The sequence below is a fragment of the Pedobacter frigiditerrae genome, assembly GCF_004331645.1.
GTDB lineage: Bacteria > Bacteroidota > Bacteroidia > Sphingobacteriales > Sphingobacteriaceae > Pedobacter > Pedobacter frigiditerrae.
In genome coordinates this window covers 115,343-173,013 of record NZ_SJSK01000007.1, presented here as the reverse complement: position 1 = coordinate 173,013, position 57,671 = coordinate 115,343, and the positions used below count along the sequence as shown (strand labels likewise).

The following is a 57,671-nucleotide window of genomic DNA, read 5'->3' as shown; positions in this document are numbered from 1 at the left end:
CTTCTTCCTGTAGTGTTAACTTCTCCATTATTTACGAATATATCGTAAATATACGAAATATTAAATGATTTAACAAACTGAAAATGTTAAGATATGTTAAGTAATCCTTTGAAGATAAAATACATACCCAAAGACAAAAGATAAACAGTTTTCACGTTCTGTTTCGGAATATAAGTGAGTGTGCAAACTTATATGCACTTATAATCTCTTATATGTTTCAAATTTCTTGATGCTAAAATTATTTCTATGGTGAGTAACGATCCAAAAAACCTCTTAAGGTTTAGCATACCTATCTTCAACCTCATCAATGGTCTGCTTGATTATTTTTTGAAGTTGATCTGCCCTATCTGCAACAGCTATATCTTCATCATAATCTGTCATTAAAACAATTTTTTTTGTCTTCTTTTCGTAGTTAAAAACCATTTCATACCGTAAGACTTTTTTACTATTTAAGTCTTCGTTTTTATTGGCAATTACATCAGGCAAGCTCCAGATATCAAGTTCATTTGCCTTACTGTGAATAAAGATGATGTTATTACTACGAAGCTTGACCACTTTTTTAACAAGCTGATCTCTGTTGTCCAAGTATTGATAATCGCCTGTGGCAGAATGATAACTATTTGCTAACGTATCTCCTACCCCCCATTTATAGCTAACAGAAATAAAAGTTGAAGCAGCATAAGGTCCTCGTTTTAAATTAATCAAGTAGTAACCTCCAACCCCAGCAATTAAGATAACGGCAACGGTAGCAATTAAGGATATGTTTTTCTTTATGAAGTTCATTGGTTTAATGGTTCAGTAGTTCAATGGTTCATTGGTCAGAAAGTCCGATAAGTCCAGATTCAGTAAAGACAAGTCGGATAGAATAATTGTTAACTTAACTAACCATCATTTCCCAACCTTAACGTCGAAAACCCTAAACTCCAATATCTTCGGACTTTCGGACTTCTCACTTTTTCGCTTTTTCCTCAGCATCAATAATACTTTGCTCAATGATTTTTTGCATTTGAGCCGCGGCATCTTTCATTTTAGGGTTGCCATTAAAATCAGACAAATAAGTAACTTCCTTAGATTTTGTCTCGTAATTAAACTTCATGAAATAACGTACAGCCTTCGAATTTTTTAAATCGTTTTCATCGTTTGCCACAACATCTGGTAAATTCCAAAAACCTTGCTCATCAGCATTGCTATCTAAGAATTTTTTATCTCTTTCAGTCAACATGACCTTAGTTACAATTAATGAATCTTCATTATTGTAATACCTATATTCGCCTGTGGCAGAATTATATGAATTTTCTAAGTTGTTTCCTGCTCCCCACTTATACTCTAAAGAAACAAATTCCTTAGCCTTAAATGGTGCATTGCGAATAATTGGTGCGTAGTAAATAACGCAATAAATTACAAAAGGAACAATAATGGATAAGGCTAAAAATATCTTTTTTCCTCTACTCGTCATATCTCTTATTTATATATTTAAAATATTTTAACTTATTATCTCGCAGATTTCCGCAGAATTCGTATTCTTTTCTTAAACCGCAGATTTCTATTAAACTACGTCTGCTCTTTTCTGTGATTAAATCCGTGAACATCAGCGAGATTTTACCAATCTTATTTATTTTTACTAATCAAGTGGTCCAGTTAACTCACCTTCCCACTTACTTACTACTGCAGTTGCAATACTGTTACCAATAACATTTGTTGCAGACCTACCCATATCTAACAATGGGTCAATACCAATTAATAGTGCCAATCCAGCTTCTGGGATATTAAAAGTAGCAATTGTACCTGCAATAACCACTAAAGATGCACGAGGAACACCTGCTATACCTTTACTGGTTAACATTAAGATTAACAACATGGTTAATTGTTTATCCAATGGTAAATGGATGCCGTAACATTGCGCAATAAATATAGAAGCAAATGTCATGTACAGCATAGAACCATCAAGGTTAAAAGAATAACCTAAAGGCAAAACAAAACTTACAATTTTATCTTTACAGCCAAAACGCTCTAATTGCAATAAGGTCCTTGGATAAGCAGCTTCGCTACTTGCAGTACTAAAAGCCAACATAACTGGCTCTTTCATCCTGTTCATTAAGTTAAATATTCTTTTCTTTAAGATTAAATAACCCACTAGAATTAATAGTAACCATAAAATGAGCATACCCGAATAAAACTCACCAATAAACAGGGCGTAAGTAGACAATACACTAATCCCCTGTTTGGCTACAATTGCCGCCATTGCTCCAAATACTGCAAACGGCGCAAAATTCATCACATAACCAGTAACCTTTAAAATGATGTGAGCTACAGAATCGAAAAACTCGATAACCACTTTTCCTTTTTCACCTATGGCAGCCGTAGCCACACCAAAAAACAAAGAAAAAATTACAATCTGTAAAATCTCATTAGTTGCCATTGATTCGGCAAAACTTTTAGGTACAATGTGCGCAATAAAGTCTTTTACCGACAAGGCAGTTGCTTTAATTCCAGTTTCTGTATGGCTACTTGGTAATGGCAAATTCATGGCTTCGCCTGGTTTCCAAAGGTTTACCAAAAGCATACCTAATAACAACGACATTAAGGAAGCACTGATAAACCACAACATCGTTTTCCCACCTATTCTACCAACCGCTTTTATATCCCCAACCTTTGCTACACCAACTACAAGAGTTGTAAATACCAAAGGCGCAACAATCATTTTTATTAACCTTAAGAAAATATCACTCAGCAGCGTTAAAGGCTCTAATCCTTTCTCTCTAGCAACTTCATTTTCCTTTCTAATTTTAACCTGTTCGGCTTTTTGAGTTTTTAAAACTGCATATTGTGCTACCGTTGTATCAGGTAAATTACTCATTTGAGTTTCAATCTTTTTTACCTGTGTATCAGCGCTAACTATTGCGTTATTATTTGTGCTGAAATTGTTTACGTTTAGGTAATAACCCACCGCTACACCAACTATAAGTGCTATAAAAATAAATAGCGTAAGTTTGTTTTTATTAGACATTTCTCAGTTTTAGGTTTATATCAAGGTGTAAAACTACAATAATAAAATTATTCTCTAAAGAATGTTGATAAAGCATTAGTTATTTTACATATTTGGGCGTAACAAAAGTTACCCCTTAACATCTAAACTCAAATTAACCATCGATTAAGTGAATCAAAAAGACGTCTTATTTAAGGAAATTTTCGACAAGAACTCCAAGAAGATTTTTCACTTATGTTATGGTTATACAGGCGATAAAGATGCTGCTAACGACCTTTTACAAGAGACATTCTTAAAGGTGTGGCAAAACCTAGATAAGTTTAGAAACAAATCATTAATCTCTACTTGGATTTATCGTATTGCCGTAAACACTTGTTTAACTTATTTACGCTCAGAAAAAAGACAGGCTAAAGATGAGCTAACAGAAAACATTATAGAAAACAAGGTTGAAGAATTCTCTGAAAAGAATGAACAAGTGGCCCTACTCTATAAATCGATTTCTAAGCTAGAAGAGAACGATCGTTTAATCATTACAATGGTTTTAGATGAATTACCTTACAATGAAATTGCAGATATATCTGGCATTAGTGAAGGAAATTTAAGGGTGAAAATTCATCGTATTAAACAAAAACTGACAGAACTATACAATCAACATGCAAGAATTTGATCACATAGAAGCACTTTGGGCCAAGCATACGGTTGATGTAAAAATATCTGCCGATGACATGCTGAAACAGGCTAAAAAAGAAGTAAATGGCATGCGCACCAAATCGCTTTTAAACATGGGTGTCATGGTACTTTCTGCTGCAGCCATGGTCATGTTGTGGCTATTTTACGATGTGCAAACTTGGACTACACACGCCGGCATTAGCATCATTATCATGGCTATAGCTGTTTATACCATCATTTTATATAACAACTATAGCATTATTTCGAATAGCGATTTTACGGTAAACCCTAATGAATTTATAAGTAGTTTGAGGCTATATCAAATCAAACGGCTGGCATTATATAATAAATTGTATTGGTTTTATGCCATTGCCCTTTCTTTAGGTACCATATTATATTTTGTGGAGATTTTAGACCACATGAGTTTATGGGCGCAAATTATTGCATTAACCATTAGTTTTGGTTGGATGATTTTCTGTTCTACCTTAGTTAGAAAAGCCGTTATTAAAAGGGATAAAGAAAGAATAGCCTTATTGATTGAAAAATTTGAACGCATTAGCGGGCAGTTTCACGAACACTAATAATTTATTGGCACGGCTTTCGTTCTATACCATCAAATGAAGAACGATTTTAACACTTACCTGAAAATAACACCAATATTCATCATTCTATTTTTCTGTGGATTTAAAACCCAAAACACGCTTTATCCAGAACAAATAGATTGGGAAAGTCATTTTTTGGCAAAACCCGATAGACTTTCTCCCTATGCTGCCCTAACCGTTACCAATTGGCACTATAGCTACACTTCTAAAATTTCTGGCAATAATTTACATATCGACTTTAAGTTCTCTGGTGGCGTGGTACCTTCACAATCATGGGTAAAGCCAGATAGAATAAGTGCAAGAAAAATTAGCAGACAATTGTTAAATCATGAACAAGGTCATGTTAACATTAATTTCCTGTTACTTAAGGAAGGTGAAATTCAAATCCGTTTTCAGAAATATACAGTCTCAAACTATAAAAGACTTATTCAAGCTAATGCCAATAAAATAGGTAAATATTACAGCGATATGCAAGACCGATATGATGTTGAAACCAAACATGGCTCAGATTTAGAAGCACAAGCTAGATGGGATGATTACATCAGAAGTGAGATGAATAGGTACGAAGATTAAGGTTAACTATTGCCGCAAGAATGCGGTCAATAAAGCGAATATTCGCTGCATAAATTGAATAAAGTTGATTATTCAAAATCAGTTTTTCAAGATCATTGGTTGCTTACAGTTAATTCCCATCAGCCCATTGTCAATCAATTCAATCTAGCATCACTAATCTTACGTAACAGGAATGATGCATTTCCTATACACTAATTACCCCTTTTTAACCTCTGTTTTATCGTCAATTTTCTTACAACTGATTTGTTTGAGTTAAAACATAAACAACTATATAACAGTATATTAATTCAATAAAAATAAATATAAAATTTAACTATTGAATTTAAAATGATAGCATTAAAATGGCTGACGGCATAGTGTTTGTTTAAACACCAATACATCAACTAAAAATTATCATGAAAACAAAAACTAACAATTTTATTAAAGGTATTGCCTTAGCAAGTGCTTTGGTGTTATCTATTTCATCTTGCAAAAAAGATGACGACAATCCATCTTCATCAAACGTAAGTTTAACACTTGTAAACACCGTTGATGGCTCTGCAGCACAGGATGTGTATTTGAACGATTCTAAAGCGAGCACATCAGCAGTTGCCTACGGAAGCGCTACCACTAATTTAAGTACAACAGCAGGTTCAAAGACAGTTGCCTTTAAGAATACTGGAACTAGCAATGTTACAGCAACTGCAAATGTAAATGTTTCTGCCAATAGCTCTACTTCTTTATACTTGGTTAAACAAGCTAATGGAAATTATGCCATAAACACGTATGCAAACGACAATACTGCAGTAAGTGGTAAAGCTAAGGTCAGGTTCATTAATGTAGCTCCATTATTAACAAGTACAGTAAATGTAACCACCTCTACTGGGGTTGCTTTAATTTCTGCACTCACATTTACCACTGCATCGGCTTATCAAACCGTTGATGCCAATACTACATTAAATGTTAACATGACTGGTTCATTGGAAGTAACTACCATCGCGGGAAGCGAATTACAGGCTGGCAAAATTTATACGGTTTGGTTTGATAGTTCTACTGCTACTAAAGTAAAATACCACGTTGTGGTGCAAAACTAAGTAATACCATTAACCTAAAAAGCTGTTACCCGAATAGGTAACAGCTTTTTTCATACTTTAAATGTTGATAACTAGATTATAGCACTAAGATTTAAAGCACTAATTTAGTTGTACAAACCAATGAACAACAATGCCAAATTTTGAATGTCTTTATTTCTTAGAAAACTTTTATCTCTATATTTTAGAAATAAAAAGAACAGATTTACCTAAAGATGCGGGTGCTGAAGCTATTTTCAAATGGCTGATGATAGACAAGGAAACATTAACCATTACCCCATTAAGCTTTAATTCTATGGATGCAGCTGGAGAAATAGAAGAACGTTACTTTGAAGAAGGTTACTTAAAATTTAACAACAGCATTGGCACTTTCATAGAAAAATACAATTCTGCACAACATCCCTTAGATAGAAGATTAGAATGGAAAATAGCCACTCCATTATCAAATGCGATCATAGAAATGATGGCAAATGAAAGTCTGAGTCACCTTTAGCTTCTTAAGATTGATGAAGTATGTGATACACAATTAACCAATTACACAATTAACCTCCCGATAGCTATCGGGATAACCAACGCTACAACTTGCCAAATCAACTCAACGGTAAGGTAAACCAGAAAGTACTTCCTTTTCCTAATTCGCTCTCAACACCTATTTCTCCACCATGCCTGCTTATTATTTCCGAGCTGATGTATAAGCCCAAACCCAAGCCAGAAACTTGCGCTCCCGTTTCATCTGCCCTGTAATATCGATCAAACAAATGCGGTAATTTATCTGGCGCAATACCGGGCCCTTTATCAATAACAGCAACCTTTGCAACATCACCAAGCCTCTCTACAGCAATAAATATTTGCTTAAAATCTGGCGCATACTTAACCGCATTATTTACAAAATTAACTACCACTTGTTCTATCCGGTGTTCATCTGCTAAAACTTCGAGTGTTTCATTTCCTTCTACTACTAATTCATATTTACCTTCTTGCCTAATATGTCCACAGCAGTTTTCTAACATACCAGCAATAACAAAAGGTTTTTTATTCAATCTAATCTGACCTTCATTCATTCGGCTTACATTCAACAAATCTTCTACCAATTCAGATATCTTGCCCATACTTTTGGTAGACTGCTCAATTAACCTAGGTAAAAGTGGTGTTGGATTAGCCTTCATCCTTTCTAGGAGCTGCAACGATGCTTTAAGGCTTGTTATTGGAGTTTTAAGTTCATGGCTGGCAATAGAAATGAAATCGTCCTTTTGCTGCTGTAAGCGTTTGTATTCTGTAACATCTAAAACCGTACCCAACAACCTTGTCCTTTCACCAAACTCATTGTAATAAACCTTGCCCAAAATCCTTACCCATCTTAAAGACTGGTCTGCAAATAACAATCGGGTTTCATAAAACAACCTACCTGTAATTTTTGCTTTTTCGTGAGCTTCATCACTTAAATTCTTATCTAAAGGATGGTAAGTTGCTAAAATTTGATTTCGTGAGACATTATGGTCAAATCCGAATATTTGATTAAATCGGTCTGAAGAAGTTAGCTCATCAGAAATATAATTGTATTCATAAGTACCCATTTCTGCAGCCTCTACCGCAAGTCTTACCCTTTCTTCAACATCCTCAATTGCTCTTCTTGCCTTTACTTTGTCGGTTACATCTATTACCACCACCATAATTGATGACACCGTACCCAAACCATTGCTAACGGGTTCGTAAACAAAATCCAGAAACACAGATTTGGGGATTCCATTTTTAACCAGCACTACCTCATGTTCCATTGCCTTAAAGGGAATTGCTGTATCTACTACATTTTGCAGTACCGGCGCATAACTTTCAGCTGCCTCAGCTACAGCATCCCAAATGGTTCGGTTTTCAATTTCTTCACGTTTCCTACCTACTACTTCCAGGTATTCATCATTTACTTCAATCACCATTAAATCATTAGCCCTGATTACGCATATTCCAAATGGAGCCTGTTTAATCAAATTTCTAAACCGATCTTCGCTTATTGCTAATTCTCTATGAGAGAGTTCTAACTCTTCTATAGATGACGTAATTTCTTCATTAAGTGCAGACAGCTCTTCATTTGAAGTTGCCAATTCTTCATGTATTTCTTGCAGTGCTTTTTCAGCTAACTTTCTTTCGGTAATATCTACACAAGAGCTAATATAACCAATAAATGATCCGTCATTAAAGAAACGAGGTGTGCCTTTTTTCAATAACCAATGATAATTATCTTCAGCATCCTTTACCCTAAACTCCCCTGTGTAAGAAACTTTATCGACTAGGGCATTACGATGAGCAGCCAAATAGTCTTCCTTATCATCTGGATGAAGTAAATCTATCCATCCCTTTTCTAGTAATTTTTTCAGTGCACGTCCTGTTGTTTTAGACCAAGCTTTATTGAAATAAAATGGTTTTCCATTTACGTCACTAACCGCAATTAAAACATCGGTTCCCTCTGCCATTGTCCTAAAACGCTCTTCACTTTCGGCAAATTCCTTTACACGCTCCTCAACTCGTTTTTCTAATTCATCATTCAACAAGGTCAGCTCTTCCCTACTTTTAGATAACTCTTCATTAATAGCTAGCATTTCTTCATTTGCTGCTGCTAACTCTTCATTTAACGATTGTTCCCTTAAGAGTAATTCCTTATTTTCTTTAGCTTGATTTAATTCTTCTCTATTTAGAAAACGCTCAGTGACATCTATTGCACTATGCAATACACTGATTACTTTTCCATTTTCATCTTTTATTGCCCTATATTCAAAATCAAAATAAAAGGTTTTTAGTTCACCGTTTATAACCAGTTCAGCTGCAGTATCGTTACCAGAAATAGTTAATCCTTCTCTCCAAACTTTAGCAAACATTTCAATAAAAGGCTGACCTTTTAATTCTGGTAAAGCGTCTTCCAAACTTTTACCAATTACACTTTTGTCCCTACCCCATATATGAAGCATAGCCTCATTTGCAAATTGGATTTTTGCGTCTTCACCAATATGTATTGCAGTAGCAGTTTTACTTAAGGCAAATACATGCACTAATTGTTCAAGGGTTAAAAAAGATGCTTCTAGGCTCATTAAATATATAAAAGATGAGTAAAAAACTAAGTTATGGATAACATTGCAAAATTTAATAATACTAATACCTTAATCAACCAATAATGTTTTAAAAAATTAGCTATTCAGCTGATCTATGGCTAACCAAATAAATCCATTTAAAATTATTTACAATTTGATGTTCTTGTAAAATACAATATGGAGCTCCCATCTCCTATCTTTGGCGCTTTATATTTACCATGAACACCAATAGATTAAAGACCGAAAACCAAGGGATTGCCACAATACTAGCCTTTGCACTCATACCACTTTCTGGTTTTGCTACAGATGTTTACATTCCCTCTTTACCAACCATGTCTAGGGAACTTGGGGTATCTGATTTGCAAGTGCAATTAACATTGGGTATGTTTTTGATCAGTTATGGCGTTGCACAACTTTTTGTAGGTAGTCTTTTAGATAGTTTTGGAAGATACAGAATTGGATTGATAAGCCTTTTTGTTTTTGCCATGGCAAGCATATTAATTGCCAACACTTCAAATATCTACTTTATTTATGCCATGAGGATTGTACATGGCATTACTGTTGGCGCTATCGTAGTATCAAAACGAGCATATTTTGTAGATGTTTTTTCTGGCGACCAGCTAAAGAACTATCTCAGTATGTTCTCTATCATTTGGGCTACCGCACCAATTATTGCTCCTTTTGCTGGCGGTTACCTACAGAGTTGGTTCGGTTGGCAATCTAATTTTTACTTCTTAGCTGTGTTTGCCCTTATCATTTTAGTACTTGAGCTCATGTTTAGTGGAGAAACCATAAGACAAAAAATGGAATTTAGTTTTCGTAAAATCGCAAGCGTATATGTAGATATGGTAAGCACTAGTAGTTTTACCCTGGGTATCGTCATGCTTGGTTTATCATATGGCATGGTCATGATTTACAACATGACAGGCCCCTTCATCATCGAACATCAATTAGGGCATACGCCAATTGTTGCTGGTTACAGCTCCTTATTATTGGGCAGCGCAGTAATGTTAGGTGGTTTCATGGGAAAATTAACCATTAACAAACCTTTTTTTGGCAAGTTAACCGTAAATCTGGGTCTTCAATTCTTTTTCTTGGTGGCCATGTTCATTAGCCTTGGCTTTATCCAAAACCTTTATTCATTGGTGTTTTTTGCTTTCATCATTCACGCTTGCTCTGGTTATACTTTTAATACCTTTTTTACTTATTGCCTCTCTAAGTTTCCAAAAAATGCAGGTATTGCAAGCGGCTTAACCGGTGGCATCAATTATGTAATTGTATCTTTTCTTAGCTATGCAATCATTGCTGCCATCCCTGCCAAGGATGAGCTTAATTTAGCTTCCAGTTATGGCATATTAATTGGCCTATCCCTATTGATCATGCTCCTTATCTTTAAGCTAGACAGAAGAAAAACTACTTCACGTAGCGCCCAATAAAATCTTTTCTAGGTATCATGTGCAAATAAGCATAATCGCCATTAGCTTGTTTGCGTTGTTTAAGCTGGTATAGAAAATAACCTCCCAAATCTATAATGATTGGGCACTTAGCTTCGTACCAAACACGATGTGGATTAGACCACCTAAAAGAATAATAATGAGCCGTTAAGGGAATATTTCTCAATTCTGGATGATGAAAAGTCATCACCTTTGGTTGTTCTATACCCAAAAGCAAATCACTTTTACGAACCATGGTAAGGTTGGCCTTATGACAAAACTCAAAGGCATCAAGCTGTAGACTGTCTACATCAGGCAGATGTTTCAATATTTTAAAGCCCTTAAATTTGGCGCCATTAACTACCCAAACCAAATTAGGATAAAAAGCTTCCCTACTACGAAGTTCTTCTAAGGTAATAGGCGAATTTTGAAATTCTATTGCGGTGGAACATGGAGTAAATACATCTGCCCGATGATAATAACCTTCAATTTTATTTAAGAATGTTTTTTCCCGATAGTGTGCTGGAAATGCTTTTTTCCACTCACTATGCCATAACGTCTCTCCAGGATAAAATCGCAATGCCCTTTCTCCTATCTCTCCATCAACTAATTGCAATTCTATTATAGGCATTTTCTGGCTCATTAACATTTGTATGTTACAACACAAAAATAAATGAAATGAACCTAGCTATAAAATAGAATGCATTCTTTTTTAGAATAATCTACTTAATTGAAGCACATTACCCTTTAACCAAAAATTTAGGGCAAAAAAAAACATCCGCCCAAATGGACGAATGCTCTCAATTTATGAAGGATAATCGATTAGTCTATCTTAACATTAACTGCGTTTAGGCCTTTTTTGCCTTGCTCGATATCGTAGCTTACTGAATCATTTTCACGAATTTGATCAATTAAACCAGATACATGTACAAAAATTTCGGCATCACCATTAGCTGGTACGATAAATCCAAAACCTTTTGTCTCATTGAAAAATTTTACTGTTCCTTGTTGCATTATATTGTATTTTAAATAAAGTACAAATATAGTTTAAATATTTGAAAAACAGTAATTTATTAAAATCTATTATTTTATGTACTTAATTCACACCACGGAAATCTTTTATTAATTATATAACTACCTTTAAACCAAATGAAAAATACAATAAAAACAATAAGGCTTACCTTGTTACTTAATTTATTTGCACTGTTTACCTTTGCGCAAACTGAAAGCAACTATAGTAAAATTACCATTGCTAAATTTGTGAAATATTATAATGCCAATCAGCAAGACAGTGTTTTCTCTATTTTTTCACCAAAAACACAGCAAGAGCTTCCATTAGAAAAAACAAAAGCCTTTCTTACGCAATTAAAAAGCAGATATGGCAATATCAAACAAGTTGATTTTCAATCTTATCAAAATGGTTTTGGTGTTTATAAAACAGAATTAGACAAAGGTTTATTAACGTTAAGCATTGCAGTAGATAATAACAAAGCCATTACTGGTCTTTTTGCCAAACCTTATGAAGCCGTTATCGCCGCTAAAATGCTTAGAAACATTAGCCCAATGCAATTGCCTTTTAAGGGAGAGTGGACTGTTTTTTGGGGTGGAGATACCAAGGAGCAAAATTACCATGTTGCGGTAAACTTCCAAAAGAATGCCTTTGATATCATCATGACTAACCAGCAAGGAAAAAGTTATAAAACAGATGGCAAAACCAACGCCGATTATTACGCTTTTGCACAACCCTTGTTAGCACCTTGCGATGGAGAAATTGTATTAGCGGTTGATGGCGTAAAAGACAATATACCTGGTACACTTAACCCCATGTTCACGACTGGAAACTCTATTTTAATTAAAACTAAAAATAACGAATACATCCTTCTAGCTCATTTTAAACAAAACACCATTACAGTTAAACAAGGAGATAAAGTTAAACAGGGGCAACAGTTAGGCCTTTGTGGTAATTCGGGCAACTCTTCAGAACCACACCTTCATTTTCATATTCAAGACGATGAAGATTTTTATCATACCATGGGTGTAAAATGTTATTTCAACCAGTTGCAGGTTAATGGGGTAAGCAAATCAGATTATTCGCCAGTTAAAGGAGATAAAATTAAAGTGGCTAATTAATAAAAGCATTTGTAACCAAAAAAAGTCCAGTATAAATACTGAACTTTTTCACCGTCACAATTTGAACCTAACCATCTTGTGAAGGCTAAACTGGTAGGTTTACACATACATCAACCCAAAAAACCTCGATATAAATTTTTTAGGAGCCTACCAGAATTATTTTAAAGTAATGGTACCAATTGAGGTGTTTTGTCCCAGACTAACATTTACATTATTTATGGTACTATCTCTATAACCTGCAAGAGGTACAAATTTAACAGCATAAGAACCTGCAGCTAAACCACCAACTGTAAATTTACCACTAATTGGATCTGCCAAGGTACCAACTGTATCTGTTCCCTTAATTACCAATATCTCTGGTCTTGCAGCCAATGGCAACACAGTTCCAGAAATAAGGCCCGAAGTAACAGCAGTAATTCCTCTTACAACAGGTTTAAGCAGGTAATCTCCATTTCCTAGTTTAACAATAGATTTAGCCGCATCGAAATCTAGCACCAAGGAGTACGTAACTCCTGGTACCAAAGTAGGGTTGCTTGTTAACTTAACTTTATAACCTGAGCTTTGACCGCTTGGGGTTTTTAAAGGTTTTACAACTCCTTTTTCTACAATGGTATTGCCATCGTTAAGCACTAACCTAACCTCTGTAATTTCTCCACTAGGCATGTCTCCTGTTGCAACCAAGATATCAGGGTTTGAAGTTCCAATCCTAAAATCCAGGATATTAAATGTTGTTGCTGTTGAGGCTAAAACGTAAGATTTTTCATCCGATATCAAAATGATTTCCTTTACATTAAGGTTAATCTTATCGAAATCACCAGGGGCATCTGTCATTCGAACCTGAATTTTTGTTGTGCCACTTGCGTTATCACTATCTTTTTTACAGCCAATAAAAATAGCCAGCAGTGTTACCAACAGTGCCGACGAATAAGTTAAAATTCTATTTTTCATAAGTTTTCATATTTTAGTAATACAAATTTGCTGGGTGATGATGAAATGAATATGAAATCTTAAAGTTATTTAGCCATGAAATTTCATCTAAATTTCATCTTGCTAGTAGACATTTGTATGGGTAATTAATCAGGTCATGTACAGTCAATCAATTTTTAAGTTAACCAGCTGTTTAGCATTAGTGGTATTGCCATTAATTGGCCTTGCCATGGAAATTGAACAACCGATTGGCAGAATTAATTTGATGCACAAAAGTTTTGCCTTAAAAATAGATAGCATTAAACCCCAGCAAGAAAAGCAGGACGAAAAAAATTCAAAGTCGAAAACCACCGCCAAAACTCAAGAAAAAAAGCCTGAAATTGCTACCGTCCCAAAGTCTCGCAAACAAATGAGGCCCACAGTTGTTAAACCAAAAGTGATAGTTAAACCTATCAAGGTAATTAAACCAAAAATAAAGAAACCATAGCGCATAACCATGAGGCTATTCTTTTTAATGCTCATCATTTGTGTATGCTCAACAAGCGCAATTGCCCAACAAGACAGCGCAAAAACTACCACCACTACAGTTGCTTTACTATATAATAGCGATATCAGTTATTATGGCCAGGCTACTACAGAAAGATATCCATATATTTTAGCTAACGCAACAGTTCGTTTTCCATTTGGTTTATACCTATCAGCCGGGGGCTATCAATTGTTAAATTACGGTGGTAGTTTGTCAGAAGCTGATTTAGGAATTGGCTATGAACATGACTTTAATGATAAATGGAATGCAAGTGTTAGTTATACCCGGTCTTTCTTCCCTAAAAACTCCCCGCTTTTGGCTGCTTCTAACGAGAATAATTTTAATTTGAGTTTAGCTTATACTGGCAAATGGCTTAAAACTAGTTTAGCAGCAGATTATGCCCTTGGCAAACAACAAGATTTTTTTCTAACCCTAACAAACTCAAAAGAAATAGACCTTGGTCACTTTTTAAGTGAGCATAACCTCATTAGTATTGAACCTGCAATAGAAATAGTTGCAGGCACAAGGCATTTCTTCGAAACCTATATCGTAGAAAAAGAAAAGCGCAATAATGGGAATGGTAAAGGACAGGGCAACACTCAAACTGTGATTACTTATACCGACGTAGCGAAAAATAGTTTTGAACTATTATCTTATAATTTCAAAATTCCATTGACCTTAAGCAGGTCAAATTACATGTTTGAAGCGAACTATCAATTTTCTATATTAGGTAGCAAGTCAAATGCAGATCTAAAGTCGCATAATTCTATTTTTGGCTTGGCATTTTATTATCAATTTTAAACGCTTAAAATGAAAGTCCTGATAATTGAAGATGAAAAAACAATGGCTTTCGAAATGGAGGCATCTTTAAAAAAGGCCTTTTACCTATGCGACTTAGCGCATTCCTTTAAAATAGGGTTAGAAAAATTAAAACTTAATCAATATGATTTTATTTTAATTGACTTAAGTTTACCAGATGGCGATGGCCTAGACCTACTTAAGGAAGCGAAAAAACATAACGCCGAGGCGGCATACATTATCATCACTGCCAGAACCAATTTAAAAGATAGGATAACAGGTCTGGACCTTGGTGCAGACGATTACCTGCCAAAACCATTTTATTTGTTAGAGTTACAATCTAGAATGCAGGCCATAGCCAGGCGAAAATTTAACATTGCTGAAGATTTACTCTCTATAGGGAATTTCCAAGTGGATATTAAACGAAGGCAAATTAAATATGAATTAGAAGAAATAAACCTTTCTCGTAAGGAGTTTGATTTACTAAGTTATTTATTGCTCCATAAAAACAGGGTACTTACCCGGGTACAGCTGAGCGAACATATATGGGGTACTTTTGTAAATGACGACTATGATTCTAACTATATTGATGCTCACATTAAAAACATCAGAAAGAAATTAAATTGCCATGCCAATACAGATTGGTTAGAAACCGTGCGTGGCGTAGGTTACAGGGTAAAGCAATAACATGAAACTCTCTACAAAATTAACCTTATTTATTACTGGCTCTAAGTTAGCCATCGTACTGCTATTTATCATTACACTGCCTTTTTTGGTAGAACAAATTGCCTCTCAATTTACCAACTACACCTTAAAACAGCAACGCAAAGAAGTATTAAAAAATATCAACAAAAATGGAATAGCTTATTATTTGCAAGGCGATGAGAGTTACGGTAGTTATACCATGTTAAAAGAAGAGTTTGTTGCCTTATTACCTGTTAATAAAGACTTAAAGGCAGACACCATTAAGGATGCACAGCGAATTATTGAAAACGACACACTCTCCTATCGCATTTTAAGTGAGACCTTTAAATTCCAAAACAAGAATTACCTTTTAGAAATAGGTAAAACAAGTGCAAGTATTAACCAGTATAATAAGCAATTACAACAGTTTGCTTCTTACGTACTTGTAATATTGATCTTGCTCTCCATCATTATAGACCTAACTTTTATCAGGATGGTCATTAAGCCTTTATCAAAAATCATTAAGACTAGATTAATCAACAGGAAATTCCCTTTTAAGTTAGATGAGCATCCCGTAAAAACTTCTACCACAGATTTTAAATACCTTGATGAATCCCTTGCGCTATTAATGACACAGATAAATGAAGCATTTTATAAGGAGAGAGAATTTACCTCTAATGCTTCCCATGAGATAATGACACCTATTAGCATTCTACAACATAAAATGGAAAACTTGCTGGCAGAAGAAGATCTTACAGAAAGTGCAGCGTTGGCCATTATTGAGATGATGAAAACATTAAATCGTTTGAAAAAAATATCAAATTCATTATTGTTAATAGCCCGAATTGAGAACCAACAGTACCAAGATAAAGAAGACGTTAAACCTTTAGATTTATTTAACCTAATTATTGAGGAAATAAGCCATCGCTTAGAAGAAAAAAACTTAAATATTCAGCTTAAAATTAACAAGGATATGGTGCTAAGAGAGATCAATAAGGATTTATTATATCAGCTATTTTTCAACCTGGTTCATAATGCTATTAAGTTTAACCGCGAGGGCGGAAATATTTCAATCTCCGATAATTTTACTGCAAAAGGCGAGTATGAAATTAGTGTTTCAGATACTGGAACTGGCATTTCAACAGAACAGTTACCTCATATTTTTGATCGTTTCATTAAATCTAATGCGACTGAGAATTATGGTTACGGCCTAGGACTAACCATCGTAAAAAGCATAGCAGATTATCATCATTTAAACATACAGGTAGAGTCAGAACTAAATGAGGGAACTAAATTTAAAGTGTTTTTTTTAAATTGGAAATCTACCAAGCAATGATCAATAGAACCCATTAGCATTAAGGCTTACCCTGGCTATCTTTTTTAAATATGGAATAAAGAACAAGCAGTCCACCAAAAATAGATATTAAGCCAAGTATAAAAGAAGTAGTATCATTCATGAGGTACCAGAAATAAAAAAGGCAGTCAAAGCATGACTACCCCTTTTGTTTAGATTGTGTTCATATAACAGCAATTAATTCCTATTGTTTTGCTTTTTTAAAGCTCAGTTATCACATTTCTGGCACATCCCTCATTTAAATGAAGCCCTTAATGTGCTAAGGGCTATTTAAACTGTCAAGCAAATCCCATTAATAAACCATACTGCCCAAATAAGTGCTGGTTGCAATTTGCGACCTGTCATCAGCAATGAAAGAAATCCACAGGTGCATCTCTTTGCCTTGGAACATTGGGTCAAGTAAGAGGCTCTCCCTTCCAGTAGCTCTTTTTGCTCCACTGGTCATATATTCCGCACGTTTGCCATTGATATCATAGGCCAGCAACATCACTTGATCATTAGTACGTGCATCGGTTACCTTTCGCGAACCAGAATGGTTTGAATTGTTGTCCCAAGTAAAATGAAAACCTGCATCATCCTTTTGTACTTTTACGCCTTCAGCCCCCGTTAAATTACCAACGCTTAAAACTACTTTATCATATTGTATGTTTCCATCAGCATCCATTGCGTGAAGCATATTGTAGGACTTGGCCGAGTTGTAAGCACTATTGTTATTCTCCTTGCTTGCCAGATTAAACCCTGAACGTAAAAAGTACAGTACCGGCCCCAGAAAATGCTGCATGACCGTAAACTTAGATCTCGACACCTTTTGCTTTGTAGATCCTTTTTTATTTGCAGCGCTTAGTTTAGGCAAGCCCCTAATTCTCCACTTACCGTACATATAATAACCTACTACACTACCTGCTTTACCGCTAAAGCCTCCATTTACCCCGCCGTCTAAACTTGCCATATCGTTTTCATTTAGTTAAACATATATTCTAAGTTAGGAACGATTAATGAAGAGTCCAAATATAAAATGAATTATAGTTGTATGTTAAACGTAGTTTGGTCGAATACATTTGTCATAACTACGTCTGAAGTTCGACCAAACTACGTCTAAAGTACGACTAAACTATGGAACAGATGTAATTCCTTTACCTCTCAGAACTGAAGCAAAAGCACAGGTTAAGCAGGCGTTTATTAGAAAGCCAAGGTCAATTATACCGCAGCCATTGGCATTTAGTAAATCTTTCTATTTGCTGAACTTTCTTAACTCAACAAAAATAAATACCTTGTTGGCTGATTTGTTATTGGTAAATATGGAAGAGATAAACTGGGGCATAATTGGTTGTGGAGATGTAACAGAAGTAAAAAGCGGACCTGCATTTAACAAAATACCCAATTCAAAGCTAGTTGCAGTGATGCGAAGGGATGCTCAAAAAGCTAAAGATTATGCGACAAGGCATCAAGTACCAAAATGGTATGCAAATGCCGATGAATTGATCAATGACCCGGCTGTTAATGCCATTTATATCGCCACCCCTCCCTCTAGCCATACCGAATATGCCTTAAAAGCCATGGCTGCTGGCAAACCTGTATATGTAGAAAAACCAATGGCACTTAGCTATCATGATGGCAAACAAATGGTTGATGCCGCTAATGCCAATGATGTAAAATTAGTGATCGCACATTACCGTAGAGAGCAACCATTTTTCCTAAAAATCAAATCTTTAATTGATGAAAATAGCATAGGAAAGATTCGTTTGGTTAACCTTAGTTTTTTACAGCCATCCAATAATGATGTAATTGCAAAAAGTGAGGCCAACTGGCGTATTGATCCGTCCATTTCTGGAGGCGGATTATTCCATGACATGGCCCCACATCAACTCGATTTGATGCTTTACTTTTTTGGTGAGGTTGAACGTTGTGGGGGGTTATCTACATCAACCACTAACAGCATAGCCGACGACTTGGTAACTGGGCAAATTCAATTTAAAAACAATACTATATTTAATGGGACTTGGTGTTTTAACGTGGCCAAGGCAGACACTACTGACCAATGCGAGATATATGGCGAAAGTGGAAAGATTAGCTTCCCTATTTTTGGTAACCAGCTTAGCCTCACTCAGAATGATCAAACAACAATTTACGAAGCCGAAGCACTAGCGCATGTACAACAACCGATGATAGCTAAGGTAGTAGCTTACTTTTTAGGCAACGCCGAAAATCCTTGCAAGGGCGAAACAGCCTTAGAGACCATGAAGTTGTTAGATGCTTTTACCCAAAAACAAAGCTAAATCACATGACAATGAATAAAGGATGGTATTTATTTGAGGAGAGTGAAAAGTTAGATACGCCTTCATTGGTCATTTATCCACAACGTGTATCACATAACATTCAGTTACTCAAAGACACAGTTCCTGGAGTTGAGCTTTATCCGCATGTTAAAACCCATAAATCTTTAGAGCTTACCAAAATGCTATTGAGTGAGGGTATTAAACATTTTAAATGTGCCACCATCACAGAAGCAGCAATGCTAGGTAAGGCTGGTGCAGTGGAAGCTTTGTTGGCTTACCAACCAACGGCATTAAAACTGCGGCGATTAATCCAGTTAATTAGGCAATATCCACAAACCAAATATGCCTGTTTAGTAGACAATATTAATTCAGCTCAGCTAATTGAAAACATTGCTCAAGAAAACAGCTTGATTATCTCGGTTTATATCGACTTAAACGTCGGAATGAACCGCACAGGAATTAATTCAGCAGATGCCTTCGAATTATTTATCCAATTACAAGATTTAAAAGGAATTGAATTTGCAGGTTTGCATGCTTATGATGGTCATAGGAATGAAGTAGCTGTAGCCGAAAGAACTAAGCAGGTTGAGCTTAGTTTTGAACCTGTAGAAAAATTAAGGAACCGTATAGAAGCTGCAGGTTTTGCCTTCCCCAAATTAATTGCAGGCGGCTCTCCTACTTTTGCCATTCACGCTCAGCGTAAAAATGTAGCGGTTAGTCCGGGTACTTTTGTGTTTTGGGACAAAGCCTATCGCGAACAGATAACAGAACATCAATTCGAATTCGCAGCATTGATCCTAACCAGAGTAATTTCCTTACCGGCTAAGGATAAAATCTGTTTAGACCTTGGCTATAAAAGCATTGCAGCAGAAAAGGATTTATCACAACGTGTACAGCTTTTAAATGCACCCGAACTCATCCCTCATAGCCATAGCGAAGAACATTTGGTGATGCAAGTTAAGGAAGGTCATCCTTACCAAATCGGCGATTTATTTTACGCTTTGCCAGCGCACATTTGTCCTAGCGTAGCCTTGTATAATCGTGCTTACATAGTCGTGAATGGCAAACTACAACAACCTTGGTTAATTAATGCAAGGGATCATGATGTATATCAGGATTGAGGAACAGTTATTTTCTCAATCAAAAACTGGGCGCTTTCGCTAGATGGAGAAAATATTCTCAACTCTAAACCTATCATCAAATTGCCCCTTTATAATCACTTGAACTTCCCCCATCTCCTTCCAAGAAATTTTACGTAAAAAATCAATAAACTTTTCACTTTCAAAATGATTATAGGCACCGATAAACAGATTTGTTTCCAAATTTTTAGTTCCACCATACCAGGCATTTGGCAATTTATCGTCATTGACTGAAACAATTTCAAATTCATTCTGGTTATAACTAAACTTCTCCAATTCCTCCAAAATTTCTTGCTCATTTTCACTCAACGAAAATGACAATATTAAATTTGTTACATTGCTCATATATAATCTATGGTTTATATGTCTTCGTTATATTAAATCCCTTACTCTGGCAAGTATTTCAATGTGCCTAATCAAACCCAAAATACAACAATTAACCTAGCTTCTTAAAACAAAAAGTTCAGTATAATTTCAATATGCTTACTGGTTCTGTATATGAGCATTTTTTCGGAGACTTAGCCCTTGCGCTAGATGGGTTCTTTCTTTATGGAGTACAATTATTTTTATTACGATAATCTAGAAAAGCATCAATGAACTTATTTGTGCTATCCCGTGTTGAGTTGGGCAAATTATCATTAAATTTTTTGTCCTGTGTGTCTATGTAAAATATTCTATAATAACGGTAATTTTTAGCTATTTGAGCATTACATATTGTAGATGCATAAAGATATTGTTTATCAGATCTGTTTGTACTCATGCATTCGCAGTAATCCTTTGCTGCCGCTTCACCATCTATTTGGTCGGTACAGGARGATAGRGAAATCAATAAAAGGAAAAAAATAGTGCATCTCATAATTTAGTGATTTTGGATTTATACCCCACTCTGGTGCAAGTCTTAAGGCCTAAGCGAAGCAGGCCGCGACTTGTGCCTTCATTTAATTCAAATAGCATGTTACTCGTKTCCAATATATAAAAAGTTCAGCAACCTTTCATCTGCCGAACTTTGATATTATTTGATCGAAGGCACAAGTCACGCTGCGCTTAAGACYTGCGCTAGTGGGGGAATTTAGCGTGAATGTTATCCCACACTGGCGATTAAGCAATTATCTCCCGTTTAATTTATGAAGCGTAAATACGCCCTCATCATCAAGGTCGAATATAGTGATGGATGAATTTTCTTGTACAATGCGTCTATAGTTTGTTAATGGCATACCCAACTTATGGGTCATGTAAAAACGATTAAGGCCATTGTGCGCTACAACAACAATGGTTCCGTTCTTGTGCTTCACCATCATCTCCTCAAAAAAGGAATTTACCCTATCGATTATAGCTTGTCCATTTTCTCCATTCTCACCCGCAGTAGCTAGCGCCGGATTATCCATCCACTTTTCCCAGCAAATGGGATCTTCTGCTGTAAACTCCTCTTTGGTCTTCCCTTCCCATTTCCCAAAATCTATTTCAATCAGCCTATCGTCTGTAACCACATTGCTTCCAGTTGCAATTTCTGCGGTTCGTTTTGCTCTTTTTAAGGGCGATGAATAGACCGCATCGAAATCTTTGTCCTTTAACAAGGTATAAACTTGATTAGCCTGATCCAATCCTTTTTTAGTTAAATCGATATCTGTTCGGCCACAATAGCGATTTCCATCTGCATTGTATTGGGTTTCTCCGTGACGTAATAAGTAAACATTAAGCATTTATTGAGGGGTTAAAAATCCTTTTTCTTGTAAAAGGGCTATAAATCTCAAATATATAAGCTGATAACGATCAACCAATTCTTTTTCTGGTAAAATTTCACTTTCTATCACAGTAAGTGCTTTTGTTGCTTCAGTTAAGTTGTCAAAATGCGTTTTAGAAGCAGCCAATATAGCTGCGCCTACTGCACCAGAAACATGCTTCATTTTATAGATGGGCTTATTTAAAACATTAGCCCTTATTTTAAGCCAAACCTCACTGTTACTGGCACCCCCTGCCGTAAATACCCGATCAACTTTTTCATTTGATAAGGCCTCAATCAACTCAAAGGCATATCGCTCAATAAAGGCCACACCTTCCATGTTGGCCGTAAATTCTTCGGCCCTTGTTAAGCCATCAACCTTAAAACCTAGTGCTTGAGGAGCATTAAGTGGAAATCGCTCGCCTTTTTGCAATAATGGATAATTAAGGTAGCCCGTGGGAAATAAACTTGCTGCTTGTTCGTTTAAGGAGATTAAATCGGCTGCAAATTCCTGCGTCACCCAATCTGCCCCTGTATTACTTGCGCCCCCTGGCATCCAAAAACCTTCAGGGTGCCTGTGACTGTATATTCTTCCTAAGGGGTCTAACACTTCATTTTTAGTAACGCCTTTCACCACCAAGGTAGTGCCAATGGTTGTATTCCAATCGCCCACATTCATGGCACCAGAAGCTATTTGAGAAGCGCAGCCATCGGTAACTCCAGTGGTAATTTTAACGTGAGAAGGCAAGCCCAATAAACTAGCTAACTCCCGATCAATCTGGCCTATTACCTCCCCAGATGGGTAAACCTTCGGCAGCCATTCTTTTTTTAATGGCAGTTCTTCATACAAATAAGCAGGCCAATAAAAATCGGCCACATCAAAGCCAGATTTAAAGGCATTGGTATAATCGCTAACTCCCCAAATGTTGCTTAATTTCCCTGTAATGTAATCTGCTGCATGCACCCACTTATCAATTTGATTAACCTTTGCTGGATAAGTTTCTACAAACCAAACCATTTTGGCCAAACCTGTTGAAGAGTTAAAAGCAGTAAAACCTTTATTGTGATACTTTAATGCAGCCTTTGTACATCTTTCTGCCACCATACTCGAACGCTGATCGCTGTACATGATGGCATTGTGTACGGGCTCGTTATTTTTATCTAATGGAATAACCGTTCCTGAAGTTGAGGTGACAGCAATCGACACCACATTTTTGAGTACTTCCTCATCTGCCTCACTTGCCAACTGCTGTAATGATTTTAAGCATGAATGCCACCACATGATGGGCGATTGTTCTTCCCTAGAAGATTCGCTAAGTGGAAACACTTCTTCTACTGAGCGTACTAAATGACCTTCATGATCTAACAAGGCAATTCTTGCACCCTGTGTGCCAATATCAATCCCGATAAAATAAGCCTCCATCAATTAAAAGTTGCTTTGATCGCTTTTCTGGTTTCTTTCCATTTTTGATATTGAGATTGATAGGCCTCATTTACCAAGGGATCAATTGTTTCTATGGTGTGCGCTACAATTTGACTTTCTCCAAGCGCATTATTGCAAATGATGACCCCTCCCATAACAGAAGATTGCTGATAACCTTTTCTAATGGATACTTTTTTACCGATGAGTGAAGCGATAAATTCCCTCAATAAACGACTCTGAAAACCACCACCACAAGCCCAAACAAAATCCTTTTCATGTAAGGAGGTATTGGAAAGTGTATCAAAGTTTTCTTTAATACTGCAAGCAATATCCCATAATGCGGCGTATATAAATCCAGCTCTGGAAATTTGATGAGAAACTGGCACATCGAAAATAAAGCCACCTTTGGTCATCGAACCTTTTTCATCAGCCACTAAAGAACCAAGTGCCGCAAAGCAATTGTTATTTTGGAGTGCGGCAACTTCCTTTTCAATTACCTCATAGCCTTCATTCGGGTAAAAAATCTCCTTTAAGCGTTGATAATTTAATCCCGTAACACCAGCATTGGTTTCGAACATGAAGCTATGCTCATCAACATGTCTGCCTGTCCAGGTACGTTGTTTTTCATCTAATACATATTCAGCCGTTAATTTAATAATTGGCGTTGTAGTTCCAGAAACGATAATTACATCGTTCGTATCTGGCTGTGTGCCTACTACAGCAAGTTGCGTATCTGCCCCACCAACAATTACTTGCGCCAAGGGCGAAATGTTAAATTGTTGAGCTTGATCACTTTTAATCAAACCTAAACTGGTTCCTGAAGTAACCAGTTTGCGTAAAATGGAGGTCTCTAAATTAAATGCGTCGGCTAACTTTTTAGACCAGTTTTTTTGAACGACATCATACAACAATGTTTCTGAAGCCTGCGAATGTTCATAGTGCAACACGCCACTTAATTCATATTCTACCCAATCGCTAATGCTTAAGAATGTAGAAAACTGATTCCATATTTCCGGCTTCCTATTGCGCACGCCGACCAATTTCATGGCAGAAAACAAGGAAGTTGGGTAACGTCCTGTTAAATCGTACACAAAGTTTTTATCTGCAATGTCATTTTCCCACTCCCGACCACGATGATCAATATTTGGCAATCCAATTAAGGCCTTGCCAGCGTGATCTAACAATACAATTCCTTCTCGTTGACTTGTAGCCGTTAATCCGATAACCTTAACTTCTCCTGCCTGCTGTAGGGCATCCTTAGCCAATACAATGATCGAATCCCATAATTGATTTGGATCAAAATAGATAGCATCTGGATAGGCCTCATCTTTGATGTACTCGATATCACTTCGTTGGATCCCTAAAATTTCTCCTTCTTTTGACGCTACGGCAACTCGTAAATTACCTGTACCTACGTCTATAATAATGTATGCTGCTAACATCTTTATACTGTTGCTTGTTGATTGTTGCTTATTTTACTTGTAGCATACCACGCTAATAATTTTTTATTTAAAATGTTCACATGGTGATCTTCTACCTCATGGGTTGCCCCAGCGGTATGTGGTGTTGCCAACACATTAGGGTGATGGATTAACCGATAATCTTTTTCATCTGGTGGCTCATGATCAAAAACATCTAAAATAGCCCCTCTTATCCTCAAATTCTCAATAGCAAATAATAAATCATCACGATTAACCACGCTTGCCCTAGCTGTATTTACAAAAATTGAAGTCGGTTTCATTCTCGAAATTAAAGATTGATCAATCATACCAATTGTTTCTTTATTTACGGGCAAATGAACAGAAACAATATCGCTACTTTCAAAAATATCTATCAATGAGGTTTTTTTATATTCAACTGAATCTTCTACAAAAGGATCGTAAAATTTAATGTCGCAGGGGAAACATTTAACCATTTCGGCAATCCTCCTTCCCACTGCCCCAAAACCTACCATACCAATTGTTTTCCCGGCTAATTCACTGCCTTTAAACTGCAAATAAGACGTATGTTCGCCTGCTTCCCAGTTTTCGCCAGTTAGCCATTGCCAACTTGGTATGGTATTGCGCATCAAGTTAATCACGTTAGCAATAAATAACTCTGCAACCGCCTGTGCATTTCTTGCTGGGGTATGAAAAACGGGTATGCCGTATCGTTTGGCGGCCTCTAAATCAACGTTTGAAGGTGTGCCCCTACAAACGCCAATAAACTTTAAATGAGGAAAATGATCAATAACTTTTCCCGACACTTCATCATGCTCGGTAATTAAGGCATCTGCTTTTGTCTCCCTTAAAAGGTCAATTAACTCTTGTTCATTAAATGCCCTTTCATTTCCTTTCCATTCTTTATAAACCACTTCACCAAAAGTTTTTTGTAATTCCTGCTGTCCCTGCACATGATATGGCGCTGTAATTAATATCCTCATTCTATTATGGCGTTTTTATATTAAAAATCTATTTATGGCTCATTAAATTTATCAGAAATAAACAATGAATTTTATTTCATTATGTTATATATTATTTCTTAATGTTGTAAATTTAATTAAATTATATTTAAAAATATTAAAATTACTTTAATTTAATACAAAATAATATCAAGAAAACTGCTTATTTAACTACCCATACTTTTAATTTTAATGGCTTAACTATACCCTCAGTACAAAAACTCAACTATTTTAATTTCCTTACACTTAAATAAGTAGAATTCATTTTAAAAAATTAACTTTGATTTTAAACGCATGCTTAGCTTAAGGGATACATGAAGAACATAACCGACAGACATCAGTTTATCTTAAAAAAACTAAAACAAGAAGGAAAAATCAACATCCTTGAACTCATAGAAGAAATGCAGGTTTCTGGTGTAACGATCAGAAAAGACTTGAAAATCCTAGAAGATAAAAATCTTTTGTTCCGTACTCGTGGGGGCGGTTCTATCAACAATCCTTATGCTATCGATAGACCAATTAACGAAAAGGAATTTATCAATTCTGATGAAAAAATGAGAATTGCAAAAGCAGCCTTGGCATTGGTGGGAAACACAGATTCTATCATGATTGGCTCAGGCACCACTGCCTACGAATTTGCAAAAGCTTTACACACTACCAAAAACTTAACCGTAATTACACCAGCCGTAAAAGTTGGGTTAGAACTAAGTGACCGCCCCAATATGGACGTGTTGTTGCTTGGAGGAATGATCAGAAAGAACTCATCATCTGTTGCAGGATCGCACGCCTTAAGAATTTTAGAGGAAATATCTTGCGATATCTTATTCATTGGTGTAGATGGAATAGATTTAGATTTCGGCGTATCTATATCTAACCTAGCAGAAGCATCCCTTAACCAAAAAATGATTGAAACTGCCCAAACCGTTGTTTTATTAGCAGATAGCACTAAATTCGACAGACGAGGCTTGGGCAGGATTTGCGGACTGGATCAAGTTCACTACATCATTACCGACGATAAGGTTGCCGAAGCAACTGTTAGGGCAATGAAAGAACGAGGGATCAAAGTAATCTCAGCCTAAAAACTAGGCTGAAACTTCTATTACTGCCGAAACAAAATAATGGTCGCTCGGATAAAACCCATTATCATTATCCCTTATAATATTAGATTCCAACACCTTAAACTTTCCTTTGGTAAAGATGAAATCTATTTTGGTGCGGATGTCTTTTTTCGGATCTTTCTCTCCTAAAAACTCATGTGTCGTTGCCGATTCAATGTTTGATGGAATAGCTTTAAAAGTATCAGACCAGCCTTTAGCTACCACCATGTCATAAACCTTATTTTTAGAGGAAACATTAAAATCTCCCGCAAAAATCTGATGCAAATCTGGCAAGTATTGCGCTGCATCGTTTAAAACAATCTCTACTTGTTTTTCCCTTGCAGGTTGACTTTTATGATCTAAATGCAGGTTTACCACCCTTAATTCTTGACCAGTTTTTTTATCTTTTAACCTTACCCAACTTGCATTTCTTGCCCTTGCTGTATCCCAAGACACACTTGCAGCAATCAGGGGAGTTTCAGAAAGCCAATATCCGCCTGCCGCAATAAGCTCATATCTTTTGAGTGAAAAGAAAATGGGGTTTTTGGCAATGCCGTGGTAACCCTCTTTAAATTTATCCATTTCTGGCCCTTCAAAACCAAAGGAGAAATAGTTAGGCAAGGCTTTTTTCAAATCATCATTTTGCACTCGTAAAACCTCTTGCATAGCGATAATATCTGGCTGTTGTTTTTTGATAACTTCTATACACAGCTTTTTACGCTTTTCCCAACCAACACCTGCTGTTTCATCTTCCGGTAAAGCTACCCTAATGTTACAGGTAAGTACTTTAGTTGTACTTTCTGCTCTTTCATTAAATTCGAATTCATTGGCCATTGCCACCTCAGGCAATAAGGGTAAAGCAGCCATTACGCCAGCGCCTTTTAAAAAAGTTCTACGAGAAAAACCTGATTTATTCATAACTATACTGTTTCTGTAATTTGTGTTGGATTTAAATAAGCACCTTTGGCTGTTAACTCTTCACGTAGTTTACCTACGTTTAATGCAGAGGGGTAAATATTTTCACGAACGGCCATCTTAGCTGCCCTACCTGCTGCTTCGCCCATGGCCATACATGGCGCCATTACCCTTATGGCCGACATGGCTTCATGTGTCGTGGAGATGCATCTTCCAGCAACAATCAAGTTTTCTATTTTTTCTGGAAGGAGCGAACGATAAGGAATATCATAACTATCTCCACACCATGTTAAGGTACAACCCCCACCTTCTGGATGATGAATATCAAGCGGATAACTCGCTACTGCGATTGAATCTTCAAATCTTTTACAGCCCAAAATATCATCAGCTGTTAAAACATACTTACCTACAATTCGCCTGGTTTCCCTAATTCCAATAAACGGGGCCATCTTTGTAAAATAAGCTTGTGCGAAACCTGGCACGTACTCAATTAAATAACGCTGAATATCTTCTATTTGCCTTCTTCCCTCTATCTCACCAAAGGTTAAACTTCCCGGATCTGTTCCGTTTACGCCATTAACCCTGGTCATGTTAATCCATACCTCTCCTTCACGTAAACCAGTAATGATAATTGTTCTTTCTACTGGTAATTCAAAGCCATCTTCTCGAGCTTTCTCCATCAAACTCCTCATTCCAACCACAATAAACTGGTTATTTTGTCCAAAATATTCTGCTGGAATAAAATCAGTTAAATAAGTACGTGGCTCTTCAGCTATGCTTGTACGTAATTTTTCAGTATCTACACCGCCCAAACAGAACATTAAGGTAGGTGGTTGTACACCCCCTTTATCATTTCCATATTCACACTCCACTCCTGCCCTAAAAGCTACGTCGCCATCTCCAGTACAATCAATTACCGTTTTTGCCAAAATCACTTCCCTACCCGATTTACTTTCTATAATTACGCCTTTAATTACATCACCCTCCATGACCACGCCTGCAAAAAACACATAAAGTAGTACATTTACCCCTGCTTCATTCAGCATCTCTAGTCCTACTGTTTTTACCGCCTCTTGTTCTACCAAGGTTAAGCTCATGTGCAAAGGACAAGGTCGATGTTCACTTGCCGCATTTCTTTCTTTTAACTTATCTATAAACTTCTGTGGCAAACCTTTAATGATCTGGTTTCCTTTTTGTCCTAAAAAACCAAGGATAGGCAAGCCTATGGTTAAATTTCCACCCACAAAACTCCTACTGTCAATTAAGGTTACATTTAGTCCATCTTCCGCTGCAGCTTGAGCGGCAATTAGTCCAGACGGACCGCCACCAACCACTAATACATCTACACTTGCTCTAATTGGAAGTTCTTTTGCGGGTTCTATTATTGTTTTCATTGTATTGTTTACTGGTTAATTGGTTAACTGTTTGATCCCGATAGCTATCGGGAGGTTAACTGGTTAATTGTTGAGTTGTTAAGGTGGTTAATCGTTTAATTGGTTAATTGGTTAATCGCTTAATTGGTTAATCGCTTAATTGGTTAATTGGTTAATTGGTTAATCGTTTAATTGGTTAATTGTTTTATCCCGATAGCTATCGGGAGGTTAATTGTTAAATTGCTGTATTTAACTTTGGTTTTTCGGGTTTAATCATTGTCCATAAAATAAGTACGCCAATAGGATGCAGGAATGCCATGACCAAAAATATTTTCTCGGCACCTACTGTACCCATCATCTCGCCCACGAAATAGTTGAAAATCACAGCACCCAAAGCACCACAGCCTCCTGCAATACCTAAAACACTGGCTACATTTTTACTTGGGAAAGATTCTGCAACCACTACACTAATGGTAAATAACCAACTTAAACAAGCTATTGCTACTACACTAAAAATAAGGATGGTTGAAAATGCAGAAGGCAAGTAAGGTGTTAACACACAAAGTGGAGAAAGACACGCTACACAGCTGAGCATGATTTTACGGGCATTTAAAGGCTTGCGACCTTTACGCACCAAATAATCAGACCAAGCAGCGGTGCCAATGGCGCCTATATCGGCTACTAAAAACGGTATCCATCCATATTGACCCACCTCTATTTTCGACAGTCCAGACGATTCACGCAAGTAACCTGGAAGCCACATTAAACAGAAATACCAAACTGGATCGGTTACAAACCTGATCAGCAAAATGCCCCATAAACTTTTGGTGGCCCATAATTGCCCCCATTTAAACCCTTCCTTTTCTACTGCGGTATCATTTCCAGTTGCCTCCTGAAGTATGTGTGCGGGCGGATCGCGGTAAACCAAGATCCATAACAAGGCAATTACCAATCCCATTGTACCAGCAACAATAAATACCATTTGCCAACCGAAGTTGATTTCGAGGAAGGTAACCAAGGGAACCGATATAATGGCACCAATAGAACTCCCAGCAACACATAAGCTATTTGCAGTTGCCCTTAACTTACCTGGAAACCAAACCGTAACCACCCTTAGCTGCGCCGGAAAATTGGTAGGCTCGGCTAAACCAAGCATCCCCCTAAAAAAGGAGAATTGCCCAACTGTACGAGCAAAACCACCGCCCAAACTAGCCAGCGACCAGCCTATTACGCCAAAGAACATTACCTTTTTTGCCCCATATTTATCTACCAACCAACCCGAAACTGGGTACATGATGGCATAACAAAAGGTAAAGATGTTAATGATATAGGCATAACCCCTGTCGTCTATTTTGTAAACGTCTTTTAAGGTCGGTTTTAAGATCGAAACAATCTGCCTATCAAAATAATTGAACACAATGGCAATAAATATAACGGCTATGATTAACCAACGACGGTTTTCGGGCTTAAAGGATGAAGACATTTAATTTTATAAGTGGTTATATCAAAATTAACAAATTTTAAGCTATTTGAAAGGAAATGAAATAAAAGGAAAAATAATTATTCCTTTTATTTCAAGACTCTTAATAATTAGGGTTTTGGACAAGTTTTTTATTCGTCAACACCTCAATTGCCGGGAATGGCCACAAGTAATCACGCTCTTTATTAAATAGCTTCACCTCGATCACACGCATATCGGTACGATTGGTAACATTGGTATAACTTGGTGTTCCATTTGCATCTACTACTGGTGCATTAGCCAATAAACCTTTCGGAATTCTACCGTAAGCATTTCCAACCATCACTTGCTCGGCAATTTTCCATCTGCGGATATCTGCCAAACGTAAACCTTCCATTGCAAATTCATACTTGCGTTCTTTACGGACAATAGAACGCAACTCAGCTTGACTTTTACCCGTTGTAATGGCAGGCATGTTAACCGTTGCCCTTCTGCGTACTAAATTAATGGCATCGTAAACTGATTGATCAATTTGATTGGCTTCTATTTTTGCCTCGGCATAAGTTAAAAGTACTTCTGCATAACGAATAAGAATGATATTCATTTCTGAGTTTTGCACATCTGCCTTATCTGTCTCATCACAATACTTACGGAAAACATAACCTGTAAATGATGCAAAAGCATGTGTTGCTTCAGTATTGGCAATACGAACTGCCGGGGTAACATTGTAATTCCAAATGAGCAAACTGTCTTTATGTGTTTCAAACTGGTAACCAAATAACCTATCACCCGGAACGCCGCAGGTAAATGACAGGCGAGGATCTCGGTTTAAAAATGGCTTTAGCGGGTTAAACAAAGGAGATTTATCTATAGATAACCCGTCTGTACACTCATAAGAGTCTATAAAGCTTTGAAAAGGTACTTTATCGCAAACACCACCCGGAAGCCTTGGCAGCAAATAACGAGGTGTAGTATGTGTATTTACATTTTTCGCATACTGAAGCGAAAGAATAATTTCCTTAGATGATTCACCTGCATATTTAAACAAGTCAGCATAATTGGTGTGCAATGCATATTTGTTTAAATCCATTACTGCTTTGGCAGCCTGTGCGGCAACGTCCCATTTTTCATTGTACAATGCAGTTCTTGCCTTAATGGCTAGCGCCGCCCCCTTGGTTGCACGACCATCGTTAATGATGGCCTGATTAAGGGGCAAATCTTTAGCCGCCGCATCCATTTCAGCAATGATGAAATCGGCAATTTCTGCCTTAGTGCTTTTAGGCACCTGCGAATCATTAATGGTTAACGTTGTAGTTACCAACGGCACTCCACCGAAAAGGGTAAGCAAATAACTATAATTTAAGGCCCTAATAAATCGTGCCTCTGCAATAGATTGATTATAAACCGTTGCAGAAACCTTATCCTTTAATTTGCTAATGTTATCCAAAAGGAAATTACATCGAGCTATGCCTTTATAGGTTTCCCTAAATTTTACAAGCACCACTCCGTTATTGGCATCAATGGTTCCTTTTCCAATATCTTGGAGCGCTCCATTGGTACGATCCCAACAGATATCTGTAGTTGCATCAATAAACACATGCCATGGCACACGGAGGTTTCCAAGCCCATAATTCTGCTCCTGGTAATTTAATTGGGAATAACACCCCAACAGACCAATCTGCAATTCATCCTGGTTTGAATAAAAAGTTGCTGATGAAGGGTTTGAGGGTATTTTTTCGAGGTATTCTCCCTTGCAACCAGCTATAAGGGCGATGAATACACACCCAATAAAAGCTGCAATTATTTTTTTATTTATCATGATCTTAAAAATTAACGTCTAAACCAAAATTGTACACTTTAACCTGTGGGTAAGTATTTCCAGTTCCAACTGGCGCCTCCACATCATATCCATTCCAGAACTTATCGAAAGTAAAGAGGTTACTTGCATTGGCAAATACCCTTAGGCTCTTAAGCCCTAGCTTTTTAGTTAAGTCGGTAGAGAATTTATAGCCAAGCTGAATGTTTTTTAACCTAAGGTATGAAGCATCTTTTACCCAAAAACTTGATGTCTTTTCGTTGTTAGATTCTCCAAAGGCTAAACGAGGGAAGGCTGCACCAGTGTTTTGGGGAGTCCAATTATCCTTATGCATTTCCTGAACCGTACCACCATTAAAAAATGGCATTACCGATTGTTCATAAAGGTATCCATTGGCTTTACCCACACCTTGAAAAAACAACCCAAGGTCTAAGTTTTTATAGCCCAGGTTTATATTTGCACTATAGGTATATTTGGGTATGGTACTGCCAATAATCACGTTATCTAGGTCAGTAATCTTATTATCCCCATTTTGGTCCTTGTATTTGATATCGCCTGCTTTAACAGCACCAAATTGTACTGGGCTTGCAGCAACTTCAGCATCCGACTGAAAAAAGCCGAGTGCCTCGAACCCATATAACGAGTTCATTGCATACCCTTCGTTACTTACGGTAATTCCTGTACGGTTAACTCCTTTCAGGTCAATTACCTTGTTATTCACATCAGAAAGGGTTATGCCAATAGCATACCTAAATGCCTTAGCATTATTTGCATAGTTTAAACCCAAATCCCATCCTTTATTTTCCACTACACCTGCATTTTGAAATGGCGGTGCTTGTCCGGTAATAATGGGCACATCAAGTTTCAGCAAAATATCTGTGGTGGTGCGCTTATAATAATCAAAATTTAAGCTTAGGTTTTTAACAATGGTTGCATCAAAACCTATATCTGTCATTTCGGTACTCTCCCAAGTAATATTGTTGTTTGCAGCATCATTAAGTGCGCCTACGGTAAATATTTGGTTGCCAATAGAATAAGCGCCAAGTTGGATTAAGGAAATAGCTGGATATGTCCCAATGTTTTGATTGCCTAGTTTACCCCATGATGCACGAATCTTCAATTCAGGAATAACCCTGGTTAAAGGCTGAAAAAATTCCTCTTGTGAAATTCTCCATCCGGCAGATACAGAAGGGAAAAAACCATACCTTTTACCTTGCGCAAATCTAGATGAACCATCATACCTACCATTAACCTCGAGAAGGTAACGCTCTTTATAATTATAATTGAACCTTCCAAAAACAGATTGTAATGCCCATTCAGACTTAGAGCCATTATTTAACTGCGTAGCAGAGGACCCTGTTCCCAGCACTGGGTAATCAGGAAATATAAAAGTGGTTCTTGAAGCTGTAAGATTATTATTTGTATAATCTTCTCTAGAAGCTCCAGCTAATAATTTAAAATTATGATTACTAATTGCTTTTGTTGCGGTAAGCGTTCCACGAAAATTATTATATAAACTTCTGCTGTTTGTTACATCAAGCGTTGCCAATGATGGCGAGGTAAAGGCTACAGTACCATCTGCCTTATAAGTTTTAATGGCCGTTACAAACGTATCGTCATCAATCTGGTCGTATCGTGGCGCAACGGTAAGGTCTGCCTGGAGCCAACTTAGCGGCTTGTAGCTTAAGGTAGCATTAAGCAAAAGGCCTGGATTGTTTGTCTTTGCCAAGCCTCCTTCTGGGCGACTATAGGCGATAGGGTTATTTCCATTTGAACCCTCGCCATAATTGCCATTTGAAAACACCCCTGCAAAAATAGGTGCAATTCTGTTCATCTGGTTAAAAACCGAACTGCTTCCACGTCCAGGTTCTTTTGTAATCCTGTTATTAAGTTGCACATCAAGACTCATACTCAATTTATCGGAGAATCTGATATCAGCATTATTGCGGAAAGTAAATCTTCTGAAATTAGAAACCTCTAATAAACCAGCCTGATCAAAATAGCCGAATGAGGCTAAAAACCTAACTTTTTCACCACCACCGTTAACAGTTACAAAGTGGTTCTGCATAACGCCCGAACCCGTTAGTATTTCTTTTTGCCAATCGGTATTTGGATAAAGGTCTGGATTTGTTCCATTCTGGGTGTTTGATATCACGGCATCACTAAACAATGGCGCACGACCAGTATTGGTGTAAGCTAGGTTGGTCATGATCATGTGATCAGCTGCATTTACTAAATCAGGTTGGTTGGTTAAGCGCTGAACCCCTACGTACGAATTATAATTTACCCCTAACTGGTTTGATTTAGCTCTTTTAGTGGTCACCAAGATCACCCCATTTGCGGCTCTAGACCCATAAATAGAAGCAGAGGCAGCATCTTTTAAAATAGATACTGATTCTATGATACTTGGATCGATATTATTTAATGAGCCCTCTACATTATCTATCAATACCAGGGGATTTGCATCATTTAAGGTTCCAATACCCCTAATTCGGATTGTTCCGGCATCACCGCCTGGCCTTCCAGAGTTTTGTGTAACCGTAACCCCTGGCGCCAAACCCTGCAAAGCTGCAGAAGTTTGCCCAATTGGACGCATGGTTAGGTCCTTTGAAGAAACCACAGAAACAGCACCTGTTAAATTTACTTTCTTCTGGGTTCCATAGCCCACCACAATCACTTCATTTAATTTCTGATTATCTGGCTCTAAAGAAACATTCAAAATGGTTTTGCCGTCTGTTTCAACTTCCAATGGCTTGTAACCTATAAAAGTAAAGGTCAATGTTTCTTTTGTGACTGAAACCTGGATGGAAAATTTTCCGTCTCCATTGGTAACAGTAGTTATGTTTCCTGATTTGGATTTAACGCCAACTCCAGGCAGCACTTCTCCTTTTTCATCTTTAACAACACCAGTAACCGTAGTGGTTTGCGCAAAGCTGAAGTTGCAAATGAGCATCAGGCCGAAAAGATAATGCCATTTGCCCCTAAAAAATCTTGGTAAAATAAGTTTCATAATTGGTGGTTTGATATTTTGATTTATTGGTTTAGTAATTCAAATTCGCATAATAACGGTGTAAATGGAGGCATATCGGTATTATCGCCCCTGGCTCCATAAGCCAATTTAGAAGGGATGATTACTTTTGTCTTTGCCCCTTTCTGGAGCAAGGTTATCGCCTCCTCAAATCCTGCAAAATGCCCTTGCCCAGGTGTCATTTTGCGAGCTTGGTAAATTTTATAGGGCCTATAAATTCCTCCAGCCTGTGCAGTTTTCAATACGTTGGTTTCATACACCTTCCCATCTAAGGAAGAAATAACGTAACTCACATAAAGCGCCTTGCCCGTATTATTGGTTGTCTTTAAATCGGCCGGATACCATAGGCCCGATGCCGTTGTTTTGTAGTTCAGTTTTTTAACTGCTAAAAAATGCTTGATTTTATTATCTTCTATTGCTTGTTGCCTCAATAGCTCTGCCCGTTTGTAAGCCTCTACCCTTGGCAAAAATGTAGTATCGTTTTTTCCTTCCTGGTTAAACACCCTATTTATCTTAAGGGTATAAACCATGTATTTAGAAGTATCTTTTGCTAGCTGCACCGAATGGTTAAAGCGTTTAATCGAATCCATGCTTACTTTTACGATGGCACTGTCGCCTTCGCTCAGGTATTGAAAGGCATCTTGTAAATCGCCTTCAAATTGTGGCCTTGTAGCATACACCTCTATTGGCCTTGGGTCAAAAGTTGCTGTAGATGAAAGTACCGTGCCGCTTTCGGTAGCCTCTGTATAACTTAAAAACACTACTGCCAATTTGCCTATTGCAGGTGAATTTTGATTGTGCACTATTTTATACTGCAAAGCACCCTTGCCTTTTTTGTACTCAGAACAAGCACCTAGCAAAAGTGTAATTGGCAATAAGAAGGAGATGAGTATTTTTTTCATATCAAAACATAGGGACTGCATCTTTTAAGACACAGCCCCTATTTTAATTAGTTATACATGTTTACGGTGAACTTACTATCAGCATCTAGCTCCTCGCCATTTGCACCAGGCAAAGGCTGTATGGTTCTAATTTCTATTGTACTTGCTGTTTTGTTAAACTTCAAGATTCTCATGTAACCATTTCCACCATTTGGCCTGCCCTGATAATCAGATACAAAAGCCTTAACCACGTGACCGTTCTGGTTTTCTACCCTGTAACCCTCTCCGGTTACGTGACCGCCCAACATCATGAATACGTTGGTGTTTGGCTTAGCAATTAAGTCGTAGATTTTCTGACCTTGTTTAGTAAAGGTACCAGGCAAATTATCTGGTCCAGCTCCTACTAAATCCCTATGTTGGTTATCATGCAGTGTTACGCCAGTTTTATGTGGGTTTAATACACTGTGACTCACAATGATTACTTTATGATCGGTGTTAGCCTGAATAACGGTATTAGCCCAAGCAGTTACACTCGCTTCAATAGTAGGGCTATATACAGGTACAGCCGGACAACCTGGATAATCACTTTGTGTTTGGTTACCTTCTTGATTGTACTCTATATACATGATCAGGTATTTCTGACCAAAGACAGTAATCCTATCATAATGGTTATCGTTATTGTTAGAACTTCCATAAGCATTTCCGTACCATGACTTAATGCCATAATAACGGTCTTTCCCAAAATAAGATCCGTAGCCATCGTTGGTAGCGCCAGAGCCTGCATCGCCATTGCAATACTGATCATGGTTACCCACAGCCAAACCATATGGAATATTTGCAGTTTCTAACCTTGTGATTTGTGTATTGGCCTTACTCCACTCATCCCTGTACCAAGTACCGTCGGTATTTTTTCGATCACCCCAATTGGTAATGTCTCCTAAATGCGCTACGTATTGAATATTTAAAGCAGTTTTATTATCCACAATCCAATCAATTTGATTAATAAACATTTGCATGGTACCATTATGGCCACTGCCTGCATCGGTATAGTACTGTGTATCTGGAATTACAGCCATGTAAAAGGTTTCATCTGCCGCAACTGCTTGTGTGCTGCTTACCGCAGCAACTTTAAACAAGCTTTCTTCTGCTGCCATCTCTGCAGTTTTTTCACAACCTAAAGAAAGGAACATAAGCAAGCTGAGCGATAGCCCCTTTGAAAAAGTGAGCTGTTTTTTTTGCCAATTAGGATATTGGCCAAATGGTTTAAAAGTTTTCATTTAAAATTGGTTTAATTTATCATTGGTTATTATGGTTCGGTCTTCCTTAAAATCCTTAAGCACAAGCTACAATGGCCTTGTTATTCATTAAGCCAATCCATAGCGCGCACAACAGTGTTTCATTTCACACAAATCTTTAAATGAGTTTCATTAGCTATCTATTCTGAAAGTAAAAGAAATAAATAATAACAATTAAACTACATATCAAAACTAAATATAATCTTTTGAAATACAAATTAAAATTAAAATTAATATGATTTAACCAACATATTAGGTAACAACCTTCATTTAAGACGTAAAACAGCCACAAACCTAAGTTATTAATTGAATTTCAATATAAACTCAATATTAAGTTTAAGTAACTAAATTAAAGTTTTTGAAAGTAAAGGAGATTTTAAGGCTTATTTCATTAAACCAAATGAGCTCTCCATACAGATTAATCCTCCTTGCTCTTGGCAAAAGCACGAGTCATTTTCCCTATTAGTATTTAAACTGTGGCATTGATCTTTAAGCCCTGTCTTTTCCCACCGGGATGCCCTTTGACATCAGCCCATCTTTTTTCTTTGTCCTTCACCTTCCATCTTCCATCTCACACTCTTCCATCTTTACTGACTTTCGGACTTTCCCGACTTCTCTGACTCCCACTTATACTTCTTTCATTTTTTTTCCCTAAATTCATTTTAAAATTCCAAGCAGCTTTAATATGAACAAACCTCTGCTCCCTCAAAACGAGGATGATGTTTATACTCATGACAACTACCATAAAATCATTGAGGAGAGCCCTGTGCCGATGTATATTTTCGATTTAAATACCTTAGCGTTTTTAGAGGTAAATAAAGCTGCGTTAACGCAATATGGATATGAGAAAGACGAATTCCTATCCCTACTTGCCACACAAATACGACCTAAGGAAGAGGTTAATTCCCTAAAAGTAGCCATTCAAGATTTCCATGCCACCTATTACGATTTTGGCAACTGGAAACACCTCAGAAAAAATGGCGAAACATTTTTTGTACATATTTTTGCACATGGTACGATTTACAAAGGAAGAAAGGCTCAATTTGTAATGGCCATTGATGTTGATCAGAAGGTGGAGGCACAGCAGGAGCTTTTAGAAAAGAATGCGGAAATAGAAGACATCCTAGAAAGTATTACCGATGGGTTTTATGCAATCAATGAAAAATGGGAGGTTACTTATATCAATAAGGAAGCAGAGCGGATATTTGATTGTAAAAGAGAAGACTTGCTTGGCAAAAACATCTGGGAATTTTTTCCCGCTGTTAAGGATACAGCAGTTCATGCCGAATTTGAGCGTGCCATGCAACAAAAGGTAAGCAGTCATTTCGATACACTTCTGGAATCACTGGGCGTTTGGGCATCTATCAGCATTTACCCTAAAAAAGATGGGCTATCGGTTTACTTTGTTGACATTACCGCTCAGCAAAAGCACACCCAGATGATTGAAAAGCAAAATGAGCAATTGAAAAAAATATCATGGCTGCAGTCTCATGAAGTACGGGCACCCTTATCTAATATTCTAGGTCTAGTTCAGCTACTCAATAAAGATGGACTACCTAATAACGAACAACTAGAAATCATCGAACTACTTAATGATGCTGCCACAAAACTTGATGGCATAGTTAAAAACATTAGCGACCAAGCAAACATTGAGGAGTAACCATTTAACGCTGATCAATTAGGTTTGTTTACCAGCACTTCCTTCTGTCTCTCCTTAGTTTTTTTTAAACGCTAAGTATCCGCAAAGAACGCTGAGTCAACTTTTCCTAACAGGGATACCTTTGGCACAGCTTCCTATAAACCCAGCGCACATTGAGTTTACACAGGGAACGCTGAGTCGGCTTTTCCCAAGGGAATGTGCCAAAGGCATCGCTATGGGACATTTGGGACAGCTTTATTCTTTAAGCTTTCAGCTTTTTACGCTTTCTTCTTTTGGACTTTCCATACTTCCCGACTTACCGACCCCCATCTTCCATCTTACATCCTCCATCTTACATTTTACATTTTACGTCTTTCCAACTTTACTGACTTCCGGACTTTACCGACTCCACAACTCCACAACTCACCAACTCCCAATTCTCACCTCCCCAACTCAATCACAAACCTTGTATCATTAACCGCTATGGTTTTTAAAGAGAAATCAAACCCATGGTTTAAGAGTATTTCGCGGACAAGCGTTAAGCCAATCCCTTGTCCATCTTTTTTGGTGCTAAAAAATGGACTGAATAATTGCTCAGCATTTTCTTCGGAGATACCTTTACCATTATCTGCTATGATGAGGATGCGTTTCATGGGGTCGAGGGTTATTTTAATGGTCCCTTTATGATCTATAGATTCAATAGCATTTTTAACAATGTTAATTAACGCCTGCTCCATTTGTTCAACATCCGCAGCAATAGCAAAACTAGTGGCAGGCAAACCAAGTTCAACAATTATGTTTTTCTCATTTGCAGGAAAATACATCAGCTCTGCTACAGATTTAAGCAATGTAGTTAAATCAATCTTTTTAAGGTTAGCTTGCGGCAACTTAACCAGATCGGCAAAGTTGCGCATGAATACATTTAGGTTTTGGTTTCTATCTACCGCTACCACCATGGCATTTTTAAGCATCGCATCTGCTTCGTTTATCCATAGGGATTGATGAGACAAGGCAGAATTAATGATAGAGTTTACAGGCCCAACTGTATTGTTAACCTCATGCGCCATCATCCTGATTACCTTGCTGTAAACATTTTTTTCAGCTTCAAAAATTTCGGCGGTTACTTCTTCTATCATGATAAAAATTCGCTCGAAACCACTATCCATAAACTTAGATTTCTGAATTTTAAAGGTTTGCAGCCCATTAGCCCTTAACATTTTAGCGCTACCCGTTTTCATTTCGTAAATATGATTACCTAACAAATCCGGAATAGACCCTAATATTTCCTTTGCCTTTGGATTGATCTGTTTAATCTGTTGATCGTAGTCTAACACAATAATCCCCGTTGGAGAAGTCTGTATCAGTTTTTCCAGAAAAAAATGTTGCTCTTGTTGTCGGGTTCTTTCGGTCCTTAACTCATCAATCATTTTATTATAAACATCAATGAGTTCATCAACCTCTTTTTTTCCTGTGGCTAAAAACTTCACATTAAAATCTTTATCCTTTATGGCTGCAATGCCTTGTGTTAAATAAGTTAATGGGGCAATTAGCTGTTTGTATAGATTGAGGGATATCAATATGGAGATAATGATAAACACCTCCACCAGCATGAACAACAACTTATTATGCTCAAAGATGAAGTAACTCATCACCAAGCAAACCAAGTGAAGAATAACCAAAAAGAGAATGTATTTACTCTTCAGTTTCATTGAAAGGAATTTGATATTTCTCTAAACGGCGATAAAGTGCATTCCGGGTAATGCCCAAAGAAGCTGCTGCCTTGGTAATTCTATTTTTATGAAAGTTCATGGCTTGCTTAACCATTTCGGCTTCCATCTGGTCTAAGGTCATGGTGCCAACGCCAGGTAATTTAACCTTGTCATTTTTTAAGGGCGATAAGTTTAATTGCGATTGAAAATCATCAATACTTAATTCGTCATTTGAACTGATCAGCACTGTACGTTCTACCAAATTTTTCAATTGCCTAATGTTTCCCGGTAAAGGCAAAGCTTGTAACCAACGCATGGCTGATGCGGAAACGGACAAGGCTGGTCGGTTATAAATTTCTTTCATGTTACCTATAAAGAAATTAACCAGTAAGGGAATATCAGCTGCTCGCTCTCTTAATGCAGGCAAGTGAATGCTGATCAGGTTTATTCGATACAGTAAATCTTCCCTAAAGGTACCTAGGCCTACCATTTCGTTCAGGTTTTTATTGGTGGCGCACACTACCCTGGTATCTACGGTTTTTGTCCTGCTGCTTCCCAGTACTTCGTAAGTTCTATCTTGCAATACCCTTAACAGTTTAACCTGACTTGAAGCTTCTAAATCACCTATCTCGTCTAAAAAGATAGTGCCCTTGTTTGCCATTTCAAAACGACCCACCCTATCGAAACGGGCATCGGTAAAAGCGCCACGTACATGGCCAAACATTTCACTTTCAAATAAGGAAGAAGAAATACCTCCCAAATTTACCTTCACAAAAGGCTTAGCAGAGCGATTGCTATTTTCATGAATGGCTTCGGCGATGAGCTCTTTCCCTGTACCACTTTCGCCGGTAATCAATACCGAGGCACCAGTAGCCGCTACCCTACCCATAGTTTCTAAAATGGCCAGTAAGTTTGGGTCCTGACCAATAATTTGTTTGAAGTTGTATTTTTTATCGAGTTCTTTTCTATTTCTTGATAAAGGCTTTTCGGCATCTAATTGCAATAAGGTATTTACCGATTGTAGCAGGTGTGTATTATCCCAAGGTTTGTTTACAAAATCATTGGCACCCAATTTCATTCCTTGTACCGCTAATGCAATGCTTGCCCAGCCTGTAATTAAAATAACAGGGAGCGTGGCATTAAAGGTTCTTATTCTTTTAAGTAGTTCCATTCCTTCAATACCGGAAGTATCAATAGAAAAGTTGAGGTCTAAAATAACAAGCTGAGGCTTTTGAGTTTTTACAAGCTCAAAAGCCTCAGTGGCGTCACTAGCCGTAAGCACTTCATTACCTGCTCCTTTTAAAAGCAAAGAAAGTGAAGTTCTTACCGCAATATCATCATCAATGATCAGTATCATATAACAAAGTTAAGATATAATTATTCTTCATGTAATGCAACTGCAGGATGTATACCCGAAGCTTGTTTACCCGGATATAACGAACAGGCAAAAACCAATAGGTAAATGAACAATACAGAAAGCAGCATGGCGATGATGTAAACACTTGCCGGAATATTAAACACGTTTAACAATGGAAACTGTATGGCAAAAAAGCTACCTACAATTAAAGACATGGTGGCTAAAATCATTGCTTCCATTACCAATTGATAAGACACCGCACTACCACTGGCACCAATTGCCCTGCGTAAACCAATTTCTCCTTTTCGTTTATTGATGTTATACCATAATACACCAAATAAACCCAAGGCCACATTAATGATTAAAAAACTGGCAATAATGATAAAAATAACCATTGGCATAATGGTGACTTCATTTTTAGCATCACGCATTTCATCCATGTGCCTAATCTCTACAGCGTTTCTCATCGTATTTGCCATGAACTTGTACAGCTCACTTTCAAAAGTGGCATCTGCCCCATCACGTACCTTGATTAAAATATCTGAAGTGTTTTTTAAATAACCTGTATCTAAACGACTAAACATGGCATTACCAGCAGGCCAGAAATCGCCATTGGCTTTGATGTCTTGTACCACGCCTACAACTTTCATTTTTTCCTTGTCATCATAATTGCCTATCAATTTGCCTATAGCCGTTTCTTTGCCAAACATCTGCTTTTTAAGCGTTTCGTTAATAATAATGTGTTTGTTTTTTGTAACCACATCTTCGGGCAAAAACCATCTACCTTCTATTACGGAAACATTCCATACCTTTTTGTAATCAGCACCAACCACATAATTGTTTACGCGATCAAATTTTTTACCCTGATGGTTTACTCCTGTACTCATGGTACTATTAGAGTAAGGATAATTTGCACCTGTATAAGTTACCTCTTCTATTTGAGGCATGGCTTTTAAGGATTTATACAAGTTATCGTAAAACAGCTGTAAAGAATCGTTGTTTTTGGTTAACAGGCCATTATCGTAATTAATAGACCATACTTTTTTATATTCGAAACCCAAAGGTTTACTGTAATTCTGATAGTAAAAAGTAAGGAAGGAAAAAACCGCGAATATCACCAGAAAAGAAACCAGGATTTCGGAAAGGAACAGAAAGTTTTGCTTTCTCTTGTTCCATATTAATTTAAATAAGTGTTTAAACATAATTTTATCTTTTTAGCTGGGTTTATTGTGCTTTAAGTGCCTTTACTATATTTAACTTAGACATTCTCCAGGCTGGATAAACACCAGAAATTAAACCGAAACAGATACAAGCCACCAAGCTGTAAAACAAGACCATAAAATTCATCGATAAACGCATGTTTGAAATCAAGTTTGCATCATTAATGAGGTAAATGGCCAATATGGAGAAGAGCAGACCAATACATCCCCCTAAAAAAGTAAGGATCAAATTTTCTACCATGAATTGGTAAACCAAAGTTTTAGACGAAGCACCAAAGGCTTTACGCACACCAATTTCAGAGGAACGCTCTAAAATTCTGGTGATGTTGATGTTCACCAAGTTGATGGTGGGTAACAATAAAAACAAAAGCACAAATACGCTCAAGATAGATACAACCACGGTTAAACCATTGTTAGTTCCATCGCCAGCAATCCTTCTGGTCATACCGGCAAAAAATGAATCAGCACTGCTATAAACCCTATCAAATTCTTTTGGTATGGGAACTCTTTTCATCATCTGGTTAAATTCCTTTTGCATCTTAGGCACATCAGCCTTGTTTTTTGCCAAAAGAACTGCATTGTAACCACCCATCAATTCTGGTCTTTTATAGTTGTCTTTAGATACCGTATAAGGCAAATACATGTCGCCTGCAAAGTTGTAAAGTGTTTCAGATACGTTTCCTACCACGCCAATTACCCTGTAATTAACATTATCTGCAGAGATGTATTTACCCACTACGGTTTTGGCATCGCCAAAATAAGCTGTTTTTGTTTCTTCAGAAATTACCGCCACCTTTTCGGCATTGTTTATTTCTTGTTGCCCAAAAGGTTTTCCTTCTAGAAATTTGTATTCGAGCACATTCCAATAATCGGCATTGGTATATTTATACTTAATCACAATCTTTTTATTGTTCACATAAGCATTAGATGCCTTTGCATTAGTAGAAATAGCCATCTTCTCTACCGTTTTTAAGGTGGATACATAATGGTCGAAAAAATAATAAGATACATCACTTCTGTTTAGCCAACCTTCCTTGGTGTTTTTAAACTCCATCGTGGCAACATACAAGGAACGTTCTCTTTTGTAATCTGGGTAATCTGGACTGATCACTTTATCCATGAAAGCTGTAGCCACCATTAAAATGGTAAGGGTAAAGCTTATTCCGAACAAGCTAATGAAAGTGAAGAATTTTCTTCGCTTTAATACCGCAATTGCAATTTTAAAATAGTTTTTTAACATGGCTTTACTTTATTGAACTTGTGAACCATCAAACAGGCGTACCAATCTGTGGGTACGATGCGCCATACTTTCATCGTGGGTAACCATCACGATGGTGGTACCTTCGTTTTTATTTAGGTTGATTAAGATATCCATGATCTCATTTCCCATGGCGCTATCTAAGTTTCCCGTAGGCTCATCTGCCAAAATAATCTGTGGGTTACCCACTATTGCCCTCGCAATGGCCACACGTTGGCGCTGACCGCCAGATAACTGCGTAGGAAAATGTTTTAAGCGATTACTTAAGCCTACCTTCTCCAATGCAGCCGTAGCCAACATTTTGCGCTCTTTGGCCGATGAGTTACGATACAACAAGGGCAATTCTACATTGTCTAATACGCGTAAATCGTTAATCAAGTGATAGCTCTGAAAGATAAAACCAAGTTTTTGGTTCCTGAACTTGGCCAATTGCTGATCGGAGAAACGGCTAAGGTCTTGATCATCTATCTTGATGTTTCCCTTAGACGGCTCGTCTAACAAACCAATGATATTAAGCAAGGTGCTTTTTCCGCAGCCAGACGGGCCCATGATAGAAAGAAACTCGCCCTTGGCAATAGAAAGATTAACCCCATTAATGGCTAGGGTTTCAACCGTATCGGTTCTGTAAACTTTTTCAATACTTTGTAATTGTATCATATCGTATAATTAATAATTAGGATTGGTTAATAGGTTATTTTTTTGTTTTTTTCGAAGTCGTACAGAGAAAGGTAGCGGAGCTGGTAATAGGCTGCCCAAAAATCACGCAGTGAGGAGATATAATCTCTTTTAGCCCTGTCATTTTCTTGGAAGGCGATACTGAGATCGGTAATGCTCAAGTTTCCCAAAACATATCGCTCACCTGCTATCTTATACTTTTCGGCTGCAATTTTCTCTGCCTGATCGGTTAAACCAATTTGCTCTTTCATCATGTTAAAGAGGGTTACCTGTGTTATAATTTGCTGCTTAAAGGTTTGTTTATCTTGCTCTACCGAGTAGGTAATGAATTGTTCATTGGCCTCTGCGGTTTTGGTTCTTGATTTAGACCTGCCCCAATCCATTATAGGAATAGAAAGTTGCAACTCTACCGATTGTTGATTTTTTGGCGAGCGATAAATATCAAAAGCACTTGTACCTGCATTTGAAAAACCTAGGTTAGCCCTCAAAGTGGCGGTTAAGCCATTCTCTCCCTTTGCCCTGGCCACCTCTCTTTTTGCTTCGGCCAGACGCCTGATGAAAGCAATAGCATCTGACCGGTTTTCAAAAGCTTCTGCCAATACTTTGTCTGCAGCAACCGACATTTGCGCTACAATTGCAGGTACATCTAGTTTAATTCTGTCGTCGCCTTCAATGCCTGCATAACTGCGCAGGTTTAACGTAGCAATTTCTACATCTCTTTTTGCCGTGCCTACTGCTTTTTGCGAGTTCAGCACTTCTAGCTGCAACTGCAGAATTTCATTCTTAGAGATTTTACCGAGTTCAAATTTTGTATCTGCTATCGTTAAAATGCGCTTGGTATTGGCATTATTGATTTCGGCAATATCTAGGTTCACTTGTGCCAACAAGAGATCGAAGAAGTATTCCGTAACCGTGATGGCGATCTTTTCTTGGGTTTCTATAAAAACCTGCTTGCTTTCGTTAAACTTTAAGGGCTCTATTTTTTTGTCCCACTTTAAACTATTAAATTTTAGCAAAGGCTGAGTATAACCAATCCCATATGGAATACCGTTATAAAGCACGCTTTTCCTATCAAAATCATCAAAACGTTGTAACTGTGTGGTACCGTAAACTGTTCCGCCAGTTGCGGCAATACTTTGAGTAAAATTTAAGGTTAACGAAGAGTTATCATAGTGAATAGGCTGGAAAAGTATGGTACCATTAGGTTGTTGTACTTGCGTGTATGTTTTGGTATAGCCTGGTAAAATTCCTTCCAAAGCCAATTGAGGTTGATAATTAGATTTAAAAGTTCTCCATTCCCAGTATTTTGTTTCCTTAACCGTAATAGCCTGTTTAGCCGAAATGGAATTAGATTTCGCCATTTCTACTACTTGTGGTAAGGTTAACCTAATGGTGTCTGCGCTAGCAAATGCACCAAAGGTTGCCAATAACAAGAGCTTAGTGAATAATATTTTTGGCAGCATCATCTTAGTTATTTATGGTTATTGTTTGCATGTTCTTATACTCGGCCATATCTGAGGTTATCACTTCTTCGCCCAGTTTTAACCCACTCCTAATCTCTATGAAATCGAAATTGCTTAAGCCTGTTTTAATTGTTCTGCGTTCTGCTTTTCCATTTTTTAAGACGAAAACTTCTTGAAGATTGGAACCATTAAATGCTGGTCCGTTGGCTACCCTTAACACCCCGTTTCTTGTGTCAGTCACCAAAAAAACATCTACCTTTTGGTTTGGTCTAAGCTCTTTACTGTCTTTTTGGTTCAATTGAATGTCAAATGAGACAATGCTATTGCTTACCGCTGGAGAAATGTTAACAATGCTACCCCGCAATTGGGTATCGCCTACGCGGATGATAGCCGCCATATTGTTATGAATTTTGTCGAGTAAGTTATCAGACATGCTACCTGCTACCTTAAATCCACTTAAATCTGCTATGCGAACCAAAGCATCTCCTTCGTGTACACTTGAGCCTATGTTTTTGTTAACCCAGGTTACCACACCAGACCGGGTGGCAGTTACATTCGCCAAATCTAACTTCCGCTTTAAGGCATCAAGGTCGTTGCGTTGTATAGCCAATGCGATCTCCGCTTCCCTGATCTCGATCTTCATGGTTTGTTGTTTGCTTTTGATCTCGTTCTCTAACTGTAGTTTCTCTAGTTCCGCTACTTTTAAGTCGAGTTCGGCACGTTCTACATCTTCCTTTGTTCCGCCACCAGCTTTTAACAATCTCTTGGCAGATGAAACCGCATCCTTAAAATTGCTGATGCGCAATTGTTTAATACTATTGTTAGATTTGATATCAAAAAAACTCTTTTCGAGGTCGAGTTTCAGTTTACGGATTTCATTCTCCTTTGATTCCATTTGAAACTGGAGCTTTCCGTATTCTGTTTCACTTAAAGATTTATCGAGCGTTAAGATAGACTGACCTTTTGTTACTTTTTTGCCTGCATCTAACAAAACCTCTTTTATAGAGGCACTAATTGGGCTAGTTAAAACCTCTTCAAATTCAGGTAACACTTCACCTGTGGCATTAATTGTATTTTCAATTATTCCGGTTTCAACCTTGGCTGTTGTAACGTCGGCAGTAGTTAGTGATGCTTTAAAATAATTCCTGATTAACCAAATACTACTGGCTAGTATAACCAGTATCATGAAAATCAGGAGATAAGTTTTCTTCTTCTTTTTTGCAGCAACTTCATCTGCTATGAGCTTGTCCATTTAAATATATTTACATCAGCTTTTACAAGAGCGATGCCAACATTTAATTACTAAAAATCAGACAGTTACATAAAAGTTAAAACATAAAAATGCCCGATATCGAACATCTTGTTTTATATCGGGCAAAATTGGTATGAATATTTTTTAGGGAATTCTTTGTTCCTTGGTCTTTGCTCCTTGTTCCTTGCTCTTTGCTCCCTCTCCACTACTTCACCACCAAAGCATCCCCATCAAACAAAATCCCTTCCCATCCATTGGCCATGAACTGCCTAATATTTTGATGATCGGCACCCTCTGGACTGGCCAGTACAGCTTGATAATGTTCTGCAAATAAAAAAAGCGTATCTGTTTCGCTTAACTCATGCAGTTGCGCAAAAGCAAACACCTTTGCACTACCTTGATTCTGTGTTGCTTCATTATAGGCATCACCATTTTTAAATGCAGTGGGTTGATGTTGGTAATAGGTTTCTATAAATGCAATAACTTGATTAAAGGTTATTGAGTTTGTTTTTAAATCGGTAAGTAAAGTGCTTAATTGAGATCTCATTTATGTTTTTTTTTTAAAAGCTAAAACTACAAATACCTAGGCGTATTAAAGATTGAAATCCCATAAAAAAAGGTAACCAGTCCTTACTCGAGGACCGATTACCTTTTAATTGTTATTTTAAGGAAGCTTATGTTTTTAATTAGTTATATCTTCATCCGCTACAGCTTCTTGCCAAGTGTCCCATCTTTTTATACTTGGGTTATAGCCCGTATAACCCTGGTTTTGCCAAAGCTGTGCACCACCATTAGATTGGATTGACCCATTTGGGATTGGCCAATTGATATTATGAGGAGCCATGGTATAAGAACGACCTCTAACCTGAACTTTCCCTTTGTTGTAGAAATCGCTATAATGCTGAATACGTTGGTACCAATAGCTATTTGTGGCTAAATTATCTACCGTGTAGGTATTGCCCCATTCATCAGATTTACCGCTCAATGCAAGAGCATAAGAAACACGACTTAACTCTGTAAAGCGCCATTCTTCTTTGTTCAATTCGCGGGCACGTTCATTCATGATATCACCAATGGTTACTGTAGTATACATTTGAGTACATTTAGCACGCTCCCTAATTTTGTTTACATCAGCTGTTGCCCCAGCAATATCGCCCTTGTAAAACTTGGCTTCAGCACGTAATAAATAAGTCTCGGCTAAACGATATAAATATAAATCGCCTGCACCACCTCTATGGTTAACCTCATTTGGGTTTAATGACTCAATTGGATCTTCTATATAATATTTATAGTGTGGCCAAGCAAAATACTGACGGATGGTATCTGCACATAACAATCCACCTGTCGCATTTCTAAGGCGAACGTTTTGTCCAAAGAAAGTACTGGTTGGTTCATTGTATTTAAGATCCTCCATCTCAATCCAATTACCCACTGCATTACTGTGACGTAAATCTCCTGCATCATTAACCCCATTTACATACCAAAGTGATCTTTGGGCAAAATAAGTTGGGCGAATGTGTGCAATACCACGACCAATGGCATGTACATAATCTAAATTAGCACGGTAACTAGCATTTGCAGCTGGTAAATAACGAATTGCTTGTTTTGCATCTGGTGTGGCTAAACCAATGTTATCTAAAAAAGGCCCCCAATTACGCATGCTGTTCATTTTAATACCCATATCTGTAGCATTGCGGTTTGGCATGATTAAAATAGCTTCAGTATTTGCAGCGATAGATTTGTTTTCTGGACGATGCAAATCCCAAATCACATTACGTGTAATTGGCCAGGTGTTAGGATAAGGATTATAAAAGTTACCGAAGTTATTCATGTTTAAGGAATACCCAGAGCTGTTGATTAATAGATCTGCTTGTGCGATGGCTTTGTCAAACTGCCCTGTTGCCAAGTAACATTTAATTAACAATTGCCTACAAGCACCCTTGTTCACCAAACCTCTTAATGTCATGTCCTTTTGATCTGGCACCCATTGTACAGCCTGCTCCATATCCTCAGTTATTTTTTTCAAAATAGCTTCGCGTTTTGTACTGCGATAATTTACTTTAGGCACACTTACAATCTTTGTTACAAAAGGCACATCCTTAAACTGAAAACAAAGTGCCATATAGCGCCATGAACGGTGAAACAATGCTCTACCTTTGTATTGATTTTTGGTAGTCTCATCCAGTCCCTGCACACCATCTATAAATGTAAGGATGGTATTTGCATACTTGATCCCATTATAGGTCTCTCCCCAAAAATAAGGAACCCTTTCAGGCATATCTGTTGGCGTAAGACGCGTAGCCATATCGGTAAAGATATTTCCATCATCCGTTTTAGATGCCACGTCCATATCAGAAAACATGTATTCTGTACTAATGGGCAAACTTAAATCTGTATACGCAGAAAAGGTCCAATATGAACGTAAATGGCGATCGGCAATGGCTACTGCTGCATCTAGACCGCTCTTGGTTGTAAAGGTTTCTCCCGGTTCGAAGAATGATAATGGCTCAGGCTGTAAAAATGTTTTCTTACAACCAGAAAAAGTTAACGCAATACCTGCACAGATAAAAAGTGCAATCGATACTTTTTTGATTATTATATTTTGATTCTTTTTCATCGCTCTATTGCTTAAAAATTTACGTTTAATCCAAAAGTGTATATCCTAGGTGCTAAAGCGCCTGTTTCTACATCCCAATATTCCCAGTTTTTATCCTTAGTCCAAACTGCAACATTACGTACCGAGCTATAAACTTTTAATTTTTCTATGCCCAATTTGCTAGTTAGTTTATTTGGCAAGGTATAACCTAAAGTTACATTCTCTAAACGGATAAATGATCGGTCGTAAAGCATACCTGGAGCAGATACACCCGCTGGCCCCCTTGCATCAAGACGAGCAAAATCATTGGTTGGGTTCTCAAGTGTCCAATAGTTTTTCTCCCAAGTATTGGCTAAATTGGTTACTAATGAAGTTCCGTTATCCTGATTTAAATAAGCTCCATTTAAACTTTTATGCCCCATGTATGAATACATGTTAAAAGAGAAATTAAAGTTTTTGTAGTTAAAATCATTACGCAACGACCACATGATTGGTGGATTAGTCTGACCTAAAAACTCCTTATCCTTGTCATTATAAACTGGCACACCATTATTATCATCTGCAGTATAATTGTTTGCCACCTTAGGGTCTCCTGGGCGTTGGCCATATTTAGCAGCCTCAGTAACTTCATTAGCTTGCCAAATACCTGTTACACGGTAATTCCAAATGGCTCCAATTGGCTGTCCGATGAACCATCCGTTTCCAATATCATCTCTTTCTTTTGTTGACGTTACATTTCCATTGGCATCAATGATATTATCATATACATAATACAAGTGTTTAATGGTGTTTTTGTATTTAGAAATCTGGAAAGTAGTACTCCAAGAGAAGTCCTTGTGTTTAATGTTTTGCGAATTGATAGAAAGCTCAAAACCTCTGTTTTCTACTTTTCCTAGGTTGGTATTGATAGAAGGGAAACCAGTAAAATCTGGTAATGACCTAGTCATGATCATATCAATAGTGGGTGTAATGTAATAATCTATTGAACCACTGATGCGATTATCTAAGAAACCAAAATCTAATCCAGCATTAAAAGCCTCTGTTTTTTCCCAGGTAAGTGCAGGGTTGGCTAAACGATCCATTAATAAATACCTGTATTGTATCAAGTTACCACTATTATCAATGTAACCAGCAGTAGCGCCAGCACCTAAACCAAGGTTAGCTAATGCTAAATACGGATCTCCCAATTGCCTGTTTCCATTCTGCCCCCATGACATCCTTAATTTACCAGTACTCATGGCTTTCCATTTAAAGAAACTTTCGTTTGTAAATGTCCATGCAACTGCAGCAGAGAAGAATGTTGCCCTTGGGTTTGATGCACCAAATGCCGAATAACCATCTCTACGTACTGAAGTAGTTAACATGTAACGATCATTATAAGAATAGAACAAACGACCCAATAAACCATCAGCTGTTTCTTTGGTATCATTAGAGTCGAACCTACTCAATTGTTTATCACCAAAAAGCGTTTCGTGGAAACCTAAGGCATCACTTGGTAATATGTTACGGGCTTCAATTCTATCTTGCCAGTATTGTCTTTTTTCTGCTTCCTGTACTAAGGTAATGGCAACACGATGTTTTTCTGCAAATGTACGCTCCCAGTTCAACGTATTGTTAATAGACCAATCAAAGCGTTTGGCTTGTTCGCGATTTACCAATCCGTTTGTGCCTTTCCAATCTGGATGGCTAGCAGATTCCCAATAACGATCATGGAAATATTGGTAACGAGGAGATGCATTAAATGAATAATTAATACCAAATGGCAATTTCACTTTGGCATTTAAAATGGTATTTAACACAGTATACCCCTTATCCAAGTCAAGGTACAAACGGTTAAAATCATAGTTATAGCCATAGTTATTCACCATGTTATCGCCCATTGGGTGTACTACTAGATTTCCGTTTGCATCTTTATAATTGGCAAAAGGAGAGTTATTCAATATCTGTCTGCTCCAATCTACAGCCAAATCGCCATCAGTTCTATCTTGGAAATTAACATTTGCACCTACCTGCAACCATTTGGTGATATTGGCATCTAATTTTAAGTTACCACGAATTGCACTGTACTCATTCCCTACGGCAACACCTTTATTAGATAGATAACCCATAGAAAAATAGTAATTCATCTTGTCTGTTGCACCAGAAGCACTAATGTTATAATCTTGGTTGGTACCAGTTTGGAAAGAGTGATCATACCAATTGAATGTTTGGCCAGCAAGGAAATTATTCAATACCGTACTTTGCAATAAGAGACGTTTTCCAAAAATCTCATTATCTGAAGAACCAGTAGTGTTTGTAGTGTATGCCCTCCATTGCGCAACTGTAGCACCGTATTTTGAAACCGCATCTGCAGCTGAAGCGTAATAACCTGGTTGTGTTTTAAAGGTAGACTGATATGCTTCATATTTACCCGTTGTTGTATTTACACCATAAGTTGGCGCAGTATACCAATCTTCACGATATTTGATATAACCTGCCCCATCAAATACTTCACGATCTGCAGCACTGGTCACAAAACCAGCATTTGAGGTAAAGTTAATTTTAGGTTTACCAATTTTTCCCTTTTTGGTGGTAATGATAATTACACCATTTGCAGATTTAGCACCATAAACTGCCGAAGCTGAAGCATCTTTTAAGATATCCATCTGTTCAATATCATCAGGATTAATCTCAGACAATTCTCCGTAAAATATGGTACCATCTAAAATAAGTAATGGATCGTTATGGCCGCCTGCACTATACACAGAACGAATACCACGAATTTGAATAGAACCTCCGCCTTTTGCAGAAGCATCTAAACCAACACTTACCCCAGCCGTACCACGAAGGATATCTTGTACGGTGTTTGGATTTTGGTCTGCTATCTTATCTGGGCGTATTTGTGTAATGGCCCCTGTAAGATCTTTTTTACGCATGGTACCATAACCTACCCCCACTATCTCTACTTGAGAAAGTGCTGTAGCATTAGGTTCTAATTTAATGGTTAATTGAGTTTGGTTTCCAACGGCAATGGTTTGTGCATCATAACCTATATAAGTGATCACAACACTGGCATTGGTTGGAACAACAAGCGTGAACTTTCCGTTTCCATCTGCACTTGTACTCACTTGTGAAGTGGTTACTTTTACTGCAGCGCCTACAAGTGGTTCTCCGGTTTTTGCATCTGTAATTACCCCAGTTATGGTTTTGGTCTGTCCAAAAGCAGTAACCGATGTTGCAAGTATTAGTGCAAAGAATAAAACAAGGCAGCTAGGTATAGCTTTTGCCTTCCGTTTTTTAAAAATTAAGTAATAGTTGAGCATAGTTAAAAGATAAATTATTTGGTTAATAATTAATTTTCTGGATTGTTTTACTAGGCTTAATTGAATTTTGAAACATTATACCTATGTAAGGTGTGGTCTATAATGTTTATCCCCTTAGCCATCTTGTTAGAAAACAATCGATAAAGCGTAGCTATGAAATAGCGCTAATGCTAGGGGTCGTCTGTGGTAAATTTATACCTCATGCTGTTCAGTTTATATTTTGGTAATATAAAGAAAGCATATTTTTTGCTTTTAAAAGAGGGGTATTTCTGTATAATGTAGGGGATAAATTCTTAATGTGGCTTTTTTAAGCATTTGAAAGGGATGGCTTAATAAATTGTGAATAAAAAATATGTTTAAACAATTAAACATTGCTTCCCTTCAGAAAATCAACAAACCCTAATTAAAAATCCAACAAAATTGCGTATATTGGTTTAGCAGTTGGCACACCAGCAATGCGTTGATCAAAACGTCTCATTCTCCTTAATTTTCCTATTAACAAGCCTAACTCAAGTCTAACTTAAATCTACCCTTCCTTTAGTCCCTATCCTATTGCTAGGCAATGATACTTGCTTACTACCCTATTCTAAGAGACTATGGTACAACTAAGGGGAGAAGGATAGGAATAGGAAGTAGACTATAGCGATATAGAAGAGTGCATAAGAAAGCCTTGTGTCGGCTCTAAACCCTAAACGCTAACCCCCTTAAACCTTCATTCTAACCTCTCCTTAGTCGTCAGATGAGATTTTCAGGGTGTGCCATAGTCATCGGATGACAATCAGCAATGAGATTGATAGTACAGGATGCTAACCTCTAAACGCTAACCTCTACCTCCTAACCTATATTATCGTTCCGGTTTTTTTGAGCTTAGCTTAAATACTTTTATTTGATTTTTTTTACGTCATTTAATTCCTTTACCAATTTATTAATCATTTCATCTTGTTTCTCATTCTTTTTACCCTGATCTATTAATAAGAGTGTTAACTCTTCTACTTTCTTTAACAACAACCTATTCATTTCTCCCAACTCTATGCCATTGGCCCCAACTTCCTTTGCCGTAGGCATTTCTGGCAGGTGTTTATTGGTTTTGATATAACGTTCCAGTTCTTCCAAGTTTTCAACTTTATAGTCGGTCTCAAAAACATAATCTGGCCAAGTGGCAGGGTTGGGTTCAACCTTTATTTCCCTTGCACGAATTTTACCATTTACGGAAAGTTTTTCTGTTGGGGCTGTCGTACCGATGCCCACGTCTCCGTTCGGAGAAATCCTCATTCTTTCTTCATTATTAAAAGTTGAAAAAGTTATAAAACCACCTGTTCTTGACCCACCCCTAAAAAAATTTATTGAACTGTTTGTTTGACCATAAAAATTATGCTCAATAGCAAAACTTTTCCCATTGTAATCATTTGTAGTATTATAGCCTCTAACCCCTAAAAACGTACCATCACCTTCATTGTCACCTTCATTAAGCCTTCCAAAAACAGTCCCTAATTTCTGTCCATTAAGTATAGAAGACACATCCAAAGAAGCCCTTGGAATAACGGTGCCTATCCCAACATTTCCATTAGTTTCTAATAGCACCCTCGACCAAGATTGCGCAGCATTCTCATTTGTTTTGCGGAAATACAACTGTTGGTCAAAAAAGCTACCCGAAAATTGCATGGCATAGTTATTAGTGGTATTAGAATGCCTAACATCCAATAAATGCCACCACGAAGTTGCAGCACTTGGATAATTTACCGGACTAGGGGTTTCAAAAAACCCTGATTTAGCACCTGCATCGCCTTTTAGGCCAGCATCATTCCTTATTTCAGTTTGAATCTTTTCTCCATTCAATATGCTAGAAATAGGTTGTTCATTTCCATTTACCCTCTCTACTTTTGGTGCGTAAAAATATTGTTCGTCGTTTACATCTGGATCATAATAAAGATATGACCTTAGGTTTGCATGGGTAGTGCTCGCATCAAACTTAAAATCAACAATACCAGCTACCTTTTTTCCAGAAACACTATCATATATGCCGCCATAGCTAGTAGTAGAATTATCTCCGCTACCATGCACATAACCAACAACTAAATACCATTTATTTAATTCGGGCAAATCACCATTCCAAAAATAAGGATTTACATTTGCCGTACCATCTAGGTTATTAACATTGTTAGTACCCAGATAACTTACACCATTACTTGAATTGGTTTTCTTTAACCATATCATGAACCTATAGGTACTGGTGTGGTCAATTGCAAAGTAATCATGATTAAACCCACCGTCTGCAGTGCCATCTCCATCTGGCTTAGCTCTCCACAGAACAGCCCTTTCTCCATATGGCCCAATACCCCAAATGCGTTGGTTTTCTGCAGTTGTTCCGTTTAAGGCAAATGCACCAGTTGCACCTGAACCTATTTTCCAATTTTGCATGTCCAATAAGTTTTGGGCTAAAGAGCTTTGGTAAAACCCTGCCATGACGAGCATGAATACATATAATTTTTTCATCATTATTTTTTATTATTTGATCTTAAAGCCTCCTCTAATTTGTTAATTCTTTCTTCTTGAATTTTAAGCTGTATACTTTGTTTAGTTACCGTTTCATTATTTTTAATGAGATAAAGTGTCAACTCTTCTACCTTTTTTAACAACAACCTATTCAGCTCTCCCAACTCCACACCATTCATGGCTACTTCTTTAGCCGTAGGCATTTCAGGCAAATGTTTATTCGTCTTGACATAAAGTTCCAATTCTTCCAACGTTCCAACCTTATAATCATCCTCAAAAACATAGTCTGGCCAAGTGGCTGGGTTCGGCTCAACCTTTATTTCCTTTGCCCTTATTTTTCCATTAACCGAAAGTTTTTCAGTCGGTGTTGCTGTACCTATCCCAACATTACCGCCATTAATAAAGTGGTTGCCTGATCCACTTACCATCAATCGACCAGCAGATTCAACGTTGTTTTTTGAATCAAGTAATGTAATCCAGCTGTTCCATACATTATCTGCATAAAATGCCTCCCTATACCTAATTTTCGAATCATCCCAACCACCAAAGTACAATTGACTGGTTTGGTGAGAAGATAAGCCATATATTTCAAGCACTGTTCCGTAGGTAGTTGGACCTCCTCCATTCCCATAATTATCCCATAGCTTTATGGACATGGGATTTATGGTAGTACGTGGAGCTGCAGAAAAATTAATATTTTGATGTGTAAAATTGAGTTCAGCCTGTTGTGCAACAACAGTAGTATTTATCAATATGCCTACTAATAGAGAAAAATATAATTTCATGGCAATAGTTTTTTTAAGCGTATTATTTATTTCTTAATAAGGTTTTCTATTTTAAGAAGTCTTGCTTCTTGTAAGGCTAATTTCTCACTTAAATCTGCCCTTGTTTTGTCCACTGCTTTTCTAGTCTCTACTAATTCCTTATCTTTTTGAATAAGGTATAAAGTGAGTTCCTCTACTTTCTTTAACAACAACCTATTCATTTCTCCCAGCTCTAAACCATTGGATTCAACC

49 protein-coding genes (2 of these 49 running past the window's edge) are annotated in these 57,671 nt (G+C 37.4%); 15 read left to right on the top strand and 34 right to left on the bottom strand.

The window, feature by feature from the left end; all coding sequences use genetic code 11:
- The 4 genes from EZ428_RS21840 to EZ428_RS21825 form a co-directional block, all read right to left on the bottom strand.
- Window positions 1-28, bottom strand: the 5' portion of a protein-coding gene (locus EZ428_RS21840; RefSeq protein ID WP_131555466.1) for a BlaI/MecI/CopY family transcriptional regulator. 335 nt of this gene lie to the left of the window's left edge; only the first 28 of its 363 coding nucleotides appear in the window; its start codon is at window positions 26-28; its stop codon lies beyond the left edge, outside the window.
- A 245-nt stretch (window positions 29-273) separates the two neighbouring features.
- Window positions 274-783, bottom strand: a complete 510-nt coding sequence (locus EZ428_RS21835) for a hypothetical protein (RefSeq protein ID WP_131555465.1) — start codon at window positions 781-783, stop codon at window positions 274-276.
- Between the two features lie 166 nt (window positions 784-949).
- Window positions 950-1,456 carry a hypothetical protein gene (locus EZ428_RS21830; protein WP_131555464.1) on the bottom strand — a complete coding sequence of 169 codons (507 nt, stop codon included), beginning with the start codon at window positions 1,454-1,456 and terminating at the stop codon, window positions 950-952.
- Between the two features lie 165 nt (window positions 1,457-1,621).
- A complete protein-coding gene (locus EZ428_RS21825) occupies window positions 1,622-3,007 on the bottom strand; it encodes a dicarboxylate/amino acid:cation symporter (protein WP_131555463.1) in 1,386 nt (461 codons plus the stop codon).
- 148 nt (window positions 3,008-3,155) lie between these two features.
- Here EZ428_RS21825 and EZ428_RS21820 point away from each other — a divergent pair, with 148 nt between their 5' ends.
- The 5 genes from EZ428_RS21820 (at window position 3,156) to EZ428_RS21800 (ending at window position 6,393) form a co-directional block, all read left to right on the top strand.
- Window positions 3,156-3,653, top strand: a complete 498-nt coding sequence (locus tag EZ428_RS21820; RefSeq protein WP_131555462.1) for an RNA polymerase sigma factor — start codon at window positions 3,156-3,158, stop codon at window positions 3,651-3,653.
- A complete protein-coding gene (locus EZ428_RS21815; RefSeq protein WP_131555461.1) occupies window positions 3,640-4,236 on the top strand; it encodes a hypothetical protein in 597 nt (198 codons plus the stop codon). The genes EZ428_RS21820 and EZ428_RS21815 overlap by 14 nt, the downstream gene beginning before the upstream one ends.
- A gap of 36 nt (window positions 4,237-4,272) precedes the next feature.
- The gene (locus EZ428_RS21810; protein WP_131555460.1) at window positions 4,273-4,830 is read left to right on the top strand and encodes a DUF922 domain-containing protein; all 558 of its coding nucleotides are present in this window, start codon (window positions 4,273-4,275) and stop codon (window positions 4,828-4,830) included.
- A 395-nt stretch (window positions 4,831-5,225) separates the two neighbouring features.
- Complete coding sequence (locus EZ428_RS21805) at window positions 5,226-5,903, top strand: DUF4397 domain-containing protein (RefSeq protein ID WP_131555459.1); 678 nt, start codon at window positions 5,226-5,228, stop codon at window positions 5,901-5,903.
- Between the two features lie 130 nt (window positions 5,904-6,033).
- The gene (locus tag EZ428_RS21800) at window positions 6,034-6,393 is read left to right on the top strand and encodes a hypothetical protein (protein WP_131555458.1); all 360 of its coding nucleotides are present in this window, start codon (window positions 6,034-6,036) and stop codon (window positions 6,391-6,393) included.
- 97 nt (window positions 6,394-6,490) lie between these two features.
- Here EZ428_RS21800 and EZ428_RS21795 read toward each other — a convergent pair whose 3' ends face one another.
- Window positions 6,491-8,977: a PAS domain S-box protein gene (locus EZ428_RS21795; RefSeq protein WP_131555457.1), complete on the bottom strand. Its 2,487-nt coding sequence runs from the start codon at window positions 8,975-8,977 to the stop codon at window positions 6,491-6,493.
- Between the two features lie 218 nt (window positions 8,978-9,195).
- On the opposite strand from EZ428_RS21795, the gene EZ428_RS21790 reads away from it, so the two are divergent.
- Entirely contained in the window at window positions 9,196-10,413 is a 1,218-nt protein-coding gene (locus EZ428_RS21790; protein ID WP_131555456.1) for an MFS transporter, read from the top strand.
- On the opposite strand, the gene EZ428_RS21785 is transcribed toward EZ428_RS21790, so the two are convergent.
- Window positions 10,391-11,041: a competence protein CoiA family protein gene (locus EZ428_RS21785; protein ID WP_131555455.1), complete on the bottom strand. Its 651-nt coding sequence runs from the start codon at window positions 11,039-11,041 to the stop codon at window positions 10,391-10,393. The genes EZ428_RS21790 and EZ428_RS21785 overlap by 23 nt on opposite strands.
- 191 nt (window positions 11,042-11,232) lie before the next feature.
- A complete protein-coding gene (locus EZ428_RS21780) occupies window positions 11,233-11,424 on the bottom strand; it encodes a cold-shock protein (protein ID WP_131555454.1) in 192 nt (63 codons plus the stop codon).
- A gap of 135 nt (window positions 11,425-11,559) precedes the next feature.
- Here EZ428_RS21780 and EZ428_RS21775 point away from each other — a divergent pair, with 135 nt between their 5' ends.
- Window positions 11,560-12,540, top strand: a complete 981-nt coding sequence (locus tag EZ428_RS21775; RefSeq protein WP_225871117.1) for a peptidoglycan DD-metalloendopeptidase family protein — start codon at window positions 11,560-11,562, stop codon at window positions 12,538-12,540.
- Window positions 12,541-12,696: 156 nt separating this feature from the next.
- Here EZ428_RS21775 and EZ428_RS21770 read toward each other — a convergent pair whose 3' ends face one another.
- Window positions 12,697-13,488: a DUF4382 domain-containing protein gene (locus tag EZ428_RS21770; RefSeq protein ID WP_131555453.1), complete on the bottom strand. Its 792-nt coding sequence runs from the start codon at window positions 13,486-13,488 to the stop codon at window positions 12,697-12,699.
- A gap of 136 nt (window positions 13,489-13,624) precedes the next feature.
- Here EZ428_RS21770 and EZ428_RS21765 point away from each other — a divergent pair, with 136 nt between their 5' ends.
- Genes EZ428_RS21765 through EZ428_RS21750 form a run of 4 tightly spaced genes read left to right on the top strand, consistent with a single transcriptional unit; the run spans window position 13,625 to window position 16,811 of the window.
- Complete coding sequence (locus EZ428_RS21765; protein ID WP_131555452.1) at window positions 13,625-13,954, top strand: hypothetical protein; 330 nt, start codon at window positions 13,625-13,627, stop codon at window positions 13,952-13,954.
- A gap of 9 nt (window positions 13,955-13,963) precedes the next feature.
- Window positions 13,964-14,794 (top strand): hypothetical protein, encoded by an 831-nt coding sequence (locus EZ428_RS21760; RefSeq protein WP_131555451.1) that lies wholly within the window; start codon window positions 13,964-13,966, stop codon window positions 14,792-14,794.
- A 9-nt stretch (window positions 14,795-14,803) separates the two neighbouring features.
- A complete protein-coding gene (locus EZ428_RS21755) occupies window positions 14,804-15,478 on the top strand; it encodes a response regulator transcription factor (protein WP_131555450.1) in 675 nt (224 codons plus the stop codon).
- Between the two features lies 1 nt (window position 15,479).
- The gene (locus EZ428_RS21750; RefSeq protein WP_131555449.1) at window positions 15,480-16,811 is read left to right on the top strand and encodes a sensor histidine kinase; all 1,332 of its coding nucleotides are present in this window, start codon (window positions 15,480-15,482) and stop codon (window positions 16,809-16,811) included.
- 310 nt (window positions 16,812-17,121) lie between these two features.
- Here the strand turns inward: EZ428_RS21750 and EZ428_RS21745 are convergent, their stop codons facing one another.
- Entirely contained in the window at window positions 17,122-17,778 is a 657-nt protein-coding gene (locus EZ428_RS21745) for a DUF6266 family protein (RefSeq protein WP_131555448.1), read from the bottom strand.
- 262 nt (window positions 17,779-18,040) lie between these two features.
- Here EZ428_RS21745 and EZ428_RS21740 point away from each other — a divergent pair, with 262 nt between their 5' ends.
- Both EZ428_RS21740 and EZ428_RS21735 read left to right on the top strand, forming a co-directional pair.
- Window positions 18,041-19,105, top strand: coding sequence for a Gfo/Idh/MocA family protein (locus EZ428_RS21740; RefSeq protein WP_317126465.1), 1,065 nt, complete (start codon window positions 18,041-18,043; stop codon window positions 19,103-19,105).
- An 11-nt stretch (window positions 19,106-19,116) separates the two neighbouring features.
- Window positions 19,117-20,226: a D-TA family PLP-dependent enzyme gene (locus EZ428_RS21735; protein WP_131555447.1), complete on the top strand. Its 1,110-nt coding sequence runs from the start codon at window positions 19,117-19,119 to the stop codon at window positions 20,224-20,226.
- 39 nt (window positions 20,227-20,265) lie between these two features.
- On the opposite strand, the gene EZ428_RS21730 is transcribed toward EZ428_RS21735, so the two are convergent.
- The 5 genes from EZ428_RS21730 to EZ428_RS21710 all read right to left on the bottom strand — a co-directional run bounded on the left by EZ428_RS21730 (window position 20,266) and on the right by EZ428_RS21710 (window position 25,809).
- Entirely contained in the window at window positions 20,266-20,589 is a 324-nt protein-coding gene (locus EZ428_RS21730) for a hypothetical protein (protein ID WP_131555446.1), read from the bottom strand.
- A gap of 761 nt (window positions 20,590-21,350) precedes the next feature.
- Window positions 21,351-21,944 (bottom strand): histidine phosphatase family protein, encoded by a 594-nt coding sequence (locus EZ428_RS21725; RefSeq protein WP_131555445.1) that lies wholly within the window; start codon window positions 21,942-21,944, stop codon window positions 21,351-21,353.
- Window positions 21,945-23,387 carry an FGGY-family carbohydrate kinase gene (locus EZ428_RS21720; RefSeq protein WP_131555444.1) on the bottom strand — a complete coding sequence of 481 codons (1,443 nt, stop codon included), beginning with the start codon at window positions 23,385-23,387 and terminating at the stop codon, window positions 21,945-21,947. It lies immediately after the preceding gene.
- Window positions 23,387-24,829, bottom strand: a complete 1,443-nt coding sequence (locus tag EZ428_RS21715) for an FGGY-family carbohydrate kinase (protein ID WP_131555443.1) — start codon at window positions 24,827-24,829, stop codon at window positions 23,387-23,389. Before EZ428_RS21715 ends, EZ428_RS21720 begins: the two co-directional genes overlap by 1 nt.
- Before the next feature lie 2 nt (window positions 24,830-24,831).
- Window positions 24,832-25,809: a 2-hydroxyacid dehydrogenase gene (locus EZ428_RS21710; protein ID WP_131555442.1), complete on the bottom strand. Its 978-nt coding sequence runs from the start codon at window positions 25,807-25,809 to the stop codon at window positions 24,832-24,834.
- 332 nt (window positions 25,810-26,141) lie between these two features.
- Between EZ428_RS21710 and EZ428_RS21705 the strand changes: the two genes are divergently transcribed.
- Window positions 26,142-26,906 carry a DeoR/GlpR family DNA-binding transcription regulator gene (locus EZ428_RS21705; protein ID WP_131555441.1) on the top strand — a complete coding sequence of 255 codons (765 nt, stop codon included), beginning with the start codon at window positions 26,142-26,144 and terminating at the stop codon, window positions 26,904-26,906.
- A 3-nt stretch (window positions 26,907-26,909) separates the two neighbouring features.
- On the opposite strand, the gene EZ428_RS21700 is transcribed toward EZ428_RS21705, so the two are convergent.
- The 7 genes from EZ428_RS21700 to EZ428_RS21670 form a co-directional block, all read right to left on the bottom strand.
- Complete coding sequence (locus EZ428_RS21700; RefSeq protein ID WP_131555440.1) at window positions 26,910-27,842, bottom strand: endonuclease/exonuclease/phosphatase family protein; 933 nt, start codon at window positions 27,840-27,842, stop codon at window positions 26,910-26,912.
- A 2-nt stretch (window positions 27,843-27,844) separates the two neighbouring features.
- Window positions 27,845-29,233, bottom strand: coding sequence for an FAD-dependent oxidoreductase (locus EZ428_RS21695; RefSeq protein ID WP_131555439.1), 1,389 nt, complete (start codon window positions 29,231-29,233; stop codon window positions 27,845-27,847).
- 214 nt (window positions 29,234-29,447) lie between these two features.
- A complete protein-coding gene (locus tag EZ428_RS21690) occupies window positions 29,448-30,695 on the bottom strand; it encodes an MFS transporter (protein WP_131555438.1) in 1,248 nt (415 codons plus the stop codon).
- A gap of 100 nt (window positions 30,696-30,795) precedes the next feature.
- Window positions 30,796-32,490 carry a RagB/SusD family nutrient uptake outer membrane protein gene (locus EZ428_RS21685; protein WP_131555437.1) on the bottom strand — a complete coding sequence of 565 codons (1,695 nt, stop codon included), beginning with the start codon at window positions 32,488-32,490 and terminating at the stop codon, window positions 30,796-30,798.
- 4 nt (window positions 32,491-32,494) lie between these two features.
- Window positions 32,495-35,497: a SusC/RagA family TonB-linked outer membrane protein gene (locus EZ428_RS21680; RefSeq protein ID WP_131555436.1), complete on the bottom strand. Its 3,003-nt coding sequence runs from the start codon at window positions 35,495-35,497 to the stop codon at window positions 32,495-32,497.
- Between the two features lie 23 nt (window positions 35,498-35,520).
- A complete protein-coding gene (locus EZ428_RS21675; protein ID WP_165501849.1) occupies window positions 35,521-36,417 on the bottom strand; it encodes an FKBP-type peptidyl-prolyl cis-trans isomerase in 897 nt (298 codons plus the stop codon).
- Between the two features lie 47 nt (window positions 36,418-36,464).
- Window positions 36,465-37,673: a metallophosphoesterase gene (locus EZ428_RS21670; protein WP_131555434.1), complete on the bottom strand. Its 1,209-nt coding sequence runs from the start codon at window positions 37,671-37,673 to the stop codon at window positions 36,465-36,467.
- 703 nt (window positions 37,674-38,376) lie between these two features.
- Here EZ428_RS21670 and EZ428_RS21665 point away from each other — a divergent pair.
- Window positions 38,377-39,351: a PAS domain-containing protein gene (locus tag EZ428_RS21665; RefSeq protein WP_131555433.1), complete on the top strand. Its 975-nt coding sequence runs from the start codon at window positions 38,377-38,379 to the stop codon at window positions 39,349-39,351.
- A 419-nt stretch (window positions 39,352-39,770) separates the two neighbouring features.
- Here EZ428_RS21665 and EZ428_RS21660 read toward each other — a convergent pair whose 3' ends face one another.
- The 13 genes from EZ428_RS21660 to EZ428_RS21600 all read right to left on the bottom strand — a co-directional run.
- Complete coding sequence (locus EZ428_RS21660; RefSeq protein WP_131555432.1) at window positions 39,771-41,039, bottom strand: sensor histidine kinase; 1,269 nt, start codon at window positions 41,037-41,039, stop codon at window positions 39,771-39,773.
- Entirely contained in the window at window positions 41,023-42,396 is a 1,374-nt protein-coding gene (locus EZ428_RS21655; RefSeq protein ID WP_131555431.1) for a sigma-54-dependent transcriptional regulator, read from the bottom strand. Before EZ428_RS21655 ends, EZ428_RS21660 begins: the two co-directional genes overlap by 17 nt.
- A gap of 20 nt (window positions 42,397-42,416) precedes the next feature.
- Window positions 42,417-43,598 carry an ABC transporter permease gene (locus EZ428_RS21650; RefSeq protein WP_131555430.1) on the bottom strand — a complete coding sequence of 394 codons (1,182 nt, stop codon included), beginning with the start codon at window positions 43,596-43,598 and terminating at the stop codon, window positions 42,417-42,419.
- 22 nt (window positions 43,599-43,620) lie between these two features.
- On the bottom strand, window positions 43,621-44,856 hold the full coding sequence (locus tag EZ428_RS21645) for an ABC transporter permease (RefSeq protein WP_131555429.1): 1,236 nt from the start codon (window positions 44,854-44,856) through the stop codon (window positions 43,621-43,623).
- Window positions 44,857-44,865: 9 nt separating this feature from the next.
- Entirely contained in the window at window positions 44,866-45,531 is a 666-nt protein-coding gene (locus EZ428_RS21640; protein ID WP_131555428.1) for an ABC transporter ATP-binding protein, read from the bottom strand.
- 26 nt (window positions 45,532-45,557) lie between these two features.
- The gene (locus EZ428_RS21635; protein WP_131555427.1) at window positions 45,558-47,015 is read right to left on the bottom strand and encodes a TolC family protein; all 1,458 of its coding nucleotides are present in this window, start codon (window positions 47,013-47,015) and stop codon (window positions 45,558-45,560) included.
- 1 nt (window position 47,016) lies between these two features.
- The gene (locus tag EZ428_RS21630; RefSeq protein ID WP_131555426.1) at window positions 47,017-48,264 is read right to left on the bottom strand and encodes an efflux RND transporter periplasmic adaptor subunit; all 1,248 of its coding nucleotides are present in this window, start codon (window positions 48,262-48,264) and stop codon (window positions 47,017-47,019) included.
- A 205-nt stretch (window positions 48,265-48,469) separates the two neighbouring features.
- On the bottom strand, window positions 48,470-48,811 hold the full coding sequence (locus EZ428_RS21625; protein ID WP_131555425.1) for a HopJ type III effector protein: 342 nt from the start codon (window positions 48,809-48,811) through the stop codon (window positions 48,470-48,472).
- A gap of 135 nt (window positions 48,812-48,946) precedes the next feature.
- Window positions 48,947-50,881: a RagB/SusD family nutrient uptake outer membrane protein gene (locus tag EZ428_RS21620; RefSeq protein ID WP_131555424.1), complete on the bottom strand. Its 1,935-nt coding sequence runs from the start codon at window positions 50,879-50,881 to the stop codon at window positions 48,947-48,949.
- An 11-nt stretch (window positions 50,882-50,892) separates the two neighbouring features.
- Window positions 50,893-54,162 carry a SusC/RagA family TonB-linked outer membrane protein gene (locus tag EZ428_RS21615; protein ID WP_131555423.1) on the bottom strand — a complete coding sequence of 1,090 codons (3,270 nt, stop codon included), beginning with the start codon at window positions 54,160-54,162 and terminating at the stop codon, window positions 50,893-50,895.
- Between the two features lie 882 nt (window positions 54,163-55,044).
- On the bottom strand, window positions 55,045-56,658 hold the full coding sequence (locus tag EZ428_RS24265; protein WP_225871116.1) for a hypothetical protein: 1,614 nt from the start codon (window positions 56,656-56,658) through the stop codon (window positions 55,045-55,047).
- On the bottom strand, window positions 56,658-57,440 hold the full coding sequence (locus tag EZ428_RS21605) for a tail fiber protein (RefSeq protein ID WP_131555422.1): 783 nt from the start codon (window positions 57,438-57,440) through the stop codon (window positions 56,658-56,660). Before EZ428_RS21605 ends, EZ428_RS24265 begins: the two co-directional genes overlap by 1 nt.
- 26 nt (window positions 57,441-57,466) lie before the next feature.
- Window positions 57,467-57,671, bottom strand: the final stretch of a protein-coding gene (locus EZ428_RS21600; RefSeq protein WP_131555421.1) for a hypothetical protein. 752 nt of this gene lie beyond the right edge of the window; the window shows 205 of its 957 coding nt (coding positions 753-957); its start codon lies off the right edge, out of view; it ends in the stop codon at window positions 57,467-57,469.

Bases quoted from the DNA above. Each gene is read 5' to 3' on its own strand.
- EZ428_RS21835 (WP_131555465.1), bottom strand. From the start codon at position 783: ATGAACTTCATAAAGAAAAACATATCCTTAATTGCTACCGTTGCCGTT.
- EZ428_RS21830 (WP_131555464.1), bottom strand. From the start codon at position 1,456: ATGACGAGTAGAGGAAAAAAGATATTTTTAGCCTTATCCATTATTGTT.
- EZ428_RS21825 (WP_131555463.1), bottom strand. From the start codon at position 3,007: ATGTCTAATAAAAACAAACTTACGCTATTTATTTTTATAGCACTTATA.
- EZ428_RS21815 (WP_131555461.1), top strand. From the start codon at position 3,640: ATGCAAGAATTTGATCACATAGAAGCACTTTGGGCCAAGCATACGGTT.
- EZ428_RS21810 (WP_131555460.1), top strand. From the start codon at position 4,273: ATGAAGAACGATTTTAACACTTACCTGAAAATAACACCAATATTCATC.
- EZ428_RS21805 (WP_131555459.1), top strand. From the start codon at position 5,226: ATGAAAACAAAAACTAACAATTTTATTAAAGGTATTGCCTTAGCAAGT.
- EZ428_RS21800 (WP_131555458.1), top strand. From the start codon at position 6,034: ATGCCAAATTTTGAATGTCTTTATTTCTTAGAAAACTTTTATCTCTAT.
- EZ428_RS21795 (WP_131555457.1), bottom strand. From the start codon at position 8,977: ATGAGCCTAGAAGCATCTTTTTTAACCCTTGAACAATTAGTGCATGTA.
- EZ428_RS21790 (WP_131555456.1), top strand. From the start codon at position 9,196: ATGAACACCAATAGATTAAAGACCGAAAACCAAGGGATTGCCACAATA.
- EZ428_RS21785 (WP_131555455.1), bottom strand. From the start codon at position 11,041: ATGCCTATAATAGAATTGCAATTAGTTGATGGAGAGATAGGAGAAAGG.
- EZ428_RS21780 (WP_131555454.1), bottom strand. From the start codon at position 11,424: ATGCAACAAGGAACAGTAAAATTTTTCAATGAGACAAAAGGTTTTGGA.
- EZ428_RS21775 (WP_225871117.1), top strand. From the start codon at position 11,560: ATGAAAAATACAATAAAAACAATAAGGCTTACCTTGTTACTTAATTTA.
- EZ428_RS21770 (WP_131555453.1), bottom strand. From the start codon at position 13,488: ATGAAAAATAGAATTTTAACTTATTCGTCGGCACTGTTGGTAACACTG.
- EZ428_RS21765 (WP_131555452.1), top strand. From the start codon at position 13,625: ATGTACAGTCAATCAATTTTTAAGTTAACCAGCTGTTTAGCATTAGTG.
- EZ428_RS21760 (WP_131555451.1), top strand. From the start codon at position 13,964: ATGAGGCTATTCTTTTTAATGCTCATCATTTGTGTATGCTCAACAAGC.
- EZ428_RS21755 (WP_131555450.1), top strand. From the start codon at position 14,804: ATGAAAGTCCTGATAATTGAAGATGAAAAAACAATGGCTTTCGAAATG.
- EZ428_RS21750 (WP_131555449.1), top strand. From the start codon at position 15,480: ATGAAACTCTCTACAAAATTAACCTTATTTATTACTGGCTCTAAGTTA.
- EZ428_RS21745 (WP_131555448.1), bottom strand. From the start codon at position 17,778: ATGGCAAGTTTAGACGGCGGGGTAAATGGAGGCTTTAGCGGTAAAGCA.
- EZ428_RS21735 (WP_131555447.1), top strand. From the start codon at position 19,117: ATGAATAAAGGATGGTATTTATTTGAGGAGAGTGAAAAGTTAGATACG.
- EZ428_RS21730 (WP_131555446.1), bottom strand. From the start codon at position 20,589: ATGAGCAATGTAACAAATTTAATATTGTCATTTTCGTTGAGTGAAAAT.
- EZ428_RS21725 (WP_131555445.1), bottom strand. From the start codon at position 21,944: ATGCTTAATGTTTACTTATTACGTCACGGAGAAACCCAATACAATGCA.
- EZ428_RS21720 (WP_131555444.1), bottom strand. From the start codon at position 23,387: ATGGAGGCTTATTTTATCGGGATTGATATTGGCACACAGGGTGCAAGA.
- EZ428_RS21715 (WP_131555443.1), bottom strand. From the start codon at position 24,829: ATGTTAGCAGCATACATTATTATAGACGTAGGTACAGGTAATTTACGA.
- EZ428_RS21710 (WP_131555442.1), bottom strand. From the start codon at position 25,809: ATGAGGATATTAATTACAGCGCCATATCATGTGCAGGGACAGCAGGAA.
- EZ428_RS21705 (WP_131555441.1), top strand. From the start codon at position 26,142: ATGAAGAACATAACCGACAGACATCAGTTTATCTTAAAAAAACTAAAA.
- EZ428_RS21700 (WP_131555440.1), bottom strand. From the start codon at position 27,842: ATGAATAAATCAGGTTTTTCTCGTAGAACTTTTTTAAAAGGCGCTGGC.
- EZ428_RS21695 (WP_131555439.1), bottom strand. From the start codon at position 29,233: ATGAAAACAATAATAGAACCCGCAAAAGAACTTCCAATTAGAGCAAGT.
- EZ428_RS21690 (WP_131555438.1), bottom strand. From the start codon at position 30,695: ATGTCTTCATCCTTTAAGCCCGAAAACCGTCGTTGGTTAATCATAGCC.
- EZ428_RS21685 (WP_131555437.1), bottom strand. From the start codon at position 32,490: ATGATAAATAAAAAAATAATTGCAGCTTTTATTGGGTGTGTATTCATC.
- EZ428_RS21680 (WP_131555436.1), bottom strand. From the start codon at position 35,497: ATGAAACTTATTTTACCAAGATTTTTTAGGGGCAAATGGCATTATCTT.
- EZ428_RS21675 (WP_165501849.1), bottom strand. From the start codon at position 36,417: ATGAAAAAAATACTCATCTCCTTCTTATTGCCAATTACACTTTTGCTA.
- EZ428_RS21670 (WP_131555434.1), bottom strand. From the start codon at position 37,673: ATGAAAACTTTTAAACCATTTGGCCAATATCCTAATTGGCAAAAAAAA.
- EZ428_RS21665 (WP_131555433.1), top strand. From the start codon at position 38,377: ATGAACAAACCTCTGCTCCCTCAAAACGAGGATGATGTTTATACTCAT.
- EZ428_RS21660 (WP_131555432.1), bottom strand. From the start codon at position 41,039: ATGAAACTGAAGAGTAAATACATTCTCTTTTTGGTTATTCTTCACTTG.
- EZ428_RS21655 (WP_131555431.1), bottom strand. From the start codon at position 42,396: ATGATACTGATCATTGATGATGATATTGCGGTAAGAACTTCACTTTCT.
- EZ428_RS21650 (WP_131555430.1), bottom strand. From the start codon at position 43,598: ATGTTTAAACACTTATTTAAATTAATATGGAACAAGAGAAAGCAAAAC.
- EZ428_RS21645 (WP_131555429.1), bottom strand. From the start codon at position 44,856: ATGTTAAAAAACTATTTTAAAATTGCAATTGCGGTATTAAAGCGAAGA.
- EZ428_RS21640 (WP_131555428.1), bottom strand. From the start codon at position 45,531: ATGATACAATTACAAAGTATTGAAAAAGTTTACAGAACCGATACGGTT.
- EZ428_RS21635 (WP_131555427.1), bottom strand. From the start codon at position 47,015: ATGATGCTGCCAAAAATATTATTCACTAAGCTCTTGTTATTGGCAACC.
- EZ428_RS21630 (WP_131555426.1), bottom strand. From the start codon at position 48,264: ATGGACAAGCTCATAGCAGATGAAGTTGCTGCAAAAAAGAAGAAGAAA.
- EZ428_RS21625 (WP_131555425.1), bottom strand. From the start codon at position 48,811: ATGAGATCTCAATTAAGCACTTTACTTACCGATTTAAAAACAAACTCA.
- EZ428_RS21620 (WP_131555424.1), bottom strand. From the start codon at position 50,881: ATGAAAAAGAATCAAAATATAATAATCAAAAAAGTATCGATTGCACTT.
- EZ428_RS21615 (WP_131555423.1), bottom strand. From the start codon at position 54,162: ATGCTCAACTATTACTTAATTTTTAAAAAACGGAAGGCAAAAGCTATA.
- EZ428_RS24265 (WP_225871116.1), bottom strand. From the start codon at position 56,658: ATGATGAAAAAATTATATGTATTCATGCTCGTCATGGCAGGGTTTTAC.
- EZ428_RS21605 (WP_131555422.1), bottom strand. From the start codon at position 57,440: ATGAAATTATATTTTTCTCTATTAGTAGGCATATTGATAAATACTACT.